The following is a 53,385-nucleotide window of genomic DNA, read 5'->3' as shown; positions in this document are numbered from 1 at the left end:
TATCGAGGGCGCGGAGAACGGTAGCGATACCGTCGAAAGCACAGTGAGTTTCACGCTTGGCGCCAACGTCGAAGATCTGACCTTGACTGGGACTGCCGATCTCAACGGCACCGGTAACGAGCTCGACAACCTCATCACCGGCAACAGCGGCATCAATCGGCTGGATGGCAAGGGTGGCACGGACCATCTGATCGGCGGAATCGGCAACGATATCTTAGCCGGTGGTATCGGCGACAACGATCTCCTTGAAGGCGGCGCGGGGATCGACACCTACTACTACAATACCGGCGATGGCATCGATCAGATCGAGGATTCCGATGCGAAGGGTCGAATTTTCTATGACGGGCAATTGTTACTTGGAGGGGTACGCCAGGACGGTGATCCTGCTGATACCTATAAGAGTATGGATGGGGCGTTCACGTATGTGATGTCTGGAGGGCATCTGATCGTGAACAGCGTGTTGACCATCAATGCCGATTTTCAGAGCGGGCAATTCGGGGTCAAGCTGGTGGATGGACCGGATATTCCATCGTATCAGAACGGTTGGGAAGTCAGGGAGTTCCAGCTCAGCGAACAACATCTCCGTACTGACACTATGAATGTGATTCTGAGGGGGACGAGCTCGCGGGATGAAATGGTTCTGTATCAAGGAAACGATGAGGTCTATGGGTATGGTGGAAACGATTTTCTAACGGCAGGTCTGGGCCATGATCGGGTCTATGGGGGAGATGGGAATGACTCGATCATAGGCAGCTTCTATTTTGCCAGCCAATGGCCTGCTAATCTCACCGAAGGTGCTGATCAACTCGATGGCGACGATGCATTATATGGTGAGGCCGGTAACGACTTCATCATTGGCCAGGCCGGCAACGATCGACTGTTTGGAGGGGAAGGCAATGACAATCTGAATGGAGACAATCATCTGTTCTATCCGTTCTACTTCTCCCCCCCTGGAGGCGATGATTTACTGGATGGCGGAGCAGGTGACGACATCCTTCGTGGTGACTATGGGGGCGATGTTCTAATCGGTGGCGATGGGGATGACACCATTTACGGAGACTACCTGCTTCACTACAAGCACAACAGTATCGATGGAACTCTCTCGTTTGTTGCCTTTGAGGTCGCTCGGGCTGGAGAGGATTACCTTGATGGTGGCGAGGGCGCCGATATTCTGTATGGCGATGGCGGGAACGATACACTGCTCGGGGGTGCTGGAAACGATATTCTCTATGGGGATTATGGTGGAACGGTTCAGGCTGGCGAGGAAACTCTGTTTGAGGAAGTCGGAGATGATTATCTCGATGGAGGGAGCGGCGACGATCTTCTTTACGGTCTGCGCGGACACGATGTGTTATCCGGCGGCGATGGGATCGACGCACTCTACGGGGGCGATGGCGCCGATGAAATCTATGGTGGAGTTGGAGACGACCTCTTGTCAGGCGACTATTTCGATAATTCCGCGCCCGGCGACGATTTGTTGTTTGGAGATGCAGGGAACGATTTACTCTTGGGAGCAGCCGGCAACGACTCACTCGACGGGGGTGAAGACGACGACGAATTACAAGGTGGAGAAGGTGATGATTTCCTGTTCGGGGGGAGTGGAGATGATCGGCTTTTTGGCCAGGAAGGCGATGATAGCGTATCGGGCGAAGAAGGCATAGACCAGCTCTCGGGTGGGGCCGGGGATGACGCAGTGTTCGGGGATGAGGGGAACGACGTTCTGCTAGGCGATGAAGGAATCGATACCATCTTTGGCGGGCGTGGTGACGACGGGCTGCGAGGAGGGCTTGGGGATGACATCCTTGACGGCGGAGAGGGAAACGACTTCTACGTGTTTCACTTGGGCGACGGGCACGATGTCATTTCGGATGGAGCCGGTTCACAAGAGGTCAACGAATTGGTGTTCGGGCCAGGGATTGCGCTTGCCGATCTCACCTTTGTTCATGACCCGGTTCGTCAAAGCCTGATGATTCAAATCAATGGTGGAGCCGACAGCATAGAGCTGCTTGGGGTTAACCTCAATAATGTCGCAGGCACTACGCCGGTCGAGCTGCTCAGCTTTGCCGATGGCAGTCAAATCGCGCTTGCGGATCAATTGCCGCTCCCTTCTGGTTTTCTAGGAGGAGACGATGGATCGGAAAGAATCCTGGCTGGCGCTGGGGATGATGTGATCTCAGCAGAGGGTGGGAATGATACGGTTTTTGCCGGCGCGGGGAACGATATCTTGATCGGTGGGCTCGGTGCGGACACGCTGTTTGGTGGTGTTGGGCGGGATACATATGTGTTCAATCCTGGCGATGGCCTTGATCTCATCTCCGATTCACATGAGGAAGGGAATCGTTTGGTATTCGGTGCAGGGATAAGCCCCGATGGACTTCGCTTAGAACTGGAGGCGAATTCCACGCTTGTCATCAGAGTTGGGCACTCAGACGGTGGAGTGCGCCTTTTCGGATTTAATCCGACGGACGTAGCTGGTTCTCACTCTATTGACAGCTTCGAGTTTGCCGATGGAACCATACTGAGTTATGCCCAGCTAGCGCAGAAGGGGTTTGATTTCATCGGAACACCTGATAGCGATGTTCTGCTCGGCACGGACCTATCTGACACCATGAGAGGGAATGCTGGGGCAGATATCCTTATTGGGCTGAGTGGAAACGATTTCTTGGATGGTGGGATTGGCAACGATGTCCTGAACGGTGGGGCCGGCAACGATGTGCTGGTGGGCGGGGCCGGCGACGATCAACTGTACGGGGGGACGGGCCATGACACCTACCAGTTCAATAGTGGCGACGGCATCGACTCCATCAGTGATGTGATCGCTGTGGGCGAGTCCAATCAGGTGACGTTCGGCGCTGGCATCACTCCGGACTCTCTGAAAATGACGACGGTGTTTGGTCAAGTGCTGGTGCGGCCTGGCGCAGCGTTCGAGGGCGTGCAGATCGGGGCGAACGGCAGCGATGTCTTGGGTGCTCATGCCGTGGATCGCTTTGAGTTCGCCGACGGGACAGTGCTGGCATATGCGGATCTGGTCGCGCGCGGATTCGATATCGATGGCACCGTATTTGACGATGTTCTGATCGGCACCAATGTCGTCGATCGCTTCCGCGGTGGATTAGGGGATGACCGTCTTGGGGGCGGGGCTGGGAACGATTCCTACTTCTTCAACACCGGTGATGGTGTCGATACGATTGCTGATACGGCCTCAGCCGGTGCAGGCAATGAGGTGGTCTTCGGTGCCGGCATCACGTCTGCCGATCTCCGCCTGGATCTGGCGCCCGATCAATCAGGAACCGGCGCGGGCGGCCTGCTGCTTCGCGTGGGGAGCGGCGGCGACGCGATTCAACTCGCTACCTTCGATCGCGCCAATGTGTTGGGTCCACGCACGGTGGACTCCTTCCGCTTTGCCGACGGCAGCACGCTGACCTACGATCAATTGCTTGCCCGCGGGTTCGATCTCACCGGCACGGAGGGTGACGACCAGATTGTCGGAACGAATGTGGTGGATCGAATCGTCGCCGGCGATGGCGCCGATGTCCTCCGGAGCGGACTGGGCGATGACACGCTCGACGGCGGGCTGGGGAATGATCGCCTGTTTGGTGGACAGGGGAGTGACACCTATGTGTTCGGGCCTGGATCAGGCGAGGACACCATCATCGAATCACAGGGCAGTCTCGATACGATCCGGATGGCGCCCGGAGTGGCTCCGTCGGACGTGGTGGTCACCAGGAACGACCGCGATCTCGTATTGAGCCTCAACGGCGGCGCGGATCGTCTGACGGTCGCGCTCTATTTCCTCGCGGCTCCCCTTCAGATCGAGCGTGTGCAGTTTGCCGATGGGACGGTCTGGGGCCAAGCGCTTATCGAGAATCTTGCTCAGCCTACGATCACCGGGACTGGTGGGACTGATTCCCTGACAGGTACGAGTGGACATGATCGCTTGGCTGGTTTGGCCGGCGACGATCAACTGGTTGGTCTTGCCGGAAATGATCGGCTTGATGGCGGCATCGGAGCCGATCAGCTCTCGGGTGGCGCGGGTGATGATACCTACATCATGAACGATGCGGGGGATGTGGTCACGGAGCTGGTGAATGAAGGAAACGATACCGTGCTCTCAGCAGTCGGTATTCAGCTGTCGGCCCATGTGGAGAACCTGACGCTCACCGGAAATGCCACGATCAATGGCGCCGGCAATGAGCTGGACAATGTGCTGACCGGCAACAGCGCGGCGAATGTGCTGTCCGGCGGCGCCGGCCACGATGCCTATGTGGTCGGCGCGGGCGATACGGTGGTGGAATTGGCTGGTGAGGGCATCGACACGATTGAAAGTGGCAGCACCTACGAATTGGGAGCGAATGTTGAGAATCTGGTCTTGGTCGGGAGCCAGATCATCAACGGGGTCGGAAACGATCTCGATAATGTGTTGAGTGGGAATGAGGCCCCGAATGTTCTCAGTGGAGGATTAGGCAACGATACGTATCTCGTGGGGACTGGCGATATCGTTGTCGAACGGTCAGGGGAAGGGACTGATACGATTGAAGTGACGGGATCGTACCGCCTCGGGGCCAATCTGGAGAAACTGGTCTTGAGGGATGAAGGCTTATCCGTGAGTGTCGAAGGCCTTGTTCTTACGGGCAACGAGTTGGACAACGTGTTAACGGGAAATCGCTATGCCAACATTCTCGACGGGGGTACAGGAGCGGATGTGCTCATCGGGGGAAACGGCGATGATGTCTATGTCGTCGACAACACTGGAGACACCGCTGTGGAAGAACTTTCCTCGGGAATCGACACGGTACGGAGTCTGGTCGATTATACGTTAGGCGCCAATGTCGAGGTGCTTGACCTTTCTGCTGGTGTGGCCCAATCAGGAACTGGGAACGATTTGGATAATAGCCTCTATGGGAACGCACAGGCCAACATTCTTGACGGCGGTGCGGGCAATGACTATTTGGCCGGAGGCCTTGGGCAGGATACGTACCTGTTTGGTCATGGGTCGGGAAGAGACACCGTTCAAGACACCGTGTTGGGCGAAGTCAATACGATTCTCATGGCACCCGATATCACCCCCGGTGATGTTGTGGTCACGACAGGGTATCCGTTCTCCCTTACTGCGCTCGTCATTCGAATCGTCAGCACTGGCGATGAGATCACGGTGCCTGATTTCTTTAACAGCCCTGCGCATCAGCAGACCCAAGCTATCCGATTCGCAGATGGCACGGTGTGGGATGGCAATGCCCTTGCTCTCCAAGCGTCTGCCTATCCCAGAACAATCCAGTCCGGGAATGCGCTCGATAACACCTTGCTTGGGGGTATCGGAGACGATGAGATTTTCGGGAATCTTGGTAATGATCAGTTGATCGGAGGGGCTGGGAACGATCAGCTGCAAGGAGGATCTGGCGGTGATGTGCTGAGAGGAGGGCTCGGAGACGATCACCTCTACGGTGAATCGTTCTTCTTTAACGGTATCCCACTTGAGGCGAATGATACGCTCCTTGGCGACGCGGGTAACGACACGCTATCCGGTGATTATGGAAATGACATACTCGATGGCGGAACGGGCGACGATATCTTGGCTGGCGGGGATGGGAACGATCAGTTAAACGGTGGCGCCGGGAGCGATTCGCTTGCTGGTGGAGCAGGGGGAGACGTCTATGTGTTTGGCCGTGGTTCGGGCCGGGACTTTGCCTACGGTGACGGTGAGGATGTCATCAGGTTGATGTCGGATGTGGCGCCATCAGATGTGACCATCACGAGAAGCGGCGCAGCGATATATCTGCGGATCAATGGGACGCAGGATGAGATCGGTACCTATTTAGACCCTAACGATCCCACGCTGCGGATTGGGCAGGTGGAGTTTTCCGATGGCATGATCTGGAGCCAGGCCACGCTGTTTCAAAAAGCACTTTCGATCGTCGGCACAAATGGCCCGGACTTCCTTGATGGTACAAGTCTTCAGGAAACACTGTCAGGTGGACAAGGTGATGATACGTACTACCGGTTCGCGCCCCAGGATACGATCATAGAAGCTTCCAGTGAAGGCCTTGACACGGTTATCGGCCTGGATGGCGTGACGCTTCCCGCGAATGTTGAGAACTTGACGTTGTATGAAGACGGGACCTTAGTCGGTGGGGCTGAACGGGGGACAGGGAATGCGCTGAATAATATCTTGATCGGCAATCATGCGGACAATGTGCTCGATGGAGGAGCAGGCAACGATACGCTCATTGGGGGCTCTATCTTTATCGATGAGTTAGGCGGGGCGCTCGGTGATGGGAGCGACATCCTTATCGGTGGCGAGGGAGACGATTTCTTGCAAGCGTTCGGCGGAGTCGTCAATCCTGATGGGAATGAGATTCCGCTGAGTGCATTTGGGGAAGATCTGTTGATCGGCGGACAGGGAAACGATACCTATGTTGTCTCTCATTCAAACGAGACCATTCTTGAGAGTGTCGGCGAAGGCATCGACACTGTGGTGGCGGGCTTTGAATACACGCTGGGGCAGAACCTTGAGAATCTGAGGCTCACAGGAGGTCGTGCTGGAACTGGGAATGAGCTCGGCAATCTCCTCATCGGTAATTCAGCGGACAATGTCCTTGCGGGTGAGGCTGGAGACGATACTCTCTGGGGGGGAAATGGTCTGAACCCCGACAATCTCAGTGAAACAATCTCGGGCAACGACACACTCATTGGGGGTTCTGGCGACGACACCTATCTCTTCAACCTCGGCGACGGGATCGACACCATTCAGGACACGGTAATGGTGGGTGAAGGTAACCGGGTTCAGTTCGGTGTTGGGATCAGTCGGACCGATCTGGCTTTCACGGAGGACATGGTCGCAAGGACGCTTACGATTCACGTCGGTTCCGGTGGGGCTGACCAGCTGATCTTGACCAACTTCGACTCCGCCGGCGTCAACGGGTCTCTCGTCGTCGAGACCCTGGCGTTTGCCGATGGCCGCACGGCGAATCTGGCCAGCCTGCTCGGCCCATCGATCACGATCACTGGGACGGAGGATGCGGATGTGCTCGTCGGTACCATTGGGAACGACGGGATCGATGCGCTGGGCGGGAATGACACGGTCATTGCCGGAGCAGGGAACGACACGATCACGGGTGGAACCGGGAACGATACGCTCATCGGTGGAGCTGGCGACGATACCTATGTCTTCAATGCCGGCGATGGGATCGATACCATCACCGATGCGAGTGTGCCGGGAGAAGGCAACACCGTTCAGTTTGGGCAAGGGATCGACCCTGCCGGTCTGAGCCTCGATCTGGGCTCGCTGCTGATCCGCGTCGGCGCGACCGGCGACGCGATCCATCTGACGAATTTCGATCCGACCAATGTGCTGGGGCCGAGGACAATTGAATCGTTCCGATTCGCCGACGGGACGGTGCTGTCCTACGATCAATTGATTGCCCGTGGGTTCGATCCGGCCGGTACGGCCGGCCACGACACGATTGCAGGTACGAACGTCGTGGACCGGATCAGCGGCCTAGCCGGTGACGACTCGATTGAAGCTGGCGCAGGACAGGATGTGCTGCGTGGAGGGTCGGGAAACGATACCTACCGGTTCAATCTCGGCGATGGCCTCGACACCATCGAGGATATCGTCGCCGTCGGAGAGGGCAACCGGATTCTCTTTGGCGCGGGGATTGCTCAGAGCGATCTGACATTCACGCACGATGAAGCCGCACGGACGCTGACGATTCAGGTAGGGGCAAGCGGAACGGACCAGCTCCTCCTCACGAACTTCGATCCTACAGGCGCAAACGGCTCTCACGTGGTCGAGACGCTGGCTTTTGCCGATGGCAACATGGTGAATTTGACGGATCTGTTTGTCAACCATGCGCCGAGGCTTACCAATCCGCTGGCCGATCAGACCGTGCCGGAGGATGCGCCGTTTACAGTCGTGGTGCCTTCCACCACCTTTGCCGATGAGGACGCGGGCGATGTGCTGACCTACAGCGCCGGCCTGGCTGACGGGAGCACACTCCCAGCCTGGCTGAGTTTCGATGCGACCACCCGTTCATTCAGTGGCACGCCTGATGATGCCCAAGTGGGGGCGCTGGATCTACGCGTGACTGCCACGGATACGGGCAACCTCACCGTGTCTGATGTCTTCACCCTCACGGTGACGAATGTCAACGAGGCCCCGACGGTCGCCGCTCCGTTGGCCGATCAAACAGCAGTGGAAGATACGCTGTTCAGTCTGGTCGTGCCCGCAGGAACCTTTGCGGACGTGGATGCCGGCGATGTGCTGGCCTACAGCGCCACGCTGGACAACGGGGCTGTGCTTCCCACGTGGCTCAGCTTCGATCCGGCCACGCGGACCTTCAGCGGTACACCGCTAAACGCCGATGTGGGCACGCTCACCATTGCGGTGACGGCGACGGATCTTGGCAGCCTCAGTGCGACGGAGACGTTTGTGCTCGCCATCCAGAACGTCAACGACGCGCCGACGGTGGCGGTGCCGCTGGCCGATCAGCAGGCGGCGACAGGTGCGCTGTTCATCGTGGTTGTCCCAACCGGAACGTTTGCCGATCTCGATGCCGGCGATACCCTGACCTATAGTGCGACGCTGGCCAACGGTGCCGCGCTGCCCACCTGGCTGAGCTTCAATCCAGCGACGCGCATGTTCAGCGGCACACCTCAAGGGAGCGACATCGGCGCACTCGATGTCCGCATCATCGCGACCGACCAGGGGAACCTCAGTGTGGCGGACGTCTTCGCGCTGACGGTGACGGTTCAGGACCTGGTCCTGACGGGGACTGCCGGCAATGATGTGCTGACGGGCGGGGCCGGCCACGATCAGCTGTTCGGGTTGGCGGGCAACGATACGTTGCAAGGGGGTGCCGGGCATGACCTCCTCGACGGCGGAACGGGGGCTGATTCGATGACGGGCGGCGCCGGCAATGACACGTATGTGGTCGAGCATTTCTTTGATGTGGTCACGGAAGCCGCGAATGAGGGCACCGACCAGGTGCAGAGTGCGCTGCTGGCCTACCAGCTGGGGGCCAATGTCGAGAACTTGACGCTGACGGGCACCGGCCCGAGCGCGGGGATCGGCAATGGGCTGTCCAATGTGCTGACCGGCAACAGCGGGGCCAACTTGCTCGACGGCAAGGGCGGGGCCGATACGATGGCCGGTGGCGCAGGGGACGACCTCTATATGGTGGATCATACCGGCGACACCGTGATCGAACAGGCCAATGAAGGCGCGCTCGATTCGGTCACGAGTTCGGTGACGTACAGCTTGAGCACCCACGTCGAGAATCTCGTATTGACGGGATCGGCGGCCATCAACGGCACCGGCAACGCGCTCGACAATGTCCTCACCGGCAATAGTGCCGCCAACGTGCTCGCCGGGTTGGACGGCCACGACACCTATGTGATCGGCGCGGGCGATACGGTGATCGAAGCCGCGAATGGAGGCACGGACACGGTCGTCAGCGGCATCACGCACACCCTTGCGACCAACGTGGAGAATCTGACCTTGATCGGATTCAGCGCCGTCAACGGCACCGGCAATAGCTTGAACAATACGATGACCGGCAACCGCGCCAATAACATGCTGAGCGGCGCCGGTGGCAACGACACCCTGCGTGGTGGTCTGGGGAACGACCAGGTGAATGGAGGTGCCGGCAACGATACCGTCTTGTTCGGTCGTGGCGATGGGCAGGATCTCGTCCAGGACAACAGCGGGACGGCAGACAAGATTCTGTACGACGCAGGCATCAATCCCTTGGATCTTGTGTTGAGCCGCCAGGCGAACGATCTGCGGCTCACGATTCATGGCAGCACCGACCGTGTGACGATTCAGAATTGGTATAGCGCTCCTGCCACGGCCCAGGTTGAAACGATCCAGGCAGGCAACGGGCAAACGATGTTGAACTCGCAAGTCGATCAGCTCATCCAGGCGATGGCCACCTTCACGACGCAGACGGGCCTCACCTGGGACCAGGCCATCGATCAACGGCCGCAGGATGTGCAGACGGTCTTGGCGGCCAGTTGGCAGTGAACGGTGCAGGGGAAATGGTGAATGGTGGATGGTTCATGTTGAATGGGCAGGATGGGACGAGATAGAAACGCGAGACGTGAACCGTGAACCGTGAACGGTATTGGGGGCCATCTCGTTGTCGCCCTGTCTCTCTAGTTCCGGACGAGATGGACCGGAGCGACCAGACAGACGAGCGATGCGTCAACTGCGACTCTGAGCGAGGTCGAGGACTTCGGCGATGAGCACGTTACCGGAACAGATTGAGGAAGGTTCGTGGGGAGACGATCTGGACTCCACGAAAGTGTTTGAGAGGCTGCAGATGGCGCTTGTCGCCCGTAATCAGATAGTCCGCGCGTGCACTGACGGCGCATTCCAGGATGCGATGGTCGGGTTCATCCCCTACCACACCGTCGAAATGGAGGGTTGGAAGGATACGGCCACTGAGAGCACGCAACTCCGCGATCGCGTCACGAACCTGAAGATCGCTCCAACCAAACTTGTCGCGCAAAGTTCGGCGCAGCTCACGCTCAATCGGCGGGGAATGGTAGAGCGCGATCAGGCCGGATCGGGCCATGCTGAGAATCGTCTCGCAGGGTCCTCCGAACAGCAGAGCCGAGATGTAAATATTGGTGTCCGCAACCGCGGTGATCACCGCGGTCTCATCCGTGCGCGGGTCGGTCGGTGCCGGATGAACCGCTCGAGGTCGGCTTCCGTCTTGATGCCAAGGCGCTTGGCGGTCTCAGCGCCCCACCGGCGAAGCCGCTGCCAACGCCGTGAGGTGAGGTATTGCCGCAACGCCGCCTCAACGAGCTTCGCCGGAGTCGTGGCCTCCGCGCTTGCCGCGCGTTTGGTCTCACGCACCAGATCGTTCGGAAGCACAATCGTCATTGGTTTCGGCGTTGCCATCGTCGTGTGTCCTCTTCAGCGTCAGATCGTGTCGTTAGCTTGGGCTAGGAGACGGGGTTCTGTCAAGCAACAGAACCCGAGTTGACGCCATGCCAACCGACGTAGGGAGGGGTGCTCCTCCATCTGATTCAACACCACCACCAGCGACATCTGGAACTACGGATACAGGCCTCATCTGTCTCCTGATCATCGCCCGGTACTACGATCTTCCCGCAGACGGGTCACAGTTGCGCCATCAGTTTGCCCAGTCTGGGCAGACGCTTTCCGACACCGGGCTCCTGCGCGCGGCGAAACATCTTGGGTTGAAAGCGGGATCGCTCGCGACGACATGGAGCAAACTGGCGGGGACGCCCTTTCCCGCGATCGCGAAGCGCACAGACGGCCGGTATGTCGTGCTGGCGAAGTTTGAGGGCGACAAGGCGCTGATCCAAGACCCTGTGGCCGGGCGGCCGTTGGTGCTCTCGCGCGAGCAGTTTGAGTCGGCCTGGACCGGTGAGCTGTTGCTCTTTACGAAGCGGGCCAATCTGCGCCTGCACGATCTGAAATTCGATTTCACCTGGTTCATTCCCTCCATCGTGAAGTACCGGAAGTTTCTCGGCGAAGTGCTCGTCGCCTCGTTCTTCCTGCAACTCTTTGCACTGCTGACCCCGCTATTCACCCAAGTCGTCATCGATAAAGTCCTCGTCCACAAGGGGTTCACGACTCTCCATGTGCTGGCGATCGGCATGATCGGATTGGCTGTGTTTGACGCACTCCTCGGCGGATTACGTACCTATCTGTTTTCCCATACGACCAATCGCATTGATGTCGGGCTCGGCGCCCAGCTGTTCCGCCACATTCTGGCGCTCCCGCTGGCGTATTTCGAAGCGCGACGGGTGGGCGACACGGTGGCCCGGGTGCGCGAACTGGAACAGATCCGTCAGTTTCTGACGAGCCATTCGGTCACGGTAGTGTTGGATGTGCTGTTCACGGTGGTCTTTCTTGCCGTGATGTGGCTGTACAGTCCGATGCTGACGGGCGTGGTGATGGTGTCGTTGCCGTTCTATGCCTTCTTGTCGATTGCGATTACCCCGGCGATCCGGGCCAGGCTTCATGAAAAGTTCAATCGCGGCGCGGAGAACCAGTCCTTCCTGGTCGAGGCGGTTAGCGGGATTCAGACGGTGAAGGCCATGGCCGTCGAGCCGCCGTTGTTACGCAAGTGGGAGGAGCAACTGGCCGGCTATGTGCGCGCCAGCTTTCGTGCGACGAGTCTGATTACGGTGGCAAGCCAAATTGCGACCTGCATCCAGAAAGTCACTGTCGTCGCGGTGCTCTGGGTCGGAGCCTATCGCGTGATCGAAGGGGATCTCAGTATCGGGCAGTTGATCGCCTTTAATATGCTGTCGGCCCAGGTGACCGGCCCGCTGTTACGCCTCGTCAATCTCTGGCAGGAGTTTCAGCAGGTCGGGATCTCGGTGCAACGGCTCGGGGATGTGCTCAATACGCAGCCGGAGCCGTCCTACAACCCGAACCGGACCACATTGCCGCAAGTCGCCGGGCAGGTCGTGTTTGAAGGGGTGACCTTTCGGTACCGCCCGGACGGGCCGGAAGTGCTGCGCAAGATCTCGTTTATCGTGGCGCCTGGCGATGTCATCGGTATTGTCGGGCGGTCGGGGTCCGGGAAGAGCACCATCGCCAAATTGATTCAACGGCTCTATGTGCCGGAACGGGGCCGCATTCTGGTCGACGGCGTCGATCTGGCGCAGGTCGATCCTGCCTGGCTGCGCCGGCAGGTGGGTGTCGTCCTGCAAGAAAACTTTCTCTTCAACCAATCTGTTCGCGACAACATTGCGTTGACGGATCCCGGGCTGGCGATGGAGCAGGTGATGCAGGCGGCGAAGCTGGCCGGGGCGCACGAGTTCATCCTGGAATTGCCGGAAGGCTACGACACGATGGTGGGGGAACATGGCTGCTTGCTGTCAGGCGGACAACGGCAGCGGATTGCCATTGCCCGCGCGTTGGTGGCGAATCCCCGCATTCTGATCTTCGATGAAGCGACGAGCGCGTTGGATTATGAATCAGAGGCGATGATTCAGCAGAACATGGCGCACATCTGCAACGGGCGCACGGTATTCATTATTGCGCATCGTCTCAGTACCGTGCGGCCGGCTCATTGTATCTACGTGATCGACAAAGGCGAAGTAGTGGAATCTGGCTCGCATGAGGAGTTGGTGCAGCTCAAGGGATTCTATGCCCGGCTGTGTCGGCATCAGGATGGCGTGCGGCCGGTGCCGGCGTAAGGAGTCATGACTCAGGAGAGCGGGGGATTGCAGATGGCGTTCGGCGCAGTGGCACGACATTGGGCGGTCTGGAAAGCGGCCTGGCAGACGGAAAAGGGGCCAGGAGCCTTGGGGGCAGGGTTCCTGACCCCCTCGTCACGTACCACGGAGTTTCTTCCGGCTGTGCTCGAGATTCAGCAGTCGCCGCCGTCGCCGATCGGCCGGGCGATTCTGTGGACCATCGTGGCGGTCTTCACCTCCGCGGTGCTCTGGGCCTCCTTCGGATGGATCGATATCGTCGCGACGGCGCAGGGCAAGATCATCCCCAGCGGCTATTCCAAAGTGATCCAGCCCTATGAAACGGGTGTGATTGCGGCGATCCATGTGCTGGACGGGCAGGTGGTGAAGAAAGGCGATGTCCTGATTGAGTTAGACCCCACGCAGAATCGTGCGGACCATGATCGGGCTTCCAATGAATATCGTGCGGCCAGGGTGGAGGCGGCGAGACTGCGCGCACTGATTGCAGGACAGCCGACCTTTGAGGCGCCTGCTGATGCCGATCCGCCATATGTGGCGCTGCAACAGCAGTTGCTGATCGATCATCTGGCCGAATATCACGCGAAAGTGGCGGCGGCCCAACACCTCGTTGACCAGCGCCGATCCGCCTTGGAGCAAACCCGCGAGAATGTGATCAGGCTTGAAGCGACCGTTCCTATGGAGACGGAGCGCGCTGAGGCGTACAAGAAGCTGCTCGAACACGATGCCGTCACCAAGATGGATTTTCTGCAGGCCGAAGGGCAGCGCATCGACAAGGTGCAGGAGCTGGCCGGCCAACGGAACAAGGTAAAGCAGGATCAGTCGGCGCTGGCTGAGGCCGAGAAGCACTATCGCGCAATGGTGTCGGAATTCCAGCAAACTAAGCAGGTCGAACTCTCCACCACCGAAACCAAAGCCTCGTCGCTTGTGCAGGACGTGACCAAGGCCGGCCAGAAGGCGGAGTTACAGCGGCTGACGACCCCGATTGACGGCGTGGTTCAACAGTTGGCCGTCCATACGGTCGGTGGCGTGGTCACGCCGGCGCAGCAATTGGTGCTCGTCGTGTCGCAAGAGCATCCGGTGGAAGTCGAGGCGCAGGTGGAAAACAAAGACGTGGGGTTTGTAAAGGAAGGCCAGCCGGTCGAGATCAAAGTCGAAACCTTTCCCTTCACGCTCTATGGGACGATCCCCGGTCGTGTGTTGACGGTGTCCGACGATGCCGCGCCGATTGAAAAAGTCGGCCTGATGTATCCCACCCGCGTGAGTATGGATCGAGGCACGATTCACGTAGAGGGCAAACAGGTGAATTTGACTCCTGGAATGGCGGTGACCGTCGAAATCAAAACCGGCCAGCGGCGGATCATCGAGTATCTGCTGAGTCCCTTGCTGAAATCCGTGAAAGAAAGTCTGCGGGAACGATGATGCGACTTGGGGTGCTGACTGTGGCAGCCGGTCTCGTCGCCCTCGTGCTGCACCACGGCGTGTGGGCTGCTGAGACGACCGGGGCTGTTGCTCCCCTTCCGCCGGCTGTGCTTACTCTGACGCTGCGTGAGGCGCTCACTGCGGCGGTCGATAATAATCCCGACGTGCAGCTCTATAAGGAACGGATTGCAGCCGCGCAGGGACAGGTGCAGACGCAATTGGGCAGCCTCCTGCCCAATTTGGCAGGCACGGTTCGGCAGACGCGGCAAACGCAGTTTCTCGGAACCTTCGGGCTTGCTCCTCAGCGGACCGATCCGTTCAGTATCTTCGATGGGCGGGTGAATGCGTCGCAAAATCTCTTCAGCGTCAGTCTTATCCAGCGGTGGCGCGCGTCGCGCGAATCACTGCATGTGACCGAGTTTGAGTCAGACAGCCGGAAGTACGATGTCATGGCCAGTGCCGCGTTAGCCTACATGGAAGGGCTGAAGGCCATGGCGATGGTGAAGATGCATGAGGCCAATCAGCGGGTGATGGAAGAATTGCTTGTGTTGGTGAAGCAACGGCAGCGCGGCGGGGTGGCGACGGGATTGGACATCGCCCGGCTCGATGCTCAGATTGCGACCGAGCGGCAGTTGGCATCTACCTCCCGTTATGAGGTCGAGCACAGCAAGCTCACGTTGCTCAACCTGTTGGCGATTCCCTACGACGTCAAGCTGGCACTGACGGATGACCTCAAGAGAGAGATCGGGGAGGTTCTTGATACGCAGGATGCTGTGGAGAGTGCTTTGAGTGCTCGACCGGAAGTGCAGGCGCAGTTCACCCGGGTGAAGGCGTCGGAGCTGACCTACTCATCCATAACCGGCGAGCGTCTCCCTTCGCTGGTCGCGCAGGGAGACTACGGGCTGATCGGAAACCGTTGGAACAATTCGCTCGACACCTACAATATGGCGCTCTTACTTCAGATTCCCATTTTCGACGGCGCGCAGCGGGAAGGGCGTATTGCCGAATCTAGAAGCCAGTTGAGGCAGGAAGCCCTCCGCATGCGGGCGGTAATTAACCAGGTAAAGATGGAAGTGCACGATGCTTTGGCCGCCGTCGCCGCGGCCAGAGAGCAGGCGGCGATTGCGCAGGCGGGGTTGCAGATGGCGACGAAGGAACTCGACCTTGCACGGGAACGTTACGCGGTGATCACCGCTGCCAGCTACTTCGAACTGACGAATGGACTGACCAGTGTGGCTAGAGCCAGAGAGAATCTGGTCAACGCGCTGTTCCAACTCAACGCTGCCCGCGTGAATCTCGCTCGCTCGACCGGCTCGCTGAATACGCTCCAGTAAGTAGTTTGCGGTGTGAGCATGCCCGGATTGCCTGCGCGGAGGACTGTAGCGCATCACTCTTGGGCCGCAAGGTTTGTTCTAAGTTAGCCTAGGTTACTGGAGGGGGATCATGACGCTGATGGCGCCGCCGAGGTCGCCTTCTTTGCCGCCTTCTCGCGCATACCCGGAGATGTCCCGTTCGCCTTTCGGTTCCCCGTGGCAGACCAGGCAGGATTTCTCATAGTAGAGCGGGAGCATCAAGCGAGCACTGCGTCCTCCGTCCACCAGCTCGCTGATGATTTGGTGCTTGCTGGATCCGGAAGAGGAACCGCCGAACCGTTCGAAGGCAGCCGTCTCATAGTCGTCGGGCTTGTTGTTTAGATTCCGCACCAAATGGTCGGGTGCAGTCTGCTTCATATAGATCGGTGAAAACTTTTGAAACCGGGCGGCGGTCTCGGTGCCGAAAGTCGCCGGGATGAGGCCTTTGTATCGCATCGCTGGAAGGCTGAGTACGGGTTGGTAACTTTGGATGGTTCCAATGCTGTCTCTGAGGAGTTGGGCAAGAAGCGGCTTAGCCATTGGCGGGACAGTCGCACCTTCCAGGGTATTCAGTGCGATTCCGGTCTGCCGCTGGAACTCAGCTTGCACTTCTTGTTCAAATAATTCCGGCGTGAATTTCTTGTCTGTCTGATTCGGAGTATTGATGAGGTCCTGGTGCTTGGCGATCGTGACCCGCCCGGAATCCAGTAGGATCGCCAACAATCGTGCCGTTTCCAGCGCGTCTTCTTGTTGGCCTCCGAACAGGCGGGATGATAGGACGGCAAGGGTGAACAGCGCCATTGCCACGAGAAGCCGGAATCGATGCGTCTTCATACGGTAACCATCCCTTTCCTTCCAGGCACTGATATCCGTCGGGGGTGATACCCTACCGCGTCGGGACTGCGCCTGGCCACTCCTCAAAAGAGGGGAGTGGAAGCCGCACGAGAGCGTTTTTATAGGGTTTGGGTGGGTTACGGTATGGGGACCAAGGCACGGGCGTCCCGGGCCGGCAGATTGCGTGCGAGGGATGAGGCCGCTGGTGCGCTGTATGCGATGGCGCGTTGAATCGGAGCGGCGGAAGAGTGGGCCGTCGTTCCGGACTCTACGCTGCCATCGCCAGTGGGTAGATGAACGAGAGGGTGTCTTGCAGTTGGCTTTGGGCTTCGGTGAGCAGAGCCGGGCGCTCGTCGGGATTGAACTTCGTACAGGAGAGTGAGAAAGGATCAAAGACTGGAGGCTGCTTGGCGCGGATGGGGTCTAATTCAGCGTGATCGGCGACGGCGCCGGCGAGGTGGACGATTGACGCATGGAGATTGTACTCCCCGGCTTCATTCGGACTCAGTTGATGGCGAATAGCCTGTTCGATCTGGCCCGGCATGCCCCAGAAGCGAATCAATTCTGCGCCGACTTCGGTGAAGTCGAAGCCGATGTTCGACTGTTCCACTTCCGCCAGCGCGGTGCCGAAGTTGCCCGCTTCGACAAGGGCCGACTGGGCCCGTTCCGGAATCGTCTGATACAGCACCAAGTGGCCGATATCCCGCAGCAGGCCTTCGATAAAGAACCGCTCGCTGTCCTCGATTCCACAGGCCTTCGCAATCTTGCCGGCCAGCAAGGCGCAGAGGACGCTCTTGCGCCAGTAGGCCGGCAGATCCATCAAGTCCGAGGTCATGCCACTGAAGGTTCGTCCGATGGTGGTGGCCGCGACCAGGTCGCTGACGGCTTGCATCCCGATCAGATTCACTGCGCGGGTCATGGTATCAATCTGTTTGGGAAATCCGTAGAGCGGGCTATTGACGATGCGCAGCAGCCGGGCGGAAATCGCCGGGTCGAGCTTGAGCGCGTTGGCCAAGTCATCCATGGTCGAGGTCGAGTCGTCGACGACGTCGCGCACGCGAAAATAGATTTCAGGAAGCGTGAAGATGTTCGAGCAGGATTGGACGAGTTCTTGTGCTGACGACATTGCCGTGCACCCTCCCTACTTCATAGATCCGGGACTGGTTCGAAGAGGCTCTCGGCTATCTCTATCGGTTGTGACCCAGTCGAACTAAAGGGGGAGGCAGAATAAATCTGTGGAGGCGGGTCGGGAGGCGGCGGAAATGGCTGGTGATGCGGGCTATTTCACCAGCCAGACACGATAGGTTTTGCTGCCGGCCGGTTTTGTCACTTTGAGGACGGCGATGGCTCCGGGATTCATGACATCATCGCCGGTGGCCGTGCGCCGGGCCGGGTAGCGCTCGGTCTTCATGAGCAAGCCCTGATCATCATAGAAATCTACCATAATATCCGCCGATTCCCGTAACCCGCCCTGATAGTGGGTGCCGAGCCAGTCCAGCCGCTTGAGGGCTTGGTATTGAATCGCAATGGCGCCCGTGGCGTCTTCCTTCACAGCAAGGATCCGCAACACACGGTTCTGGTCGATCCCTTCCGTCGGCGAAGGGCCGCTGGTCAGCTGCGTGCGAATGACACGCGCGCTCTCGTCTGTCTGGAGATACCCATGGACTCGGCAGGAGATGGTTCGTCCCTGTTCAGATTGTTCGACGATCTGGGGGTCGTGAACATGACGATTCGCAAGGGTATACGACAGCTCACGCAAGAGGGGGGAGTCGATCACGGAGGCGGTGGATTCCCGATAGAGGGACGAGCTGATGACGGCCTGGCGCCAGGCTTCCCGACAGGCCAGCGCTTTGGCGTCGGCGACAGACTCTGATTCGCGCGCGGCATACCGATACTCGCCGATGATTTCAAGCCGGCCGTTCGTGGCTTCCGCCGCTTGCACCGGAAGAGGAATGCCGATCAGTGCGGAGAGGAGCAGGACACCGGTGGTGGAGTGACGGACAGCCATAACGCCTCCTCTGAGGTGGACGAACGAGAAACGACTCAACCTTCGTCGCCGATACATGTCATGCTACCACGCGAGTTACGCACTCACAACGGTGGCCCGGTCGGTTTGGCGAGCGCTTCAAGTACCGCTTGGACGGTGAGCGGGCTGCAGCCCTCGGATCGATTATTCACGAGGACATACGAGGACCGTCCATCCCCCGCTGCTTGCGTCACAAGCGCGATGGTCTCCTGCCGCATACGCGGTTGCGGTTGCACGATGCGATCGTAGGGGGCGTAGCGTTCGACCGCTGTGTCATAGGCCAGCCCCAGCGGGGTCAGGAGTCGAAGGACGGTGAAGGGGGCGGTGAATGTGCCGGCCATTTTCTGATGTTGTTCGGACAGCGGGGGCATGGCCGTCCAGTGATTGTAGACATGGGCCACGCCGTGCGCTCGAAGTATGTCGTGATAGCGCGGGCCGAGGATGGCGGGATTTCTCACTTCGGTCGCGTAGGCGGGGCCGGGTGGCAGCTGTTCGAGAAACCGGTCGAGCTGTTGCAGAAAGACGGCTGGATCAAGGCCCCAGCGCTGAAACTCGAAGATGAAGGGGCCGAGCTTTTGGCCCAAGCCCTCCAAGGCCGGCTGCAGGACGAGGTCACGAAAGGTGCCGAGCTCAAGAAACCGCGGATTGGGCTTGCCGGCCTTCGCGCCGTATCGCGGTAGGTTGGCATAGGCGGGGACGGTGATCTCTTCCCACACTTTCTGGCAGAAGCGGAACTCGTCCGGCACTTGCTCGGCGTAGTGGGCAAGTTGCTTGACGCTGGCCGGTCGGTAAAATGAATGATCGATGCCGACGGTGGTGAAGAGGGGCGTGTCGTATATGCGATACGCGGCGTACTCTGCGAGCGTGTCCTGGCTGAACCGACTTTTCGGATAGGTTCGATGGTAGACGAGTCCTTGCCAGCCTTCGTAGGCCCATGAACTCGTGCCGAAGCGGGGAACCGTCGTATCCACTGGCATTCCGAATAGTCAGAAATAGTCTACGGAAACAATAGGATAGCTTGACTTACTGATGGTCGTCACGCACACTCTCCGACATGTACGACCTGCCGGAAGCTGAACTCCTGTACCTTCTTTCCGACCGTGCCGGCATCGCCGCAGATTACCACGACATTGCCGGGACCCGCCATGTGATGACCGATGACACTCGTCGAGCCATTCTTTCGGCCATGGGGTTTCGCGTGGGTGATCGTACCGCGCTGATTGAAGAACTCACCGCCTGGGATCAACGGCCGTGGGTACAGGGCTGCGACCCGGTCTGTGTGGTGCGGACTGGTCAAGCGCCTCGCAACTGGCCGTTGCACGTGCGTTGCGAGCCCTCGGATGACGGGCAGCTTCACGTCCATTGGATGGTGTCCGGCGAAAGTGGCGAAAAGCACGGTGAGTGGAAAGAGGGGCCGGGTCTTCCGATTCATGAAGCGCGGCTGATCCAGAATCGTCGCTATGTCCGGCTGGCGTTTCCCCTGCCGCAGGATCTGTCGATCGGATATTACGATGTGAAAATCTGGGTGCAGGGAGGATCGGCGACGGTCGAACTTCAGTTCCGTCTGATCGTGGCTCCGGCGCGTTGCTATGTCCCTGAATCGTTTCATGCCGGCACGCGGACTTGGGGGCTCGCCCTGCAACTGTACTCGCTGCGCAGCGAACGGAACTGGGGGGTCGGAGATTTTGGAGATTTGTCCACGCTCGTCGAGTGGGCGGGCAGGCAGTTGGGCGCCGGTGTCATCGGGTTGAACCCCTTGCACGCCCTGAAGAACACCAGGCCCTATCACATCAGTCCCTATTCGCCGAGCAGTCGGCTCTATCTCAACGAGCTCTATATCGATATCGACCGGGTGGCTGAAGCCAAGACCACGCCGGATGTGCAGAATCGCCTGGCCGATCCCGCCTTTCGCGCGCAACTCACGAAGGCTCGGACGAGCGAGTATGTGGACTACGAAGCGGTCTCGGCGCTCAAGCGGACGGTGCTGGATCTCTGCTATCGGACCTTTCTGCGTGACAACTTTGAGGGGATGGAGCCGGAGCTGAAGCCGACGACGGCCCGCGGCTGGTTCTTTCATTCCTACGTTCAGCAAGAGGGGACGCCGCTGGCTGAGTATGCGCTCTTTCAGGCGCTCGAAGATGAGCGGCAATTTGTGCAGTCCCGCTCAGTCGTGTGGGCGGATTGGCCGGAAGTCTATCGCGTGCCCACGAGCGACGCGGTCGCCGAATTCAAGCGCCGGCATATGAAGCGGGTGCGGTTCTTTCAGTATGTGCAATGGGTGGCGGCTGAGCAACTGATCGCTGTGGGGTTGCAAGCCGACGAGGCCGGGATGCCGTTGGGTTTGTATCACGACCTCGCGCTGGGCAGTGATCGCTATGGGGCCGACGGATGGCGATTCCAGGAGGTATTGGCGCATCAGGCCGATTGTGGGGCCCCACCCGACGCCTTTGCGCCGGAGGGGCAGAATTGGGGGTTGTCGCCGTCCGATCCGGTGAAGCTGCGCGCCAGCGGCTATCAGTTCTTCATCGAACTGCTCCGGACGAATCTGCGGTACGGCGGGGCGATTCGCATCGATCATGTGATGGCCTTATTCCGGCTCTTTTGGATTCCGCGCGGGATGCCGGCCTCCAAGGGGACCTATGTGCATTATCCGGCGGACGATCTCCTCGCGATTCTCGCGTTAGAGAGCATGCGGGCCAAGACGCTGGTGATCGGCGAAGATCTGGGAACGGTGCCCGATTGGGTGCGTGATCGGCTGGCCGCGGCCGGCGTGCTTTCGTATCGTGTCCTCTATTTCGAACGGAACGGGGACGGCAGTCTGAAGTCCCCTTCGGCCTATCCCGCTCAATCGCTCGGGGTCGTGACGACCCATGATTTGCCGACACTGAGCGGCTACTGGGACGGCACCGATATCGAGACGCGCGTCAGCCTGGGGCTCTGTGCGAGCGAGGAGGCTCGTCGGGGCGCGCTCGCTGAACGGCAAATCGACAAGGCTCGGTTGCTCGCGGCGTTGAAATCCGAGGGCCTCCTGCCGAATGGCCTGTCGGACGATCCGGCACAGAGTCCGGTGATGACCGCGGATCTGACGGCGGCGCTGCATCTCTATCTCGCGCGCACGCCCTCCTGGGTCGTCCTCGCGAACGTGGAAGATGTGCTCGGTCAACGGGCGCAGACCAATGTGCCCGGCACCGTCGATCAGCATCCCAACTGGTCCAGGAAATTGACTGCGACCGTCGAGCAGATGGTGCAGGATTCCCGCTTCGCGTCGCTCGCCGCGCAGTTGCGTTCAGCCCGTCCACTTGTGTAAGAACGAGGGGCGCGCGCGCATCGGTCCTTCTGCCCCTTCCACCGGAGTGAGTGCTGCACGATGAAGACCCGCAATTGGCTGGTGCTGAGCATTGCCGGCGCCTGTTTCCTGACCATCGTCATTATCGAAAAGCTTGCACCGGCAAACGTCGTCGGCGCCTACGGCTATGTGCTGCCCATTCTCCTTGTGGCGATCCTGCGCAATCGGACGCTGATGCTGGTGACGGTGTTGGCCTGCGTGGTAGCGACCTATGCCGGGCTTCTTCAGCCGACGAAGCCGGGCCGCTTTCAATCCGCCGTGATCAATCGCACGGTGGTCGTCGGCGTGTTGCTGATTGTGGCCTATATCGGCATGAGCTGGGAGGAACGGAAGGCCCGGGAAGAAGCGGCCCGCGCCGCGCTGGCCCGGCAAACGGAAAATCTGTTGCGCGCCAATGCGCAGTTGGTCGACGTGAAGGATCAGCTCAACCGGTCTGAACGGCTCGCGGCCGTCGGGCAACTGGTGGCGTCGGTTGCGCATGAGGTGGGCACGCCGTTGCATTCGATCGCCTGGCACGTCCAGGCGTTGGCGGAAGAGCCGACGGTCACGCCGGATATGAAGAAGCGCATCGATGTGATCGACGGGCAGCTGACGCGCGTGGTCGGCATTATTCAGGATCTCTTGTCCTCGACCCGGCAGCGGAAGCCCGATCCCACCTGGTTGCCGGTCGACCATGTCGTGAGTCCTGTGGCGGCGTTGATGGAACCGGCCTTTCAAGCGAAGGGGGTGGCGCTCCGGGTTGAACTCGGGGACGCATTGCCGCTGGTTTGGGCCGATGCCGAAAAGCTGCATCAAGTGCTGGTCAATCTATTTGCCAACGCCATCGCGGCGACGTCGGAGGGCGGGACCGTCACGATCAGTGCCGGTAGTCGAGCGGCCACACCAGAAGAGATCGAAGTGGGCTTGCGTGTGGGGAATGCGACGTTCACCACGATGATCACGATCATCGTCAGTGATACGGGCTCGGGTATGCCGGAGGAGGATCTCCAGAAAGCGTTTACGCCGTTCTTTACGACGAAGGCGATTGGGAAGGGGACCGGTCTGGGGTTGTTCATTAGTCGAGAAACCGTACAGGCGCATGGCGGGACGCTCACGCTGGAGAGCGAAGTAGGGAAAGGGACCAGGGTTGTGATATCGTTGCCCGGACAAAGTGCAGTAGCCACATCACTGATCTAGGGGGCGGAATGCCGGCAGCAAAGATTCTCGTGATCGATGACGACGCCGTGGCCCGCGAACTGCTGGCCGATGCCTTGAAAAAAGACGGGCATGAGGTGGAGTCCTTTTCCAACGGGACGGATGCGCTGGCTCGCGGGCAACAGACGGTGTTCGACCTCGTGCTCACGGATATTCGCATGGGGACCGTGGATGGACTGACTGTCTTGCGGGAGTTCAAACGGTTCAGCCCGGATACTTCCATCGTTCTGCTCACGGCGTTCGGATCATTGGAGGGAGCGATCGAGGGAATCAAGCAGGGGGCCTTCGATTATCTGGCCAAGCCCTTTCGAAAGGAAGAGGTAAAGCTCGTTGTTCAGCGCGCGCTCGACCATTGCAAATTAGTGAGGGAAAACAAGCGCTTCAGAGTGGAACTGAAAGAAAAAGAAGAGTGGTCTCCATTGGTCGGAAGCAGTCCGGCCATGCTGGATGTCTATAAGCTGGTGGCTCGCGTCTCGGAGAGCCGCAGCACCGTGTTGCTCCAGGGAGAAAGCGGGACCGGGAAAGAACTCATTGCCCGGGCGATTCATGCCAATAGCCCACGGCGAGACAAGCCCTTCATTCCGGTGAATTGCGGCGCCTTGCCCGACACGCTGCTGGAGTCCGAGATGTTCGGCCATGAGAAGGGGGCCTTCACCGGCGCGGTGGGACTGAAGGCCGGCCTGTTTGAAGCGGCGACGGGTGGGACGCTGTTTCTCGATGAGATCGGCGAACTCGGGCCGGCGCTGCAAGTGAAGCTGCTGCGAGTCATGCAGGATCAGGAAGTCCGGCGCGTGGGAGGCACGACGTCCGTCAAAGTCGACGTTCGCATCATTGCCGCGACGAATCGCGATCTGGAGCAACTCGTTAAAGAAGACAAGTTTCGAGACGATCTGTTTTATCGCTTGAACGTAGTGCGGATAACCCTGCCTTCGCTGGTGGACCGCAAAGAAGATATTCCGATGCTGGCCCACCATTTTCTCCAGAAGTATGTCGGCGGGACGCCGTCAGGGGTGCGCGGATTTCTGCCGGAAACGATGGCGTTGCTCAAGGAGTATCGGTGGCCGGGCAATGTGCGGGAGCTGGAGAACGCGGTGGAGCGCGCGGTGTCGTTGAGCCACGGCCCCTTAGTCACGCCGGACGATTTGCCGGAAAGTATCCGGACTGCTGCGCAGGTGGACGCGAAAGCCCCCGCAGCGCCTGAAGGGGATGAGGTCTGTCTGACGCTCGAAGAAGTGGAAAAGCGGCATCTGATCCGTGTCCTGAAGGAAATGAAGGGGAACAAGGTGAAGGCGGCCAAGATCCTGGGCATCGACCGCCGGACACTCTACCGGATGGCGGAACGGTTCGGACTTGATTTGGGGGACGATCCCGAGGCCGGTGACAAAGAGCCGGCAGAGAAGTTATAGCAAGTGCAGGACGTTCTTGATGAGCCGCAATTGATTGTCGGCACCTTGGGGCAACGCGCTGGGAACCTGATCCCAGCTGGTAAAGATCCCGTCTTTTCCCTCTGACCGCACTTCCAACTTGAGTGCAGTGTTCTGCTCATCAGCGGCTGTCACCGTCGCATTCACCCGGCTCTTGATCGTGCCGAAGCGCCAGCGATAGAGCCAGTTCCAGGGGCCATGCATTTCTTCCCGATAGCTGGTTTCCAACGTGGAGTCATTCTTCCAGTCGACATCGTAGCCGCCGTCGGTGAGGACCTGTGTGAGGGCGGTTTTGACGGTATCGAGCGGGGCTGCCAGGCGAGTGTCGATGAGATCGGTCGGAAGGGGATGGGGCGCTCCGCTGCAACCGATCATCAGCGCTATGGTTGCGAGGAGGAGGCCTGTTCGCAGAATCATTTGGCGTTGCTTTCCGGTGTACGGTAGACGAGGTGCGTATCGGTTTGCGTCACGCCTTCAATGCCATGAATCTTGCTCAGGACCAGCTGTGTCAGTGCATCCTGATCGGCCACGTCGGCGACGACAATGATGTCCGGTTTTCCCCAACAAGGATCAATGGTCTTGATCGCTTTGATCTGCCCCAGCGCCTTCACGACGCTGGACGTCAATCCGGGACTCACATTGATCATGATGTAGGCCCGGTCGGACATCAGGGGCGCTCCCGCGTTTGGCGCGTGAATCGTAAAGGGAATAGCCGGTGGACCGGGCTGCGGCTCACCGTAGCGAACTCCCTGCGGCGGTGTCAATACGGACGTGGCGCGGGCGGAGGAGGCAGCGACGGATTTTGGTTTTCTTGGCATAGTTGTTCGGGTCTCACTTCGGCGCGACGAGGACGTCCACAGTGAAGGCGTCGCTCACGCTGGTTAGGTCCGTTTCGAGCCGCGTCGGACTGCCGATGCGCCCCTCCGGATCGTAAATAAAACAGAACAAGTGGACACAGGGGTGACGCGAGGCGTAGTGGGCGGCGTCGGCGGCAACCTGCTCGGCCAACTCCTTGGTGGTCAGGCCGGAGCGGGTTTTCTTGGCGACCACGGCAAGGCGGTCCCGATTCAAGAGCAGGGTCGTGCGCGTCGAGCCGCCGGCGTAAGGCGGCGTCCATTCATCGGCGCCCACTTCATCGAATTCCAATTTCAACAACGCGCACAGCAAATCTTGCAGATCGTAGTCGTCTTCCACTTCCAGCGTCGTGCGATAGTCCTTCCGCAAGCGGAGTTGCCGGGCTACGGCGTGAAAGCGCAGGCAGACCTTCCGGAGTGCATCGACCGGATCCGCCGTGGGCGGTTCTCTGCGTGTTACGACGGCGGGCGCGGCCGGTGTCGGAGTCGGATGTGGCAAGGGGACCGGAGATGGCGGTGGCGCTATGACGGATGCGGCCGGTGCGCTGGGTTGATCGGGCGGCTTCTGCAAGCTCTCGCTTGAAGAGATCTGGGTCGCCGGTGTCGGTGATGCCAATGGGGAGGAGAAGGCTCCGACCAGTGGCTGAGGAGGAGTGATTGCATGGAGCGGTGCAGTCGGTGCTGGTGCGAGGGGCGCGATAGGCTCCTGCCTGGTGGCTGGGGCCGCGGCCGCAGGTATTGATGCCGGGGCCTGTGCTGGTGCTGCCGGTTGTGGATCGGGAGGCATGGTGCGAAAGCGAGCCGACTCAAGATGGCTTGGCGGAATCGCCGGCGTCGGTGGTTGAACCGGCGCAGGCGGTGTGATCACAGGTGTTTGCGGGGGCGGCGCGGTTGGCTGGCTCAAATTGGTCGTGATGGCGACGGACATCGTGACCGGCGGCGTACTCCCCGGCGTGGATTGAGCCATCGTAATCTGTGCCGATGGCGTCGCGGGAGGCACTAAGGTCATCTGTGGCGGGCCGGAAGCGGCGGGAGTCTGTCCGGCCTCAGGCGCCGGCGTCGCAGGAGCAAGGCCTTGCAACTCCAGTTTCTTGCGTTCCAACGCCGTGATGAATGATTTCACCAGGTGCACACTCTGCGTCGTTTCAGCCGGAGTGGAGATCTTGAGCTTGTGCGCGCGGTGCGCCTCATATTCCGGAGAGCGCTCGCCGAACAATCGGCGAACGGTTTCACGAATCTGCAACTCGGCTTTAGCGCGCGCGCCGTCGCGATAGGGAAAGCCCTCCCGGCTGAAGTCTTCAATCGAGGTCAGAATGTTCTGAAAGGTGGCGAGCCCCTGCGTGATCTCTTCGATCGCGGCGGTCTTCGAACGTGTGCGGGGAGACTCTGCGGAGCGTGTGCGTGCCATACGATTGAACGAAGCTTAGCCCAGGGTCCGCACCCTGGCAAGAAAACGAGGGATTCCTGCCGAGGAGGGATCGAACAAAATGAGATTGATGCGCGCCGGGCCGTGTATCTGTTTCGCCTTGGGCGTCGACGACTTAGCGCGCTTTTCTCGTCAAGGACGGTCAGAAAATGATGCTGTCCGGTCAGTCGCCCAGGCAGGATCGGTCACGAACATTTGTGCGCGCTGCGTTTCTCGATATAGGCGTCTTTGTATGACCATTGGCAGGCGATGCCTTTGGGGTCGAAGGTCATGGTGATGGTGCCCACACTGTTGGGAGCCCACGTCACCGGCCATTCACAGGCTTCTCCGCCTGATTTGAACGTATGGCAGCGTGTGGGAATGCCCTGGTCTTTCACCCGGTCGTCTTTGGTGGTGCCGATCCACGTATTCCACGACTCATCGGATTTTCCATAGACTGCCTCGGCGCAGCCATAGAGCGAGGTGCACACGGCAAGAAGAACCAGTAGTCTGCCCATCATCGATGCTCCTTCGAATGGATCACGCGCGTGGAACGAGTACGTGTGGGTTGGTGCCCCCGATACGAATTGAACGTACGACCTTCGGTTTAGGAAACCGCTGCTCTATCCAACTGAGCTACGGGGGCATGGCGTGAATCTAGCGCACTTCTGAAAGGGGTGCAAGCGAAGGCCACCAGGGGCGTGGCATCGCGATGCGCCGTGGTTATTCATCGATGGTGATCGTGGAGAGCGCGTACCAGCCGTCTGGACGTTTGCCTTCGATCGCGAGCTCGACGAGCGCTGATCCGCCGGTTTCATGCAGGACGGCGACATCCAGCCGATAGATTCCTGACGCAATCTGGGCAGGGATTCTCAGGGTATCCTCAATCTGGTAGCGCGTGCCTGGCAGCCATTGCTTTACGTCGGCGTTGCTGGTCCATTGGGCGACGACATCGTCGGTCGCATTCCTCAGCCGGAACGCGAGCGGCCAGGGCCGGTAGACGGGTGCTACGCCGATGTTTTCCCATTCGGTCTGAAGCGTCCAGGCCGGACCCACCCTGACTTCCGCCGGGTGGCTGAGGGTTCGCAGCACCAGCCGATAGCCGATCTTCTTGAGGAACTCATTGACCTTGGGCCGCCAGCGGGCCGGCACCGGAGAGGACTTCGCGTTCAGGACGGAGATATGCCAATCCAGCCCTTGTTGCAGAATGCGATCGATGTCGAAGCCCTTGTCTTCCCAATCCTGCATGACGCCGCAGACTTCAAACTGCACCGGCCCGCGGGTCCATGCGGCGGCAATGACCGGATCCTGGAGCACCGGCGGATAGGCGTGCTCCATATGATTCCAGTCAGGGCCAAAGTAGCCATAGTCGCCGAAGCAGTCTCCTCGCCACCCTGCTCCGCGCCCGGTGGCATACAGAAGTTGCCCGTTGTGCAGCATGACTAACGGGACCTGCGGGAAATATTTAAAATACCAATCGGTGATCGCGATCTGGGCGTCTTCCGTAGGAAAGTATTGTCGGCACTGTCGTTCTACACCTTGGCAGCAAGCCATATTCCATTCGCCCCAGCATCCGATCGATCCGATATCCACATGATCGATGTCCGGCGATCGGCCGTAGCGCGCGCCCAAGGCCTTGATGAGTTGTTCATGATAGTCGAGAAAGATGGGGTTGTTGTAATCGGGGAAGCGGCCGCCGCCGACGGCAATGGCGGGGACGCCTTTTGCCAGCAGCCAGGCCGGAGACCCGGAACGATATTCGGACATGACGCGGAATGCCAGCCGCTCTCCTTTGGCTTTGGCCAGCTCGATGGTGCGATCAATCAGATCGAAGGCGTACTGGCCTTCCGCCGGTTCGAGGTCGGCCCAGGACCAGCGGAAGTAGGCCACGGTCGAGCGCGGATAGGTGCCGGGCGCGGGCGGGTGGTCGAATCCGAAATGAAAATCGGCGAAGCCCATTCCCGGGTTATAAAGGGTATCTGTAATTTCCAGAGGGTAGAGGGTCACTCTCTGTATGCGGGAGAGCTCTGCTATCTCCTTCTTGGAAGGCCCGACGCACGACGTGCCGGTTATCAAGAGGGCTACCAATATGAGGGGTAACGCAAGGCGCATTTGATTCATCGGTTCACCGGTTCCTTCTCTACAGCCGAATCCTTCTGGTGTCGGGTTTGACATGGAAAACTGTATCGATACGGTACCTGAGCCTTCTGTCAGGCTCAAGTCTGTCTGTGTCATGATCCGATGCGGAGAGGACCGGCTCGGCCATCTCAAGACTATCCACCAGGGGCTCGCTTTGCTTCTTGCAAGCGCTCTACGGCCCAGGCAATATCTGTCTGTTGACCGCGGGGGAGTGTCTGCGTCTTGGCGAGGGTGTTCCGTTCCGTTGGACCACACTGATGATGCTTGAAACAATTGATCTCGCCTGTGCGCGCGGGGAGCGTGAACTGTTTTCCGGCCTCACGGTCACGGTGACACCAGGACTCCTCATCGCGATTGTGGGGGAGAACGGCAGCGGGAAATCGAGCCTGCTTCGCATGCTGTCCGGCCTGCTCCCCAGAGAGCGAGGGATAATCCGATGGAACGGCGCCGATATTGACGAATTGAACGATGACTACAGGCGGCAGCTGACGTATCTCGGCCATCTCAATGGCATCAAGGACGATTTGACGCCGATTGAAAATCTGCAGATCTCCGCTGAATTATTCGGGGACGACCGGTCGGCGACATCCGCCCGCGGGGCGTTGCAGGCGGTGGGGCTGGGCCGGCAGACACAGTCGTTACCGACGCGGGTGCTCTCCCAAGGGCAGAAACGCAGGGTGGCGCTGGCTCGACTGTGGTTGTCCAAACGGCCTCTGTGGATTTTGGATGAACCGTTTGCCGCCTTGGACGATGTAGGAACCGCGTTGCTGACCGAGCAGCTGTCGCGCCATCTGGTGGCCGGCGGGATGGCCGTGGTGGCGACGCACCAAGCCGTCGGGGTTCGTGAAGAGTCACTCTGTTCGCTGAGGCTGCCCGGATGAACCAGGCTGGGCTGGGTGCGGTGGTTCAGGCGATAGTCAGGCGAGACCTGCTCTTGGCGTTTCGGCGGCAGGCCGATGTGATGACGACGGTGTTTTTCTTCGTGATCGTGGCGAGTCTGTTTCCTCTTGGCGTCAGTCCGGAGCCCGCGGTGTTGCGGATGATCGCTCCGGGTGTGCTCTGGGTGGCTGCCGTGCTCTCCTGTTTGTTGTCCCTGGGCCGGGTCTTTACGGCAGACCACCAGGACGGCGTGTTAGAACAAATGGTGTTGATTCCGCATCCGCTGGCGGTGCTGGTGTTGGCCAAGGTCTTTGCCCATTGGATTGTTTCAGGGGTGCCGGTCGTCGTGCTGTCGCTGTTGCTCGGCGTGCAGTTCGGTTTGGAGGGAGAGGCGCTGGCCGTGCTCGCGCTGTCCCTTCTTCTCGGCACGCCGACATTGAGTCTGATTGGTTCCATCGGTGCCGCACTGACGCTGGGTGTCCGTGGCAGCGGGATGTTGGTGGCGTTGCTTGTGTTGCCGTTGTTCATTCCGGTCTTAATTTTCGGTGCGGGCGCGGTGAGCGGCACCCTGTCTGGAATCGGGGCCGAGGCCAATCTCTCGCTGCTCGGGGCTTATTTGATGGCGGCGATTCCGCTGGCTCCCTGGGCTGCGGCGGCCGCGGTGCGCATTGCGGTAGAGTAAGCAGGAACGTATGAGCGAATCCCGCATCACATGGTCGAAATATTCCTCGCCGCAGGCGCTGTATCCGCTTGCCGGGACACTCATTCCCTGGTGCGCGAGCGCGGCGATCTTCTTTATGGCGGCAGGGCTCTACCTCGGGTTCTTTGTGGCGCCGACCGACTTTCAACAGGGGGACGCCTATCGCATTATCTTCGTGCATGTGCCGGCGGCCTGGATGTCCATGTTTCTCTATGTGGTGATGGCGCTCTGGGCCGGTCTCGGCTTGGGACTAAAGGCGCGTCCATCGTTTATGATGGCGCAAGCGATCGCTCCGACCGGCGCGATGTTTACCTTTGTGGCGCTTCTCACCGGTGCTTTGTGGGGCAAGCCGACCTGGGGCGCCTGGTGGGTCTGGGATGCGCGGCTCACCTCTGAGTTGATTCTCCTATTTCTGTATCTGGGGGTGCTGCTGCTGCATGCCTCCATCGATGATCTTCGGCGGGCGGACCGGGCGAGCGCCCTGTTTGCGTTGGTCGGCGTCGTCAATGTGCCGATCATCTACTTTTCCGTGCGCTGGTGGAACACGCTGCACCAAGGCGCATCCGTCAGCATGACGGCGGCGCCGAAGATGGCCGCGACGATGTTGACGGCGATGGGTATCATGGCGCTGGGTTTTTGGATGTATAGCGCCGTGGTTACGCTGATGCGTGTCCGGTGCATCATTCTTGAGCGTGAGCGGAACGCTTCGTGGGTGCAGACAGAGAGGGTCTCCTGATGCAGTGGAACAGCTTCAATGAGTTTCTTGCGATGGGCGGGTATGGAGTTTATGTCTGGCCGTCATTCGGGGTGACGGCGCTCTGCCTGATCTGGGAAGTTCTGATCCTTCGTCGTCGGCATGCTGCGGCCCGCACCGCACTGAGTCAATCGGTTGTCTCTACGGGAGTGGCATCATGACGCCACGGCAAAAGCGATTTTCAATGATTGGATTTGGCTTGGTGGCGCTGGGGATTGCGTCGGCCTTAGTGCTGAACGCGTTCAATAGCAACCTCGTGTTCTTCTTTACGCCCACGCAGGTGGCCAATGGGGAAGTGCCGAAAGGGCAAAGCTTTCGCATCGGCGGAATGGTCGAGGCCGGGACGCTCACGCGTGAGAACGACGGTTTGACGGTCCATTTCGTCATGAGTGATACGGTAAAACGTGTCCCGGTTACATATAAGGGCATCCTCCCGGATCTGTTTAAAGAAGGGAAGGGTGCGGTCGCGCAGGGGAGGCTTTCGTCGGAGGGAACCTTCGTGGCTAGTGAAGTGCTCGCCAAACACGACGAGAACTATATGCCGCCCGAAGCCGCCGAGGCGATGGCCAAGGCCAAGGCGGCCGGGAAGCAGAGCAGCAACACGCTTGTAGTCACTCCATAAGAGAGATAGAGGATATACCTGCATGATTCCTGAAATCGGCCAGTTTGCATTGATCCTGGCGCTCTGTGTCGCAGCCGTGCAGGGCACCGTCCCGATTTACGGGGCAGCATCCGGCAATGCATCACTGATGGCGGTCGCGAAACCCGCTGCACGCGGGCAGTTTCTGTTGGTGCTCATCGCCTTCTGTTGTCTGGGCTATGCATTTGCCCAGAAAGACTTTTCGGTGCTCTACGTGGCGGCGAACGCCAATTCAAAGTTACCGCTCCATTATCGTCTGGCTGCCATTTGGGGAGCCCATGAAGGCTCGCTCCTCTTGTGGACCTTCATCCTGACGCTCTGGATGATGGCGGTCACGCTCTTCTCAAAACATCTCCCGGAAGCGATGCGGGCGCGGATTCTCGGCGTGATGGGCTTGGTGAGCCTGGGGTTTCTCTTGTTCATGTTGACGGTCTCGAACCCCTTCGAGCGATTGATCCCGGCCGCGCCTGATGGCCGCGATCTGAATCCGTTGCTCCAGGATCCCGGTATGGTTATGCATCCGCCGATGCTCTATATGGGGTATGTGGGTTTTTCTGTCGCGTTCGCTTTTGCCATCGCCGCGTTGCTGGGCGGCAATCTGGATGCAGCCTGGGCCCGGTGGTCTCGTCCCTGGACGACCGTCGCCTGGTGTTTTCTGACGGTCGGGATCGCGTTAGGCAGCGGATGGGCCTATTACGAGTTGGGTTGGGGCGGGTGGTGGTTCTGGGATCCGGTTGAAAATGCGTCCTTCATGCCCTGGTTGGCAGGAACCGCGCTGATGCACTCGCTTGCCGTGACTGACAAGCGGGGTGGGTTCAAAGTCTGGACGGTCCTGCTGGCGATCCTGGCCTTCTCGCTCAGTTTGCTCGGTACATTCCTCGTACGTTCCGGGGTCTTGACCTCGGTTCATGCGTTCGCGACTGATCCGAAGCGCGGGCTGTTTATTCTTGTCTTTCTCGCGGTCGTCATCGGCGGATCGTTGTTGCTCTATGCGTGGCGTGCGCCGCGTGTGGGCCTGGGGGGCGGGTTCGAACTGGTCTCGCGCGAAGCGATGCTGCTGGCGAATAATGTTCTCTTGGTCGTCGCCATGGGCTCGGTGTTGCTGGGGACGTTGTATCCGTTGTTTCTGGACGCGTTGGGCCTCGGGAAAATTTCGGTGGGCCCTCCATATTTCGATACGGTCTTTGTTCCTCTCATGACCCCCGCCATTTTTCTGATGGGGGTCGGTCCACTGGCCCAATGGAAGAAAGCAAGTCTGCCGGCTCTGGCGCTGCGGCTGCGCTGGGCGTTCGGCGCCAGCGTCGTTACCGCACTGCTGCTGCCGTTTATCCTGGGGAAATGGACGCCACTGCTTAGCCTCGGTTTGTTGTTGGCGCTGTGGATTGTGACAACGGCCGTCGTGAATGTGCGTGAGAGACTGACCCATCTTGAGGGGGCCAGTCTTACGAGTCGTCTCGCGTCGGTTCCGCGTTCCTATTGGGGCATGATCCTGGCGCATTGCGGGATTGCCGTCTTCATCGTCGGGGTGACGATGGTGAAGGGGTTTGAGGTCGAGCAAGATCTTCGGATGAACGTGGGCGAGTCTGCCATGATCGGCGGCTATACGTTTCAGTTCGAGGGCGCGAAGGATTATGTGGGGCCGAACTATATTGCGGCACGCGGCACGTTTCGCGTGACGAAGGATGGCCGTGACGTGACGACCATGTATCCGGAGAAACGCCGGTATCTGGTGCAGAGCCAGACCATGACGGAGGCGGCGATCGATTCAGGGCTATTACGAGACTTGTACGTTTCGTTGGGGGAACCACTTGAGGCCGGGGCCTGGAGCGTGCGGCTCTACCACAAACCGTTTATCGACTGGATCTGGGGCGGCTGCTTGATCATGGCTTTCGGCGGAGTCTTGGCGATCACCGATCGCCGCTATCGCCTTGCCTGGCGCCGTGAACAAGAGGCAGCGCCCGCTGTCTCTCAACCGGTCGGAGCGCCGATTGTATGAAGCGGTTCTTGCTCCCGCTGGCAATCTTTGTGGTGATGGTGGGATTTCTCGCGGTTGGCTTGACCTTGAACCCGCGCGAAGTCCCGTCACCGCTTGTGGGGAAAGCGGCCCCTGACTTTTCATTGCCTCAGCTGCATGAGTCCGACAAGGTGTTTTCGCCGAAAGAGCTGGCGGGCCAAGTCTGGTTGCTGAACTTCTGGGCCTCTTGGTGCAACGGGTGTAAGGAAGAACATCCGACCCTGATGCAACTAGCAAAATCAGGCGAAGTTCCGATCTACGGGGCGGATTATAAGGATACTCGGGAGGAAGCGCTCACCTGGTTGCGGCGGTGGGGTAATCCGTACCGATTGGTGGCCGTCGACGAAGCGGGCCGGGTGGGTATCAATTATGGCGTGTACGGAGTTCCCGAGACCTACGTGATCGATAAGGCAGGGAAGATTCGGTATAAGCAGATCGGGCCGGTGGATCAGGACGTTTTGGAAAAAAAGATTCTTCCTCTTGTGCGGGAGCTGCAGCAGCAATGATGCGAGTTTGGACGTTGATTCTGGCGCTGGCAATCCCCGGTCTGGTGGCCGCCCAAGAAGCGCGCCCGCTGGCAGAGAACCCGCAAGCTGAGGCCCGGCTCAAGGCGCTCGCGGTCGAGTTGCGTTGCCTGGTCTGCCAAAACCAAACGTTGGCGGACTCCAATGCCCCGTTGGCTGAAGATCTGCGTCGGGAAGTGCGCGAAATGATCGCGAAGAATATGAGCGATCAGGAGATCATCGATTTCCTTGTTGAACGCTACGGCGATTTCGTTTTGTATCGCCCCCCGTTACGAGCCACGACGACGTTGCTCTGGATCGGACCATTTCTTCTCCTTGCCATTGCAGGCGCGGCGTTGGTCCTGGCAGTTCGGCGGAGGCAGAAGACGCTTCCTGAAGTGGTAGTGTCCGATGCCGACCATGAACGCGTAGAACAGTTGTTGTCCGATGGAGCCAAACACCCATGATCGTGACTTTTTGGCTTGTAGCCTCCGGCTTGATGGTCGTCGTCCTTGGTCTGCTGCTCTGGCCGTTGGTGCGTCGTACGCACACGGTCGCCGCAGGGGAGCAGGAGAAGCGGCTGTCCGTGTATCGACAGCAGTTTGTTGAGTTGGCGCTGGATCACAAGAACGGCGTGTTGACCGATGAGCAATTTCAGATTGCCCGCCGTGAGATGGATCGTCGTGTTCTCGATGAGACCGGCAGCGCTGAGCTCCCGGCGGCCGAATCCAGGCCTCAGCTGAATAGCAAGGCCGTCGCTGTGGCGCTCGGTCTGATTATCCCTGCTGTCAGCGTCTTGTTGTACGTTAAGCTCGGCAATCCCCTGGCTATTACCCATCCCGGTTCATCGGCGGCTATCCAGGGGAGTGGGGATGGAGACCATCTGTCGGTGAGTGGATTGGATGCACTGACTGAACGGCTGAAGGCCAAACTCGAACAGAATCCCACCGACGGTGTGGGATGGGCCTTGCTCGCTCGGGCGTATGTGGAGTTGGGGCGCCATCAAGAAGCGGTGCCGATCTATGAAAAGGCCATGCAACTGATTCCCGAAGACGCACAAATGCTAGCGGACTATGCCGATGCGTTAGGCGTGCTGAACGGACGGAAATTAGAGGGAAGGCCGGAGGCCTTGATACAGCAGGCCCTCAAAGCCGATCCCCGCAATGTTAAAGCTCTCATGTTGGCCGGGACGGTTGCCTACAACCACAACGAGTTTGGTCGCGCCGCTTCATACTGGGAAGAAGCGCGCGCCCATCTCCCTCCAGCGACGGATCCAGAGGCAATCCAAGAAATCATGGCCGGGATTGCCGAAGCGAGAGAACGTGCGGGTGGTCGCCAGGCAGCGACGGTTGTCACGCCATCAGCGCCGGCGAAGGCGACTGCGCCGGCTGGACTGTCCTTGGCTATCAGCGGACAGGTGACGATCTCCCCAGGCCTTGCGGCCAAGGGGGCATCGACCGACACGCTCTTTGTGTTCGCCAAAGATATGAACGGCCCGCCGATGCCGGTGTCGATCGTGCGCGCGACGAGAAAAGATTTACCGTTCACATTTCGACTCGATGATTCGACCAGCCCCATGCCGTCGAGAAAACTGTCCGACATGGGGACGGTCGTCATCGTGGCGCGTCTGTCGAAATCCGGCGAGGCCATGCCGAAGAGCGGCGATCTTCAGGGGATGAGTGCGCCGATGAAGCCCGGAGCCAGTGGCGTCGCCATTGTCATCGATCAGGAAATTCCCTAGCGCAGATTATCCCGCCGATCGTTTCTCCAGTTAAAGATCAACCGAATCAGCTTCAGCGGGAATATCGTCGGCGACAGCTATGTGCGGTGGTTGATCGGCACTGAGACGCGGTGATGTGAGCACGGAGAGTATTCGTGCTAGTGTCCGGACGTGTTCTTTTCGATGGACTTGGCCAGGAGTTCGGCTTTGGCTGGAATCTGATTGAGGAGATCGGGGCGGGCCTGGAAGACGCCCTGCAATCGTTCACCGGTGGCATAGATCAGGCTCCCGGCCTGGCTGCCGAGCGTGAGCCGTCCGACGATCTTGCCGTCTCTTCCGGTGGCGACAAATTCGGCCGTCGGGGCCACAAGCCCGTAAGGGGCCAGGGCGGCCGGTTGTTTGGTCACCCGTTCTTCTGCCGGCAGATTGGCCACGCGGCTGACGAGCAGATCGGCGGCTTCCTGGCTGAGTTTTTCAGTCGGTTGATCTTCGAAGACCCACTGGCCGTTCTCATTGATCAATACATACTGCTTATCCCGCGTCTTGACCGACAACATCGCGATGTCTGTGTAATCCACTCCCAGCAATCGCTTGTCCTGGAGCGTAAAGAGCTCGCGTGTCAGATCTTTGATGACCAGCGGGTTGATCCGGTAGAGCGGCGCATCCGGCCTGGTTTCGGCAAAGGCTTCCCCGCTGTCCGGATCGGGCTGATAGAGCTTCACTGTCTGGTCCCCGTCGGTGGTGTGCAGCGTGATCTTCAGCTTCGGGGCGGTCAGCGTCTTGGCGATCGTGGTCCGTTCAGGGCCGGGGTCGATGATGCCGAGCGCCTTTAGGTCTTCTAGTTTGAACAGGAGCGAGCGGACTTCCGTCTGGTCCGCCTCGGCTTCGATCGGGTAGCGGATTTTCCAGGTTGGCTTGGGTTTGTTCTTCGACAGATTGTAGAGGACGATTTCCGTCGTCGGATAGGTCAGGCGCACTCGGTCCAGGTCGGCTTGCACGAATTGCAGGAGATCCTTCCGCCGGAAGGTCAGCAGAGTCTTGTTGACGAAGCTCTTCGTCGTCAGGTCCGTCAGAAGGACGCTGTGCGATGAATGGCGATGGACGTAGAGGGTTGACGACAGGGGGCCGTTGTCGCCGATGGATAAAGTTTCCTGCAGGGCTCCTGCGCTCACGGTGATGGTCGTGATGGGTTGCTCCAATCCGAACGGGGCGAGCGCGGCGGGCTTTTCTTCGACGCTGCGGAGCACTTTCCCGGTTACGAGCGCCCGAATCATGGATTGGACTTCCCGCGTATCGGCGTCGGTCTGGAGCGGCGCCGTGATCGCCCAGCCTTTCGTCTCTTTCCGTTTCATTTCCACGGCGCCCTGCGGCGTCGAGACGGTGAGCCCGGTAATATCGGTTTCAGGGAATGGGAGGAGGCTCTGTTGTGCGACGGCCTGCTTTTCTTCGCTCTGCTTGGCCGGCAATTCGACGAAATAGAGGTAGCCCCCCAGTCCCGCCAGAATCAGCAGCATCAGCAGTGTGGGCCAATAGCGCATAAGGTTACAGCCGGCGGCGCTTTCTCCAGACCATCACGCCGGTCAGCATGGTCATAATGGGGAGGAAGAGGACTTGAATGTAGAGCAAAGTCCGCTCTTGTGTGGGATTCGGAGTGAAAGGCCGAAGGGCCGGCTCTTTGGGAACAATGGAGATCAGATCCCGCTCCTCGGCGAGCCACCCGGTGGTGTGCAGGAAGAAGTCAGTGTTGCCGGGGAAGTTGAAAAACGCATTGGTGGCGAACGTCGAGTTGCCCACAACCACGATGGCCGGCCTGGGCGTTCCCTCCACCGGGGCCTTCTTGGGCGACAGCGCGGCGGCGAGCGGCAACGGACCCTTCACATCTTCTTTTTCATTCAAGCTGACGACGCGCCCTTGCATGTTGGTTTCGGCCCAACTATTCGGAGACGTCCGCGCGAGCGGCACGTAGTCCCAGTCTTTTCCCGCCTGCTCGTCGAACGTCAGGTGACGGGCGAGCGGAAACAATACTGCCGCTGTCAGGTCCTGGGTGATTTCATGTTCCGTGAAAGTGCGGACCAACAGGGACGTCAGGTCCCCTTGGGCCAATCGATCTTGGAGATCGACGAGCACCCCCGGGCCCAGGCCTAGGCCGTAGTGGGCGAGCAGGGGGTCCAGGTCAGCCTTGGTATCCGGGTCGACCATCGCGAGCAGGTGCCCGCCCTTGTCCACATAGGTTTGAATCCGACCCTGCTCCTCGGGTGTGACTTGATTGCGGGGCCCGGCGAGGACGAGCACGGCCGTGTCGTCCGGTACGGCGGCCTCCTTCAGCAGCGACAGGGTGCCGATGTCATAGCCCTGTTTGCTCAGCGCTTCTTTCGCCAGCGACAGGCCGTTGCGTTCCTTGTCTTCCAGGCTGCGTTCGCTGTGGCCCTCCAGAAAGACGATGCGTTTCTTGGCGGGCTTGGAGATACGGAGTAGCGCGCCGGTGAGTTCGACTTCCGATGGGCTGGTGATGCGAATGGTTTGCCCATTGCTCTCGAAGATGGCCGTGTCGGTCCGGAAGATGCCGTAGTTCTGCGCGATCTTCGGTTGCCGTTCCGGATCGACGAATTCGACGGTGAGCTTATTCGAGGCTTGGCGATAACTTTCGAGCCGCTCTTTGTAACCGGTATAGCCGGGGTCTTTCTCGCGCGTGAAGACGGTAATTTTCACCTCTTGAGGAAGACTGCGGAGTACACGATAGGTTTGCGGCGCCAGAGTGAAATTCTGATTCTCCGAGAGATCCCACCGGATGGAATGGCGCGACGCCAGGAAGTTCACAATCACGAGAATGGCGGTGACCAGCAGAATCATGAGCAGGCTGTTCGCGCCCATATGGGTTGAACGACGGCTGGAGAAGGCTTTCACGGCGTCGAAATGCAGGGTGAAGAAGAGGATCAGGCACAGGAGCGCCAGTCCTTCCGCAATGGTGACGGCCCACAGCAGGTCCGGGCTGAGGCTATAGGCGATCAGGCCGGCGACGGCCAGCACGGTTCCAATGATGCCGAGCGGGAGGACTTTCAGGCTCATTTCCACCTGGTCGATTCCACCACGCGGTGGGTGAGAAAGAGCATGAAGGCCAGGCTGCTGAAGAAGTACACCAGGTCTTTGGTGTCGATCAGGCCGCGCACCAGACGATCGTAATGATCCATGAACGAGACGTAGGAGATGATCTGTCCCAGCATCGTGTCGCCTAACAGGGCGCCCAAGCCCGAGATCAACCAGATGAGCAGCAGTATGCCGAAGCTGAGAAACGCCGCGACGATCTGGTTTTCCGTGATCGCTGATGCGAGCAGGCCGACTGAGATAAACAGGGCGCCGAGTAAGGTCATGCCGAGATACCCGGTCCAAATCGGGTTCCAGTCGAAGTCGCTGAAGAGCATCAGGACCGTCGGCACGAGGCCGGTCAGGCCGAGGAGGCTCAAGAAGACAAGAAAGACGCTGACGAACTTGCCGGCCACGATCTCATTGATGCCGATCGGCGAGGTCATCAGAAATTCGAAGGTGCGCAGTTTGCGTTCTTCCGCAAAGAGCCGCATCGTCAGAATGGGCAGAATAATGAGGAGCACAAACCGCATGCTGGCAAAGAGATTCCGGAAGACCAGGTCGTTCAAGTTCAGTTGGGCCTGGCCGCCTTGCATTTGCATCAGTTGAATCGCCTGGTAGCCGGCGTAGACCACGTAGAGATAGGACAAGAATCCGAAGATGAGCAGAAAGATCGCGCCGACCACGTAGACCACCGGAGAGACGAAGTAGCCGCGCAGCTCTTTGGCGATCATGGCCTGCACCGGAGTCATGAGGCGGTCTCCTGGGTGGCCTGGGGGAGCTCGGTCACGGTGTCGGCGTGGGGCGTGATCCCCTCTTCATGGCGGGTCAGTTGCAAAAAGACATCTTCGAGCGTCATGGAGATCGTCCGTAATTCCAGGAGGCCCCACTGATTGGCGATGACGAACCTGGCGACCTCATCACGCTTGTCCTGGCCCAGCGCACATTCCAGGAGGAACGTGCCGGCGGACTGGCCTTGAAACACATTCAAAATGCCTGGAATAGATTGGAGCTTGGCCAGGCAGTTGTCCGACGGTGCTTTGATCGTCACTGAGATTTTTTCCGAATGCCTGAGTCGCGCAGAAAGCTGATCGGGGGTGTCTTCGGCAACGATTCGCCCGCCGCTGATGATGACAACCCTCTGGCAGACGGCGGTGGCTTCGGGGAGAATGTGGGTGCTGAGAATCACGGAATGCGACCCGGCCAGACTCTTAATCAAGTCGCGAATTTCGATGATCTGTTTGGGATCCAGCCCGACGGTTGGCTCATCGAGGATCAAGACCGGCGGATCGTGAAGGACGGCCTGGGCCAACCCGACACGCTGACGGTAGCCTCGCGACAGGTTGCCGATCAGGCGGTGGCGGACGGTGCCCAGCGCCAGTTTCTCGATGGATTGATCGATCGCCGTCGTGAGGTTTTTGCCAACCATGCCGCGCATCCGGCCCACGAAGGTCAGATATTCCGAGACGGTGAATTCCTGGTAGACCGGTGGCGTTTCCGGGAGATAGCCGATGCGGCGCTTCACTTCGAGGGGCTGGTCAGCGCAATCAAAGCCTGCGACTTTTGCCGTGCCCTCGGTGGCCGGCATGAAACAGGTGAGGATGCGCATGGTCGTGGTCTTCCCGGCGCCGTTCGGCCCGAGAAACGCTAAGACCTCGCCTTTGGCCACGGAAAAGGTGACCCGGTCGATGGCCGTGAGATTCCCATACCGCTTGGTAATGTTCTGAACGTCAATCATGATTATGGTGTCGGGGTAATCAACTGTGAAGGAGTTCGCCGTACACTCGCGCTGAACGAGCACATCGCCATCACGTTTCGGATCTTACTGAGTCCGCCGGGATCAGTCAATACGGCACTGGCCGACACCGATGGCCCGCGATACCCGCAGAAGCAATCTTTACAGTTGGGGAGTGACCTGCTAGAGTTTTTCGCCGCGTAGTCGAATACGATTTGTCGCTGACTCGATCATCGTCATTTAATTTTTCTCGCAGAGGAGGTCCGTGTGAAACAGATGGCTTGGGGTGCAATTCTATTGGGGAGTCTGGTGTGGTTAGGGGGATGTGCGGCTAAGGGTGAAGCGGTGCCGATGAATGTGGGGATCACACCTGTCGCAACGTCGACTTCGTCGGCTCCCGTCAGTTCGGTCAAAGTGGTGGTGATTCCGTTCCAGGACGACCGGTCTGACCGCACCAAGCTGGGGACTCGGCACTCGCTCTGGGGCTCCGACCAGGTCTTTACCGTCAAGAGTGGGACGATTGGAGAAGCCACGGCCAAAGCGTTTGCCGACTATTTGACGCGCAAGGGATGGCGGGCACAGTATGCCGCCTCTGCCAGTCAGACCGGGGGAGCGGATGTGGTGATCTCAGGGAAGATTCTTGAGTTGTCGGCTGACGCGCATGGCGTGGTCGGATCCACGGACATCACCGCGAAGAATAAACTGACCGTTCAGGCGGCCAACCAGTCGGACGGGAGTTCGATCACCAGCACCAACAGTCACACGGGGAACTACACGGTGTTCTGGTATGCCCCGGAAGACGGAGAGGAACTTGTGAGCGAGGTGCTGGAACGGAACTTTGAAAAGTTCATGAGTTCGACTAAATTTGATGGAACCGCATTGCGCTTTCGCTAACCGCCACCCGTTCCGGGAAGCCGGCTCCAGGCCGGCTTCCCGGACTCTTGGTCGTTGTTCGGTCCAGTTCTGTCCCCGGTTGCTGGTTGACTCTCCTCACGCGCTCCCTATATATAGCGGTACCGCGTTCTCCAGAAGACATGCCGCTTTGTTCGTTCTTGTACCACCGATTGTGAATGTGCACGGGATCTTTCCCCGTACGAATGTAGGGGGGGAGGAGTACTCAGTCGGTATTGTTGAGGTCGGCAACCTCCCGTAGGCTGACATCTGTGAGCCGGACGTCCTAGCCTACAAGTGGAGGATCGAGCGAAGATGACACACCAAATCTGTATGACGCATCCGCGCACCAGCCTTTCCGGGATTCTCTTGGCCGCCCTCTGTCTGTCCTTCGGGGCCTGCTCATGGGTGCCCAAGGGAGAAACAGGGCTGGATGTCGGGATCAAGGACCGGGGTATTGCCTCCTGGTATGGGGAGCAGTTCCATGGCAAACAGGCTGCCAACGGGGAGCTGTTTGACATGCAGGCCCTGACGGCCGCGCACCGGACCCTCCCGCTCGGCAGCATGGTGCGGGTGGTGAATTTGACCAACGGGAAGCATGTCCGCGTTCGGATCAATGATCGTGGCCCTTATGTGAATGGTCGAATCCTCGATCTCTCGCAGGCGGCAGCGGTGAAGCTGGGCATGGTCCAGAACGGACTGTCCGTGATTCAATTGGAAGTCGTCGGAGACCGTCGGCCGGACTTTGTCCTGGCGGAAGAAGAGGCCCCTTCGACCCAATCCGCACTCCTCAGTGTCCATCACCTTGACCCGCTCGCCATCCGGGTTCCTCCCGTCTCCACATTGGGACTACCCGTCTCTTCGGCTAGGCCACGCCCTCGCATTCTGCCGACCGACGTGTTGATGCAGCGGCGTATTCGTCGCGTGCCGTCCCTCTTAGCGGCCGACCATACGGCCCATACCGAAAACATCACGCTTGTCATCGGATAGTCACGGGAGTCGGCGCGGTTGACAGTGCCGGAAGGTCTCCTCTACACTGGGCCGTCAAAATTCAAGGGCAGATCACGCCTATTATCGATTTGAGGAAGAGGAGTCAGACGGCATGGCGAAGAAGACGGTAGGAGAATCCGAAGAAGCCAAGTTGAAGAAGAAGCTTACCACCAAGAAGGCGGATGATGGCGGAGCCGCAGTGCGGGCCTTGCGGAAGCGGTTGAAGCGGGAACAGCGCCGTCGCCGGTCCTTGGCGCTCAGGCAGAAACATGCCGCAGGAAAGAAGGCCGCGACCCCTGCGAAGTAGTCCGTTCATTATGATGTGCGAGCGAATGTTGTAGGATTGAACTATGGAACACCCCCGTCAAGCATCCCCGTCCGCTGAGACCCCCGACGCCCTTCCTGCCAGCGATGAGCTGGCCGACAAGGTGGCTGAAGACCTGGCGTTGACCCCTGCGGCTTCCCAGGAGCTGGTGGCCGTCGCTCCCGACCAGGTCATTCTGGAAGAAGAGAAGGTCAAGGACGAGATCGAGATTCAGATCGATCTTCTCAGCGATCCGGACTGGGTGGTGCGGCGTGAAGCCGTCATTACGCTCGGCGAGATGGGTGACGAGCGGTGCGTCGAGCCGTTGTCGCGCGCGCTGCGCGACGGTGACTGGCAAGTGCGCGAAGTGGCCATCGAGGCGCTCGGGCAGGTCGGCTCTCCGGCTGTCGAAATTCTCTTGAAGCTGCTCCGCGACTGGGATGTGCGGAAGTACGCCATTCTGGCACTCGGAAAGATCCGTGATGAACGGGTCTTGGATCCCTTGATGGTGCAGCTGCGCAATGACGAGTTCAAAGATGACGCGATCAATGCGCTCGTGGAACTCGGCGAGCCGGCGGTGCCGAAGTTTATTGCCGCGCTGAAGGATAGAGAAGAGAGCGTCCGTCAGAGCGCCGTATTGGGATTGGGTCGGATCAAACACAGCGAGTCGATCGATCCGCTCATCGCCATGCTGCAGGATAAAGACTGGTTTACCAGGTTGATTGCGGCGGCCGCCTTGGAGTCGATCGGCGACGATCGGGGGCGTGAGGCGATCAAGCCGTTGCTCAAGGATCCCGATATGGTCGTGAAGATGCGTGTCGAGCGAATCCTGGCCAAGTGGAAGAAGACGCCGGTTTCCCAACCGGCGAATGCCTAGCAGGTTCTTGAGAAAGTCTGCGAGCGGCGTTCTCGCTTCGTTCGGAGACTCAACGTACCCCCTCGAACGTACGCCTCGCCTCTTTGATCGCTGCGGCCTGGCTGGACGGCCTTTCTGAACAGCCTGCCTAGCCTACCGGCTCAGCTCTTTGTCCAGTCTCAGCTGGATCTCGTCGAGCCGTTTCATCGGCATCGATTTCCCCATTGCTACTTCTAATCGTACTTCCCGCAACGTGCTGGCCAACTCCCGTACCGCGTCGAGTGCAGGGTCGGCTTTTGCGCCCTTGGTCGCGAGTTCCAGGACGGTGACCGCTTCCCCCAGTTCCTTCGCTGCGTCCCCGAAGTTTCGATCAAACAGGTTGGCCTTCGCTTGCACGACCCGGGACTTCGCATCCACGAGCCCCTGGCGCCGGCGCAGATCGCGCTCAATGCCCTGTGTGGTGTCCAAGACATTGCGCGACAGCTTCGTGATCGATTCTTGAAGGTCAGAGACGGTGTGCTGGAGCGTGCCGACCGGGCGCTGACCGACGAAGTAGCCGGCCCCGAATGCGGCGGCGATCAGGATCAGGGTTCCGAGAAATTTAAGCATGGGCCTCCAATTGTCTAGGGCCGCCGCGTAGGGCGTGCGGCGCGTGCGGTCTGTTGCAGGAGGCTGCCGGCTGCGGCGATCCGCACGGCCTCATCGGAGTCTTGCAGGCCTTTGAGAAGAATCGGAATCACGGGGCCGGACACCTTGCCTAAGGCCTTCGCGGCCATGAGCCGCGGGAGCGGCTGTTGATCTTGGAGCAACGCTTGCAACAGCGACAAGGCTTCCTTGTCCGAGGTGGCGCTCAATGCCTGAGCCGCGCTGCTTCGAATGGACGGATCCGGGTTTCTGGCCAGATCGGCCGCGAGCAGGAGGACGGATGAATCGCCGAGACGAAGCAGGCTCTCCGCAGCGCTCGCACGCACTTGCAAGCTGGGATCTCTGGTGAGGGCTTGGAGCAACGGGCGATTTTCTTTCAAGCCCAACCGGCCGAGGCTGCCGGCTGCCACGCCGCGCACCATGGCCATCTCATCGCCCAACGCGTGGGTGAGCGGCGCGACGCCTCCGGGGGAACCGAACTCGCCCAGCGCGCCGGCGGCGAAGGCGCGCACCGACGGATTGGGATCATAGACGGCTTGACTGAGGAGCGCCAGGCTTGCCGGCCGCTTTAGACGGCCCAGCACGCCGATCGCGGCCATGCGGACTTCCGCGTCCGGCAACGTGGCGGCATTGGTGATGTCGATGAGCATGTCGGTCTGGCCCATCTTATAGAGCGCGGCATAGGCGAAGATGGCCTCGGGGCCATCTTCTGTTCTGCCGATTTCGATCAGCCGCGGCTTCATCTCCATGACACGGGCATCGCCCAGCGCATTCATGGCGGCGATACGGACGCTTGGCGCGTCGTCGTTGATCGCCCGTTTCAGCGCGCCTGAGCTGGGGGCTAAGCCGGCCTTCCCGATCGCTTCGGCGGCGCGGGCGCGGACGAGCACCGAACTGTTCAGCAGGCCGTCTTCCAACAGCGGGCCGGTTTCCGGAAGGCCCAGCTCGGCCAGAACGGTGTAGGCGGCGATACGCACATGCTCTTTCTGATCGCGCACGCGGCTGGTAATGAGGCTGAGCGCGAGGGGGCGAAGCAACGTCAGATCGTCCGGTTGGCCGTCTGCCTTGATACGAGGATACAACGGCAGGGCTTCTTCCCCGCGTCCGAGTTTCACAAAGCTCTGGAAGGCCAGGCGGAGCATCTCTTTTGACGGCGTGGCGTCTTTGGGTAGCGCCTGAAAGCGTTGTACGATCGCCGAGTAGTCGCCGGCTTTAAAGAGAGCGGGGAGGTCTTTGTCTTGGGCGGAAGGCGGAGAGGTTGCCGCCCGGGTTTCAATCGGTGCTGCAAAGAGGAGAAACAGCCCAGCCATAACGGCGAAGCAGAGTGCCGCGGCAATGGCACTCCACGGCGCGCGATAGGGAAGTCCCACTGCGGAGGCGTTTACCATGACGACGGCGTGCGGGCAGCGGCTCCGCTGTACATCGTCTCGACGTAGTCCTTCACCATGCGTTTCGTGCAGAACTGCGGGGCGACAGTCCGGATACATTCCTTCACCATTTGGAGCCAGCCTCGCGGCGTGCCGTCGAGGTCGCGCTGATAGTAAAGGGGTACGACTTCTTGTTCAAGCAGGCGGTAGAGCTCTTCCGAGTCATGGACATCCTGCTCGTGCTGGTCGGTCGAGGGTGGCAGCGGGTCGATGCCCCAGCCGTTCGCGCCGTTGTAGCCTTCTTTCCACCAGCCGTCGAGCACGCTGCAGTTGATGACGCCGTTCAAAGCGGCCTTCATCCCGCTGGTGCCGCTGGCTTCGAGCGGGAAGCGCGGCGTATTGAGCCACACGTCCACGCCCTGCACGAGGAATTTGGCCATGTGCATGTCGTAGTCTTCAAGGAAGGCGATATGGCCGCCGAGCTTGTGGTCGTGACAAAAATTCACCACCTCATGGATGAAGTAGCGCCCCGGCTCATCGGCAGGATGGGCCTTGCCGGCGAACACGAGCTGCACGGGCCTCCAGTGGTTCTGCAACAGACGTTTCAGCCGTTCGAGATCGCGGAAGAGCAACGTGGCCCGCTTGTAGGTCGCGAAGCGGCGCGCGAATCCAATGGTCAAGGCTTCGGGATCTAACAGCGTCCCGCGGGCGATGACTTGCGAGGATTGCAGGTGACCGTTGATCCAGCCGGTCCGGGCGCGTTCGCGAATAAATCGCATCAGCTTGCGCTTCATGGTTTTGCGCACCGCCCAGAGTTCGCCGTCCGGAATATCGCTCACCCGTTGCCACATGGCCTGTTCATCGCAGCGCTCGGCCCAGTCCGGGCCGAGGAATTTACCATAGAGCTGGTTCATCTCGGGGCCGATCCAGGTCGGGGCATGGATGCCGTTGGTCACGCTCTTGATCGGGATCAGGTCGGTCGCAAGCCCGGGCCAGTGGTGTTGCCACATTTCGCGGGAGACCCGGCCATGTTCGCGGCTCACGCCGTTCACGTGCGCGGCCTGGTTCATGGCTAGTGCCGTCATGTTGAAACCCTGTCCGCGCGATTCCGGTGTTTCACCCAGCCGGAGGAATTCCTCGCGGCTCAATCCGAGTTGCTCCCAATAGCCGGCGAAGTAACGATCCATTAAATGATGGGGGAACACATCATGTCCGGCAGGCACCGGGGTATGGGTTGTAAAGACCGTGCTCTGGCGAACCAGTTCGCTGGCCTCGGCGTGGGTCGATCCCTTCTGGACGAATTCACGGATGCGTTCCAACGTCAGAAACGCCGAATGCCCTTCGTTGGCATGGAAAACGGACGGATCGATTCCGAGCTCCCGTAGCATGCGCACACCGCCGATGCCCAGAAGGATTTCCTGGCAGAGGCGAATCTCCTGGTCGCCCCCGTAAAGGCGAGCCGATAGTGCCCGATTCTCGGGGTTGTTTTCCGGGACATCGGTGTCGATCAAATAGAGCACGATGCGTCCGACTTCGGCGCGCCACACCTGTGCGGCCACCGTACGATGGCCCATCACGACCGTAATTCTGCAGGGTGCGCCTGACGGAGTGAGGGCCGGACGGATCGGGGATTCTTCGCGGTTGAAGGGGGCATAGGCGGCTTCCTGCCAGCCTTCAGGCGTGATCCGCTGACGGAAGTAGCCTTGCGGGTACATGAAGCCGATGCCTACAAGTGGGACACCCAGATCGCTCGCTTCTTTGCAATGATCGCCCGCGAGGATGCCCAGGCCGCCGCTATAAATGGGGATGGAAATGTGCAGGCCAAATTCCGCCGAGAAATAGGCGATCGACGGGCTCTTTGGATGGCCGTACTTCTTGCCGTACCACGTGCCGTTGCCCAGTCGGTATTCGTCAAATCTTTTCATCACCGCCGAGTAGTGCCGGACGAACATCGGATCGTGCACGAGCTGCTGGAGCCGTTCGGGTTTCACTTCCTGGAGCAGACGAACCGGATTGTGATGGGTGAAGTACCAGAGCGTCGGATCGATCAGTTCGAACATCTGCCTGGCTTCCAGCGTCCAGCTCCACCAGAGGTTTTGTGAGAGTTCGGCCAGCCGGATCAGACTCTGCGGGAGGTGGTTGGGGATAGGATTCGCGTTATCGACAGTATTCACACGGACTCCTTTGCCTGTGGCGCGTTGCAGGGGTTAGAGGCGATTGGCTGAAGACTGGCGGATCGGTCGAGCCGCGGTTAGGCGTGTCCGGTCTTGTGCCAGGAGTTCCATTCCTCGGAGAATGCCACGGCGGCGTAGCGTTCGCCAAGGATTTTTGCAACTCGGTTCAGGAGCTTGGTGAGTTGCTGCAGTTCGGCGGGCGTGAGATCCCCGCGGAAACGCGGATGGAGGCCCCAGCGGGTTTCGACCTCTTCGCCGCTCACGTTCGACATGAGGCTCACCAGCTTGATGTCCTGCCCCGTCGGACCCTTCTTGGCCGGCTCTCCGTTGCCGGCGGCTTTTGCGGGTTGCTGAGTCGGCGTGGATGGTGCGGCTGTGGGTGGCGCTTGTCCCTGCAGGACGGCGCTCACGGCGGGAATGATCGCGCTGGCGCATAAGGTTGCGGCGGCGATGACCTGGCCGTTCTGCGGGGCTCCCAGTGTCTGGGCGACGCGCTCAGCGAAGGCCTGAAAGAGTTCGTTCTTCGGTTTTGAGTCTTCCGTGATGAGGAACTTGTACTTCTCGTAGAGGTCGCGGCTTTCCGCCACGGCGTTGCCGACGGTCAGGACGATTTCCATCTGGTCGGCATTGTTGCCGAATGCCGGCTCCAACACGGTCTTCAATTGAGTGGTCACTGCGTCTTCCAATCCGTTCATGAATTCCAACTGATCCTTGATCGGGATGTGCAGCGCCGTCAGCCGGTCGGTCAGGTTGAACATGACCTTCAGAAATTCGAGATAGATGCCCCACTCATCCTGCCGCTTCAGCTTCAGCGCCTGCTCCGGGGCGTTGCGCTTCATCATCGTGACGGATTCGCCCGAGACGGCGAGCATGAGTTCGGCGAGCTGGCGAAGTTGCGCTTGATATTCTTTATTGGCGGTTCCCATACGTGCTCCTGTTCAAGGAGCGCGATTATAGCGGAGAGATGTTTGGGGATGGAAGGGGTGGTTTGGGGGCCGCGTGCGGGGGATGCTCGTTGAGAAGGGTTCCAGCGGTGTGTTATACAGCCCAGCCCGCTGATTGGTATCATGTCGCTCGGCCTTCCCCTGGTCACTCATGGAACGAGAAGTTAAAACGTACGTTCTTAAACGCTCTGAGGATGAGGCTGCGCCGCGCAAGCTGTCGATCGACTATGCCGCGGCGTTGAATGCGCAGCAGTTGGCGGCGGTGACGGCGGGCGAAGGCCCTTCGTTGGTCATTGCCGGTGCGGGCAGCGGCAAGACGCGCACGCTGGTCTATCGCGTGGCCTATCTCATTGATTCAGGCGTCGATCCATCGAATATTCTCCTCCTTACATTTACGCGCAAGTCGGCGCAAGAAATGTTGCAGCGGGCCGGCGAACTGATCGGCGCGCGGAGCGAGCGCGTGTGCGGCGGCACATTCCATTCGGTGGCGAACCTTTTATTGCGCCGTTACGGCCGGTCGATCGGGGTGGAGCCGGGCTTTACGATTCTGGATCGCGGCGATGCGGAAGATCTGATTGCGCTGGTCCGGTCGCAGCTCGGGCTGAATGAAAAGGACAAGCGCTTCCCCCGCAAGGGGACGATTATGGAGATGATCAGCAAGAGCGAGAATACGCTCCGCTCGCTGGAAGAGATCATTCTCGACGAGTTCGGGCATTTTGCCGATCACATCGAAGACCTGAGCCGGTTGAAGACGGCCTATCAGTCGGCGAAGCGGCAGAAGCAGCTGCTCGACTATGACGATCTGCTGGTGATGTTGCGGCAGCTGTTGCTGCTGGACGAAACGGCGCGGATGACGATCTCGCGGCAGTTTCGCTACATCCTTGTGGATGAGTATCAGGATACGAACCGGTTGCAGGCTGAAGTGGTCCGCAAGCTGGCCGCCACCCATAATAATGTGATGGTGGTGGGGGACGATTCGCAGTCGATCTATGCGTTCCGCGGGGCGACGTTCAAGAACATCATGGAGTTTCCGCAACTCTTTCCGGGCACGCAGATCTATAAGCTGGAAGAAAACTATCGCAGCACGCAGCCGATTCTGAATCTGGCGAACTGTATTATCGACGAGGCGGCGGAGAAGTATACGAAACGGCTGTTCACACGGAAAATAGACGGGCCGTTGCCGTCGTTGGTGGAAGCGGCGGGCGAGAATACGCAGTCCCGATTTATTGCGCAGAAGATCCTGGAGTTGCGTGAGGAGGGCGTGCCGCTCAGTGAAGTGGCGGTGCTCTTCCGCTCCAGCTTTCATTCCTTCGATCTGGAGATTGAACTGTCGCGCAAAGGGCTGCCCTTCATCAAGCGCGGCGGGGTCAAATTTATCGAGACGGCGCACGTGAAAGATTTGCTCGCGCATGTGCGAGTGATCGCGAACCCGCTGGATACGGTCAGCTGGAACCGGGTGCTGATGCTGGTGGAGGGGGTCGGGCCGAAGAAGGCGCACGATCTGTTGGCGGCGATTGTAAAGGGCGGGCAGCCGTTCGATGTGTTGCGCGGGGTGAGCGGCCGATCCGGCCAGGGGCTCAAGAATCTGGCGAATACGCTGGAGAGTCTTTCGGGCGCGGATGATCGCTCGCCGTCGGAGCAGGTGAATCACATCTACGAGTATTATCTTCCGATTCTGAAAGAACAGTACGACGACTATCCCAAGCGCACGCGGGATCTCGATCATCTGCATACGATTGCCGAAGGCTATCCCGGGGTGAATGAGTTTCTGGCCGATCTGGCCCTGGAGCCGCCGGACGGCAGTGCCTCGGGTGTGGATGGGGCTGACCGGGACGATGAGCGGATGGTGCTCTCCACGATTCACTCGGCCAAGGGGTTAGAGTGGCAGGCGGTGTTTGTCATTTGGATTGTGGACGGACGGTTTCCGTCGGTCTACTCGTTTGTCGATGACGAGGATTTGGAGGAGGAGCGGCGGTTGTTCTATGTTTCCGTCACGCGGGCGAAACGCCATCTCTTCCTGACCTATCCTATCAACGTGTACGATAAGAGTAGCGGGATGTTGTTGTCGAAGCCTTCCCGGTTTCTGGACCATGTTTCTTCCGATCTGTTCGACACGGTGGCGCTGGTCGAAGAGGGCGGGCGAGGCAACTGGGGTAGCTATCGCGATCAGGACTATTAGTGCACTGGTATGACGATCCCGCCCTCTATCCTTTCTGAGGTCGCATGCGCGGCTCCCTGATTCAACGATCCTTCATGGTTCTCGTCAGCCTGGTTCTGCTCTGCGCCGTGGGGGTGATCTCGTCCTCGGCCGAGGAGCAGAAGGCCTCGGGGGCTGCCCGGATGTGGGAACAGCTCATCGGCGGGGCGACCACGCTTCGATTGCCCACCGGTTTTCTGAAGGCGATGCCCCCGGACTTTGTGCAGTTTGAATTCGACGATCTGCGCACGTATGCGGCCGAGTATCATCCGGGTGAGCATCGGATGGTGTTGAACCGGACGCTTTCGTTCCACGCGGCAGGGCGTGATGTGCGGCCGCTCACGACGATGACATCCAAAGAGTTGGAAGTGCTGTATCACGAGTTGTTCCATGCCTATATCGACTATCTTGAGTCGAGGGAGGCCGGCGGGGCGTTGCCGGGTCCGGAGCAGGAGCTCATCGCATTTGCGCGTGACATGCAGGTGTGCCGGTACCGGGAGGTGTCGATCACGCCGGTGGTCCAACGGATCCAGGAGACGGAGGTGCGCTACCTGTCCGACTCTGAAGCCTGGGAAGCCCTCAATGAAACCTGGGCGGTATTTGTCGGATGGGCTATTTGGAATCAGGTAGAGATTGAAAAGAAGGGGGGGCGATCTATGAGCGGGTCCCCGCAGCTTTCGGGAGAGTGGGTAGCTCGGTTTCGTCGGGCCATTGAGGCAGGTGAGCTCCGAGGGTATTACGTGCCTCAAGATCCCGAGGAGCGACGGGTGACACAGAAGCGATTTCTTGCCCCCGGGTCACAGGTTTCGCTGGAGGAAAGTCGGCGTCTGATGAAGCAAGTGCTTGGTTTGCCAGAAAAATTCATCGGGGCGGCCGAGAGGGCCGTTGGTCAGATCAAAAATATTTCGCCTGGCCGGCCTTGTCCGGTCGCGACCTCGTAGGGCGAAAAAAATGGCAGAGGGGCCATTTCTCCTCTTGACATGGCGCAACTTCGTCAATAGAATCCAGCGTTTCTTGAAATAGCCTTGTTCGCCAGATCAGATGTTTCTCCTCCTCGATGAGGGGAGAGAGCTGTGTGCGGACAGGCTTACTCTAGTTTTTCAGTCTGAATGTGGCGAGATAATTCGCTGAATTTGATTTGAATTTTGTAGGGTGCATACGCAGGCGAGTTGGAACGGGCAGGTACCCAAGTGGCCAAAGGGGGCAGACTGTAAATCTGCTGGCTTATGTCTTCCAAGGTTCAAATCCTTGCCTGCCCACCAGCGTCGGTCTGTTGGGTTGATGTGCATCGCGGAAAGTATAGCAGTCCGTAGGGGATTGTGGTCGCGACAGGACTGACGACGATATTCGGGCGGGCGTAGCTCAGTGGTAGAGTTCCAGCCTTCCAAGCTGGCTGTCGTGGGTTCAAATCCCATCGCCCGCTCCATCGAGTCGAGATGTGTGTCAGGGGTGGAATGTAGATGATGGACCGCAACGCCCACGTAGCTCAGTTGGCAGAGCACGTCCTTGGTAAGGACGAGGTCACGCGTTCGATTCGCGTCGTGGGCTCCATGCGGAACCGTGATGGGCGCAGGGTGGCGAGTGATGAAGGCCGAGGTTTCTGATCCGGCGTTGATCACTATTCACTCATCATGTTTTTTTAGGGAGGATTGATTTATGGCGAAGGCGAAATTTGAGCGGAAGAAGCCGCATGTGAACATTGGGACGATCGGGCACGTGGACCACGGGAAAACCACGTTGACCGCCGCCTTGACCAAGGTGTGCGCCGATCGCGGGCTGGCGAAGTTCATTCCGT

General features: G+C 59.5%; 42 protein-coding genes and 4 tRNA genes. 26 read left to right on the top strand and 20 right to left on the bottom strand.

The genetic code is table 11. From position 1 onward, the window contains the following. Window positions 1–43 precede the first annotated feature (43 nt). On the top strand, window positions 44–10,021 hold the full coding sequence (locus Q8N04_07445) for a calcium-binding protein (GenBank protein MDP3090492.1): 9,978 nt from the start codon (window positions 44–46) through the stop codon (window positions 10,019–10,021). 226 nt (window positions 10,022–10,247) lie between these two features. On the opposite strand, the gene Q8N04_07440 is transcribed toward Q8N04_07445, so the two are convergent. Continuing rightward, complete coding sequence (locus Q8N04_07440; GenBank protein ID MDP3090491.1) at window positions 10,248–10,652, bottom strand: putative toxin-antitoxin system toxin component, PIN family; 405 nt, start codon at window positions 10,650–10,652, stop codon at window positions 10,248–10,250. After that, window positions 10,649–10,906, bottom strand: coding sequence for a hypothetical protein (locus Q8N04_07435; GenBank protein ID MDP3090490.1), 258 nt, complete (start codon window positions 10,904–10,906; stop codon window positions 10,649–10,651). Before Q8N04_07435 ends, Q8N04_07440 begins: the two co-directional genes overlap by 4 nt. An 89-nt stretch (window positions 10,907–10,995) precedes the next feature. Between Q8N04_07435 and Q8N04_07430 the strand changes: the two genes are divergently transcribed. From Q8N04_07430 to Q8N04_07420, 3 genes are read left to right on the top strand one after another with little or no spacing between them, the layout of a single operon-like run. Beyond that, entirely contained in the window at window positions 10,996–13,185 is a 2,190-nt protein-coding gene (locus Q8N04_07430) for a type I secretion system permease/ATPase (protein MDP3090489.1), read from the top strand. A 6-nt stretch (window positions 13,186–13,191) separates the two neighbouring features. After that, window positions 13,192–14,622 (top strand): HlyD family type I secretion periplasmic adaptor subunit, encoded by a 1,431-nt coding sequence (locus Q8N04_07425; protein ID MDP3090488.1) that lies wholly within the window; start codon window positions 13,192–13,194, stop codon window positions 14,620–14,622. Then, window positions 14,619–15,956 (top strand): TolC family protein, encoded by a 1,338-nt coding sequence (locus Q8N04_07420; GenBank protein ID MDP3090487.1) that lies wholly within the window; start codon window positions 14,619–14,621, stop codon window positions 15,954–15,956. Before Q8N04_07425 ends, Q8N04_07420 begins: the two co-directional genes overlap by 4 nt. Before the next feature lie 93 nt (window positions 15,957–16,049). On the opposite strand, the gene Q8N04_07415 is transcribed toward Q8N04_07420, so the two are convergent. The 4 genes from Q8N04_07415 to Q8N04_07400 form a co-directional block, all read right to left on the bottom strand. Continuing rightward, on the bottom strand, window positions 16,050–16,808 hold the full coding sequence (locus Q8N04_07415) for a DUF3365 domain-containing protein (GenBank protein MDP3090486.1): 759 nt from the start codon (window positions 16,806–16,808) through the stop codon (window positions 16,050–16,052). Window positions 16,809–17,076: 268 nt separating this feature from the next. Then, on the bottom strand, window positions 17,077–17,934 hold the full coding sequence (locus Q8N04_07410; protein MDP3090485.1) for an HDOD domain-containing protein: 858 nt from the start codon (window positions 17,932–17,934) through the stop codon (window positions 17,077–17,079). Between the two features lie 153 nt (window positions 17,935–18,087). Further along, window positions 18,088–18,816: a hypothetical protein gene (locus tag Q8N04_07405; protein MDP3090484.1), complete on the bottom strand. Its 729-nt coding sequence runs from the start codon at window positions 18,814–18,816 to the stop codon at window positions 18,088–18,090. 83 nt (window positions 18,817–18,899) lie between these two features. Next, on the bottom strand, window positions 18,900–19,805 hold the full coding sequence (locus tag Q8N04_07400) for a DUF72 domain-containing protein (GenBank protein ID MDP3090483.1): 906 nt from the start codon (window positions 19,803–19,805) through the stop codon (window positions 18,900–18,902). 83 nt (window positions 19,806–19,888) lie between these two features. On the opposite strand from Q8N04_07400, the gene malQ reads away from it, so the two are divergent. From malQ to Q8N04_07385, 3 genes are read left to right on the top strand one after another with little or no spacing between them, the layout of a single operon-like run. Then, entirely contained in the window at window positions 19,889–22,141 is a 2,253-nt protein-coding gene (gene malQ, locus Q8N04_07395; protein MDP3090482.1) for a 4-alpha-glucanotransferase, read from the top strand. A gap of 60 nt (window positions 22,142–22,201) precedes the next feature. Then, a complete protein-coding gene (locus Q8N04_07390) occupies window positions 22,202–23,356 on the top strand; it encodes an ATP-binding protein (protein ID MDP3090481.1) in 1,155 nt (384 codons plus the stop codon). 8 nt (window positions 23,357–23,364) lie between these two features. Next, on the top strand, window positions 23,365–24,780 hold the full coding sequence (locus tag Q8N04_07385; GenBank protein MDP3090480.1) for a sigma-54 dependent transcriptional regulator: 1,416 nt from the start codon (window positions 23,365–23,367) through the stop codon (window positions 24,778–24,780). Here Q8N04_07385 and Q8N04_07380 read toward each other — a convergent pair. The 6 genes from Q8N04_07380 to Q8N04_07355 form a co-directional block, all read right to left on the bottom strand. After that, window positions 24,775–25,215, bottom strand: a complete 441-nt coding sequence (locus Q8N04_07380; GenBank protein ID MDP3090479.1) for a hypothetical protein — start codon at window positions 25,213–25,215, stop codon at window positions 24,775–24,777. The two genes, Q8N04_07385 and Q8N04_07380, sit on opposite strands and share 6 nt — an antisense overlap. Then, complete coding sequence (locus Q8N04_07375; GenBank protein ID MDP3090478.1) at window positions 25,212–25,616, bottom strand: Lrp/AsnC ligand binding domain-containing protein; 405 nt, start codon at window positions 25,614–25,616, stop codon at window positions 25,212–25,214. Before Q8N04_07375 ends, Q8N04_07380 begins: the two co-directional genes overlap by 4 nt. A 13-nt stretch (window positions 25,617–25,629) precedes the next feature. Beyond that, on the bottom strand, window positions 25,630–27,060 hold the full coding sequence (locus Q8N04_07370) for a hypothetical protein (protein ID MDP3090477.1): 1,431 nt from the start codon (window positions 27,058–27,060) through the stop codon (window positions 25,630–25,632). 203 nt (window positions 27,061–27,263) lie between these two features. After that, a complete protein-coding gene (locus Q8N04_07365; protein MDP3090476.1) occupies window positions 27,264–27,578 on the bottom strand; it encodes a hypothetical protein in 315 nt (104 codons plus the stop codon). 48 nt (window positions 27,579–27,626) lie between these two features. Then, window positions 27,627–27,703: transfer RNA gene (locus tag Q8N04_07360), tRNA-Arg, on the bottom strand. 77 nt (window positions 27,704–27,780) lie between these two features. Continuing rightward, window positions 27,781–29,016, bottom strand: coding sequence for a DUF4832 domain-containing protein (locus tag Q8N04_07355; GenBank protein ID MDP3090475.1), 1,236 nt, complete (start codon window positions 29,014–29,016; stop codon window positions 27,781–27,783). 437 nt (window positions 29,017–29,453) lie between these two features. Between Q8N04_07355 and ccmA the strand changes: the two genes are divergently transcribed. Genes ccmA through ccmI form a run of 9 tightly spaced genes read left to right on the top strand, consistent with a single transcriptional unit; the run spans window position 29,454 to window position 36,427 of the window. Then, on the top strand, window positions 29,454–30,077 hold the full coding sequence (gene ccmA / locus Q8N04_07350; protein ID MDP3090474.1) for a cytochrome c biogenesis heme-transporting ATPase CcmA: 624 nt from the start codon (window positions 29,454–29,456) through the stop codon (window positions 30,075–30,077). Continuing rightward, the gene (ccmB, locus tag Q8N04_07345) at window positions 30,074–30,757 is read left to right on the top strand and encodes a heme exporter protein CcmB (GenBank protein ID MDP3090473.1); all 684 of its coding nucleotides are present in this window, start codon (window positions 30,074–30,076) and stop codon (window positions 30,755–30,757) included. Before ccmA ends, ccmB begins: the two co-directional genes overlap by 4 nt. Window positions 30,758–30,767: 10 nt before the next feature. Further along, window positions 30,768–31,511: a heme ABC transporter permease CcmC gene (gene ccmC, locus Q8N04_07340; protein MDP3090472.1), complete on the top strand. Its 744-nt coding sequence runs from the start codon at window positions 30,768–30,770 to the stop codon at window positions 31,509–31,511. Then, the gene (ccmD, locus tag Q8N04_07335) at window positions 31,511–31,690 is read left to right on the top strand and encodes a heme exporter protein CcmD (protein ID MDP3090471.1); all 180 of its coding nucleotides are present in this window, start codon (window positions 31,511–31,513) and stop codon (window positions 31,688–31,690) included. The genes ccmC and ccmD overlap by 1 nt, the downstream gene beginning before the upstream one ends. Then, entirely contained in the window at window positions 31,687–32,151 is a 465-nt protein-coding gene (gene ccmE, locus Q8N04_07330; GenBank protein ID MDP3090470.1) for a cytochrome c maturation protein CcmE, read from the top strand. Before ccmD ends, ccmE begins: the two co-directional genes overlap by 4 nt. Before the next feature lie 22 nt (window positions 32,152–32,173). Continuing rightward, window positions 32,174–34,165: a heme lyase CcmF/NrfE family subunit gene (locus Q8N04_07325; protein ID MDP3090469.1), complete on the top strand. Its 1,992-nt coding sequence runs from the start codon at window positions 32,174–32,176 to the stop codon at window positions 34,163–34,165. Beyond that, window positions 34,162–34,689 carry a DsbE family thiol:disulfide interchange protein gene (locus tag Q8N04_07320; GenBank protein MDP3090468.1) on the top strand — a complete coding sequence of 176 codons (528 nt, stop codon included), beginning with the start codon at window positions 34,162–34,164 and terminating at the stop codon, window positions 34,687–34,689. The genes Q8N04_07325 and Q8N04_07320 overlap by 4 nt, the downstream gene beginning before the upstream one ends. Continuing rightward, a complete protein-coding gene (locus Q8N04_07315; GenBank protein MDP3090467.1) occupies window positions 34,686–35,153 on the top strand; it encodes a cytochrome c-type biogenesis protein CcmH in 468 nt (155 codons plus the stop codon). Before Q8N04_07320 ends, Q8N04_07315 begins: the two co-directional genes overlap by 4 nt. Next, a complete protein-coding gene (ccmI, locus tag Q8N04_07310; protein MDP3090466.1) occupies window positions 35,150–36,427 on the top strand; it encodes a c-type cytochrome biogenesis protein CcmI in 1,278 nt (425 codons plus the stop codon). The genes Q8N04_07315 and ccmI overlap by 4 nt, the downstream gene beginning before the upstream one ends. A gap of 137 nt (window positions 36,428–36,564) precedes the next feature. Here the strand turns inward: ccmI and Q8N04_07305 are convergent, their stop codons facing one another. Genes Q8N04_07305 through Q8N04_07290 form a run of 4 tightly spaced genes read right to left on the bottom strand, consistent with a single transcriptional unit; the run spans window position 36,565 to window position 41,225 of the window. Beyond that, on the bottom strand, window positions 36,565–37,944 hold the full coding sequence (locus tag Q8N04_07305) for a DUF4340 domain-containing protein (GenBank protein ID MDP3090465.1): 1,380 nt from the start codon (window positions 37,942–37,944) through the stop codon (window positions 36,565–36,567). Window positions 37,945–37,948: 4 nt separating this feature from the next. After that, window positions 37,949–39,472 (bottom strand): Gldg family protein, encoded by a 1,524-nt coding sequence (locus Q8N04_07300; protein ID MDP3090464.1) that lies wholly within the window; start codon window positions 39,470–39,472, stop codon window positions 37,949–37,951. After that, entirely contained in the window at window positions 39,469–40,239 is a 771-nt protein-coding gene (locus tag Q8N04_07295; protein ID MDP3090463.1) for an ABC transporter permease subunit, read from the bottom strand. Before Q8N04_07295 ends, Q8N04_07300 begins: the two co-directional genes overlap by 4 nt. Next, entirely contained in the window at window positions 40,236–41,225 is a 990-nt protein-coding gene (locus Q8N04_07290; protein ID MDP3090462.1) for an ATP-binding cassette domain-containing protein, read from the bottom strand. The genes Q8N04_07295 and Q8N04_07290 overlap by 4 nt, the downstream gene beginning before the upstream one ends. Before the next feature lie 264 nt (window positions 41,226–41,489). On the opposite strand from Q8N04_07290, the gene Q8N04_07285 reads away from it, so the two are divergent. The 4 genes from Q8N04_07285 to Q8N04_07270 all read left to right on the top strand — a co-directional run bounded on the left by Q8N04_07285 (window position 41,490) and on the right by Q8N04_07270 (window position 44,284). Beyond that, window positions 41,490–42,116, top strand: a complete 627-nt coding sequence (locus Q8N04_07285; protein MDP3090461.1) for a hypothetical protein — start codon at window positions 41,490–41,492, stop codon at window positions 42,114–42,116. Window positions 42,117–42,428: 312 nt separating this feature from the next. Further along, window positions 42,429–43,103 carry a septal ring lytic transglycosylase RlpA family protein gene (locus Q8N04_07280; protein ID MDP3090460.1) on the top strand — a complete coding sequence of 225 codons (675 nt, stop codon included), beginning with the start codon at window positions 42,429–42,431 and terminating at the stop codon, window positions 43,101–43,103. Window positions 43,104–43,215: 112 nt separating this feature from the next. Beyond that, complete coding sequence (locus Q8N04_07275) at window positions 43,216–43,410, top strand: hypothetical protein (protein ID MDP3090459.1); 195 nt, start codon at window positions 43,216–43,218, stop codon at window positions 43,408–43,410. A gap of 43 nt (window positions 43,411–43,453) precedes the next feature. Further along, window positions 43,454–44,284 (top strand): HEAT repeat domain-containing protein, encoded by an 831-nt coding sequence (locus Q8N04_07270; protein ID MDP3090458.1) that lies wholly within the window; start codon window positions 43,454–43,456, stop codon window positions 44,282–44,284. 132 nt (window positions 44,285–44,416) lie between these two features. On the opposite strand, the gene Q8N04_07265 is transcribed toward Q8N04_07270, so the two are convergent. The 4 genes from Q8N04_07265 to Q8N04_07250 form a co-directional block, all read right to left on the bottom strand. Continuing rightward, window positions 44,417–44,872, bottom strand: a complete 456-nt coding sequence (locus Q8N04_07265; protein ID MDP3090457.1) for a hypothetical protein — start codon at window positions 44,870–44,872, stop codon at window positions 44,417–44,419. Between the two features lie 14 nt (window positions 44,873–44,886). Beyond that, the gene (locus tag Q8N04_07260) at window positions 44,887–46,296 is read right to left on the bottom strand and encodes a HEAT repeat domain-containing protein (protein MDP3090456.1); all 1,410 of its coding nucleotides are present in this window, start codon (window positions 46,294–46,296) and stop codon (window positions 44,887–44,889) included. Beyond that, entirely contained in the window at window positions 46,290–48,449 is a 2,160-nt protein-coding gene (gene glgP, locus Q8N04_07255) for an alpha-glucan family phosphorylase (GenBank protein ID MDP3090455.1), read from the bottom strand. Before glgP ends, Q8N04_07260 begins: the two co-directional genes overlap by 7 nt. Window positions 48,450–48,526: 77 nt before the next feature. Continuing rightward, on the bottom strand, window positions 48,527–49,375 hold the full coding sequence (locus Q8N04_07250; GenBank protein ID MDP3090454.1) for a hypothetical protein: 849 nt from the start codon (window positions 49,373–49,375) through the stop codon (window positions 48,527–48,529). Between the two features lie 169 nt (window positions 49,376–49,544). Between Q8N04_07250 and Q8N04_07245 the strand changes: the two genes are divergently transcribed. The 6 genes from Q8N04_07245 to Q8N04_07220 form a co-directional block, all read left to right on the top strand. Next, window positions 49,545–51,572: an ATP-dependent helicase gene (locus tag Q8N04_07245; GenBank protein MDP3090453.1), complete on the top strand. Its 2,028-nt coding sequence runs from the start codon at window positions 49,545–49,547 to the stop codon at window positions 51,570–51,572. Between the two features lie 44 nt (window positions 51,573–51,616). After that, the gene (locus tag Q8N04_07240) at window positions 51,617–52,531 is read left to right on the top strand and encodes a hypothetical protein (protein ID MDP3090452.1); all 915 of its coding nucleotides are present in this window, start codon (window positions 51,617–51,619) and stop codon (window positions 52,529–52,531) included. Window positions 52,532–52,766: 235 nt separating this feature from the next. Further along, window positions 52,767–52,852 (top strand) — tRNA-Tyr (locus Q8N04_07235). 89 nt (window positions 52,853–52,941) lie between these two features. Next, window positions 52,942–53,016 (top strand) — tRNA-Gly (locus tag Q8N04_07230). Between the two features lie 49 nt (window positions 53,017–53,065). Next, window positions 53,066–53,141: transfer RNA gene (locus Q8N04_07225), tRNA-Thr, on the top strand. 105 nt (window positions 53,142–53,246) lie between these two features. Then, on the top strand, window positions 53,247–53,385 hold a 139-nt coding region (locus Q8N04_07220), incomplete at its 3' end, for a GTP-binding protein (GenBank protein MDP3090451.1).

It is taken from the genome of Nitrospira sp. (assembly GCA_030692565.1).
GTDB lineage: Bacteria > Nitrospirota > Nitrospiria > Nitrospirales > Nitrospiraceae > Nitrospira_D.
The sequence above is the reverse complement of the archived record's forward strand: the minus strand, read 5'-3'. Positions and strand labels throughout refer to the sequence as shown.

What these genes read in the sequence shown, in the direction of transcription:
- Q8N04_07435 (MDP3090490.1), bottom strand. Translation starts at nt 10,906, where the DNA reads ATGGCAACGCCGAAACCAATGACGATTGTGCTTCCGAACGATCTGGTG.
- Q8N04_07430 (MDP3090489.1), top strand. Translation starts at nt 10,996, where the DNA reads ATGCCAACCGACGTAGGGAGGGGTGCTCCTCCATCTGATTCAACACCA.
- Q8N04_07425 (MDP3090488.1), top strand. Translation starts at nt 13,192, where the DNA reads ATGACTCAGGAGAGCGGGGGATTGCAGATGGCGTTCGGCGCAGTGGCA.
- Q8N04_07420 (MDP3090487.1), top strand. Translation starts at nt 14,619, where the DNA reads ATGATGCGACTTGGGGTGCTGACTGTGGCAGCCGGTCTCGTCGCCCTC.
- Q8N04_07415 (MDP3090486.1), bottom strand. Translation starts at nt 16,808, where the DNA reads ATGAAGACGCATCGATTCCGGCTTCTCGTGGCAATGGCGCTGTTCACC.
- Q8N04_07410 (MDP3090485.1), bottom strand. Translation starts at nt 17,934, where the DNA reads ATGTCGTCAGCACAAGAACTCGTCCAATCCTGCTCGAACATCTTCACG.
- Q8N04_07405 (MDP3090484.1), bottom strand. Translation starts at nt 18,816, where the DNA reads ATGGCTGTCCGTCACTCCACCACCGGTGTCCTGCTCCTCTCCGCACTG.
- malQ (MDP3090482.1), top strand. Translation starts at nt 19,889, where the DNA reads ATGTACGACCTGCCGGAAGCTGAACTCCTGTACCTTCTTTCCGACCGT.
- Q8N04_07390 (MDP3090481.1), top strand. Translation starts at nt 22,202, where the DNA reads ATGAAGACCCGCAATTGGCTGGTGCTGAGCATTGCCGGCGCCTGTTTC.
- Q8N04_07385 (MDP3090480.1), top strand. Translation starts at nt 23,365, where the DNA reads ATGCCGGCAGCAAAGATTCTCGTGATCGATGACGACGCCGTGGCCCGC.
- Q8N04_07380 (MDP3090479.1), bottom strand. Translation starts at nt 25,215, where the DNA reads ATGATTCTGCGAACAGGCCTCCTCCTCGCAACCATAGCGCTGATGATC.
- Q8N04_07375 (MDP3090478.1), bottom strand. Translation starts at nt 25,616, where the DNA reads ATGCCAAGAAAACCAAAATCCGTCGCTGCCTCCTCCGCCCGCGCCACG.
- Q8N04_07370 (MDP3090477.1), bottom strand. Translation starts at nt 27,060, where the DNA reads ATGGCACGCACACGCTCCGCAGAGTCTCCCCGCACACGTTCGAAGACC.
- Q8N04_07365 (MDP3090476.1), bottom strand. Translation starts at nt 27,578, where the DNA reads ATGATGGGCAGACTACTGGTTCTTCTTGCCGTGTGCACCTCGCTCTAT.
- Q8N04_07355 (MDP3090475.1), bottom strand. Translation starts at nt 29,016, where the DNA reads ATGGGCTTCGCCGATTTTCATTTCGGATTCGACCACCCGCCCGCGCCC.
- ccmA (MDP3090474.1), top strand. Translation starts at nt 29,454, where the DNA reads ATGATGCTTGAAACAATTGATCTCGCCTGTGCGCGCGGGGAGCGTGAA.
- ccmB (MDP3090473.1), top strand. Translation starts at nt 30,074, where the DNA reads ATGAACCAGGCTGGGCTGGGTGCGGTGGTTCAGGCGATAGTCAGGCGA.
- ccmC (MDP3090472.1), top strand. Translation starts at nt 30,768, where the DNA reads ATGAGCGAATCCCGCATCACATGGTCGAAATATTCCTCGCCGCAGGCG.
- ccmD (MDP3090471.1), top strand. Translation starts at nt 31,511, where the DNA reads ATGCAGTGGAACAGCTTCAATGAGTTTCTTGCGATGGGCGGGTATGGA.
- ccmE (MDP3090470.1), top strand. Translation starts at nt 31,687, where the DNA reads ATGACGCCACGGCAAAAGCGATTTTCAATGATTGGATTTGGCTTGGTG.
- Q8N04_07325 (MDP3090469.1), top strand. Translation starts at nt 32,174, where the DNA reads ATGATTCCTGAAATCGGCCAGTTTGCATTGATCCTGGCGCTCTGTGTC.
- Q8N04_07320 (MDP3090468.1), top strand. Translation starts at nt 34,162, where the DNA reads ATGAAGCGGTTCTTGCTCCCGCTGGCAATCTTTGTGGTGATGGTGGGA.
- Q8N04_07315 (MDP3090467.1), top strand. Translation starts at nt 34,686, where the DNA reads ATGATGCGAGTTTGGACGTTGATTCTGGCGCTGGCAATCCCCGGTCTG.
- ccmI (MDP3090466.1), top strand. Translation starts at nt 35,150, where the DNA reads ATGATCGTGACTTTTTGGCTTGTAGCCTCCGGCTTGATGGTCGTCGTC.
- Q8N04_07305 (MDP3090465.1), bottom strand. Translation starts at nt 37,944, where the DNA reads ATGCGCTATTGGCCCACACTGCTGATGCTGCTGATTCTGGCGGGACTG.
- Q8N04_07300 (MDP3090464.1), bottom strand. Translation starts at nt 39,472, where the DNA reads ATGAGCCTGAAAGTCCTCCCGCTCGGCATCATTGGAACCGTGCTGGCC.
- Q8N04_07295 (MDP3090463.1), bottom strand. Translation starts at nt 40,239, where the DNA reads ATGACTCCGGTGCAGGCCATGATCGCCAAAGAGCTGCGCGGCTACTTC.
- Q8N04_07290 (MDP3090462.1), bottom strand. Translation starts at nt 41,225, where the DNA reads ATGATTGACGTTCAGAACATTACCAAGCGGTATGGGAATCTCACGGCC.
- Q8N04_07280 (MDP3090460.1), top strand. Translation starts at nt 42,429, where the DNA reads ATGACACACCAAATCTGTATGACGCATCCGCGCACCAGCCTTTCCGGG.
- Q8N04_07275 (MDP3090459.1), top strand. Translation starts at nt 43,216, where the DNA reads ATGGCGAAGAAGACGGTAGGAGAATCCGAAGAAGCCAAGTTGAAGAAG.
- Q8N04_07270 (MDP3090458.1), top strand. Translation starts at nt 43,454, where the DNA reads ATGGAACACCCCCGTCAAGCATCCCCGTCCGCTGAGACCCCCGACGCC.
- Q8N04_07265 (MDP3090457.1), bottom strand. Translation starts at nt 44,872, where the DNA reads ATGCTTAAATTTCTCGGAACCCTGATCCTGATCGCCGCCGCATTCGGG.
- Q8N04_07260 (MDP3090456.1), bottom strand. Translation starts at nt 46,296, where the DNA reads ATGGTAAACGCCTCCGCAGTGGGACTTCCCTATCGCGCGCCGTGGAGT.
- Q8N04_07250 (MDP3090454.1), bottom strand. Translation starts at nt 49,375, where the DNA reads ATGGGAACCGCCAATAAAGAATATCAAGCGCAACTTCGCCAGCTCGCC.
- Q8N04_07245 (MDP3090453.1), top strand. Translation starts at nt 49,545, where the DNA reads ATGGAACGAGAAGTTAAAACGTACGTTCTTAAACGCTCTGAGGATGAG.
- Q8N04_07240 (MDP3090452.1), top strand. Translation starts at nt 51,617, where the DNA reads ATGCGCGGCTCCCTGATTCAACGATCCTTCATGGTTCTCGTCAGCCTG.